Origin of the sequence: Salirhabdus salicampi, from assembly GCF_024259515.1 — a bacterium.
GTDB classification, from domain to species: domain Bacteria; phylum Bacillota; class Bacilli; order Bacillales; family Alkalibacillaceae; genus Salirhabdus_A; species Salirhabdus_A salicampi.
Genome location: NZ_JANBWE010000006.1, coordinates 1 through 55,580, shown reverse-complemented (window position 1 = coordinate 55,580; position 55,580 = coordinate 1). Strand labels below are relative to the sequence as shown.

The window sequence follows — 55,580 nt, the reverse complement described above, 5'->3', positions numbered from 1 at the left end:
AATCATACTAGCTTGTGATGAATGCCACAGTCGAAATTATTCAACTTATAAAAGAAAGCAAGATGAACGTTTGGTTGTTCGTAAATATTGCAAACATTGCGGAAAGCATACGCTTCATAGAGAAACGAAATAATCATATCCGTACACCGCGATTATGGGGGTTTGATGATGAATATTGGAAAGTTCTTAAAGGACGTTACGCGTGAGATGCGCAAAGTAAGTTGGCCGAAAAGAAAAGAATTAACACGTTACACCATTACGGTTGTTGCAACTGTAGCATTTGTAGCTATCTTCTTTGCAGTAGTTGACTTAGGAATCTCACAAATACTAGAATTGATTCGCAAATAAAAATCACGGACTTTATTTGAATAATTTATAAGTGATTATGTTATAATGTTTGATATACAAATTCTAGAAAAACCCGTCTTACGGGTTTTTTCATGTTGGTCGAAAATACTTTTGTTAAGGGAGGGAAGGGCAACGAGTTTGTCCTATATGCAATGGAAAAAAGATGGTACGTTGTTCATACATACTCAGGGTATGAAAACAAAGTAAAAACGAATCTAGAGAAACGTGTTGAATCAATGGGTATGCAAGATAAAATTTTCCGTGTTATTGTTCCTGAGGAGGAAGAAACGGAAATAAAAAATGGTAAGCGGAAAACGACTAAAAAGAAGTTTTTCCCTGGATACGTCCTGGCTGAGATGGTCATGACGGACGATTCTTGGTACGTTGTGCGTAATACACCCGGTGTAACAGGTTTTGTTGGGTCAACAGGATCTGGATCTAAGCCAAACCCTCTCTTGCCAGAAGAAGTAGAGACACTGTTAAAGCGACTTGGCATGGAAGAACCAGTTGTAGACATTGATTTTGAAGTTAAGGAAAGTGTGCGCGTGACAGACGGGCCATTTGCAAACTTTACTGGTACAATAGAACATATCGATCTGGATAAGCAAAAAGTAAAGGTCCACGTAAATATGTTTGGAAGAGAAACGCCGGTTGAATTAGATTTTTCACAAATACAAAAGTTATAATAACCCTTGCATTCATCAAATAAAAATGCTAAACTTTTTATGTTCTTTATGCCTTGATAGGCATAGATAGATAGGATGAGTGGGAGGGGAAAAATTCCCCATTTACCACATCACGGACTTAAGGAGGTGTGTCTCGTGGCTAAAAAAGTAATCAAAGTTGTTAAACTACAAATTCCTGCAGGTAAAGCTAATCCAGCACCACCAGTAGGTCCTGCTTTAGGTCAAGCTGGTATTAATATCATGGGATTCTGTAAGGAATTCAATGCACGTACGGCGGATCAAGCTGGCATGATTATTCCGGTTGAAATTTCGGTTTTTGAAGACCGTTCATTTACATTTATTACGAAAACCCCACCTGCTGCAGTTCTTTTAAAGAAAGCTGCTGGTATTGAGTCAGGATCAGGTGAACCAAATCGCAATAAAGTAGCTACCATTCAACGTGATAAAGTTCGCGAAATTGCTGAACTAAAAATGCCTGATTTAAACGCTGCTGACGTGGAATCAGCTATGCGCATGGTAGAAGGTACAGCGCGTAGTATGGGAATTATTGTCGAAGATTAATCCCACGGCGGAGTCCAGATTGATCAAAGGTTGCGGGGGTGGGCTTATATTCCCTTTCGCAACCTTTATTAGTGGGAGGTCAAACCGTTAAAACCACATTTGAGGAGGAAAAAGCATGGCTAAGAAAGGAAAAAAGTATTTAGAAGCTGTTAAGCTCGTTGATCGTACAAAACAGTATGATATAAAAGAAGCTGTTGAACTATTAAAGAAAACAGCTTCTGCAAATTTTGATGAGTCTGTTGAAGCTGCATTTCGTTTAGGTGTAGATCCTAAGAAAGCAGACCAACAAATCCGTGGCGCAATGGTATTGCCAAACGGAACTGGTAAAACACAAAAGGTTCTTGTTTTCGCTAAAGGTGAAAAAGCTAAAGAAGCTGAAGCTGCTGGTGCTGACTACGTAGGTGACGCTGATTACATCAACAAGATTAACCAAGGTTGGTTTGACTTTGATGTAGTTGTTGCTACACCAGACATGATGGCTGAAGTTGGTAAACTAGGACGTGTGTTAGGGCCGAAAGGACTTATGCCTAACCCTAAGACTGGTACAGTAACTTTCGAAGTTGAAAAAGCTGTAAAAGAAATTAAGGCTGGTAAAGTTGAGTACCGTGTTGATAAATCTGGTAACATTCATGTGCCAATCGGGAAAGTATCTTTTGAAGATGACAAGTTAGTTGAAAACTTTGTAGCATTAGTTGAAACACTACAAAAAGCAAAACCGCAAGCTTCAAAAGGAACATATATGCGTAACGTATCCGTTTCTTCTACAATGGGTCCTGGTGTACGCGTGGATGTTTCAAATATTTCCAGTAAGTAATCGTTGACTTTCCAGTTTGGATTCCTTATAATTGGAAAGGTCGAAATGAAAATATAACCGATACCGTAGACAGTAGGGGCGATTTGATCGCTTAATTTCCTGCCGAGGTGTGTAGATAATATATTGTATAGAGCACGCAAGTCCTTTATGCAATGTCCGATACATGCCTCCATATTATTTGGGGGCATTTTTTATGGGTATCTTTCACATCCGCAATACCAACGGTATGAAGAGTCAATAGGAGGTGGAATGATGAGCAGAACTCTTGAACTTAAAAAGCAAGTAGTAAGTGAAATTTCTGACAAGTTCAAAAACAGCAAATCAACAATTTTAGTTGATTATCGCGGCTTGGACGTTGAAGAGGTAACTGAACTTCGCCAGCAACTTCGTCAAGCGGGCATTGACTTCAAAGTGTACAAGAACACTATGACACGCCGTGCTACTGAAGAAGCAGGTCTGGAAGGACTAAATGAAGTTTTAGTTGGGCCTACTGCCATCGCGTTTAGTGAGGAAGATGTTGTCGCTCCGGCGAAGATCTTGAACAATTTTGCTAAAGAACACGAAGACCTTGAAATTAAAGGTGGAGTAATTGAGGGTAATATTGCAACTCTTGACCAAATTAAAGAGCTTGCTGACCTTCCATCTTACGAAGGACTTCTATCTATGCTACTCAGCGTGCTACAAGCACCTGTACGCAACTTCGCATATGCTACAAAAGCAATTGCGGAACAGAAGGAAGAAGAAGGCGCTTAATCGCCTAAAATACGTTATATAAAATTTTAAGGAGGATTTATCATGACTAAAGAACAAATTATTGATGCTCTTAAAGAGATGTCAGTCTTAGATTTAAATGATCTTGTAAAAGCAATTGAAGAAGAATTTGGAGTAAGTGCTGCTGCTCCTGTAGCTGTAGCAGGTGCTGCTGGTGGAGAAGCTGCTGAAGAACAAACTGAATTTGATGTTGTTCTTGAAAACCCAGGAAGCTCAAAAATTAAAGTTGTTAAAGCTGTGCGTGAAATCACTGGTCTTGGCTTGAAAGATGCTAAAGAACTTGTTGATAACGCTCCAAAGCCGGTTAAAGAAGGCGTTTCTAAAGAGGAAGCTGAAGAACTTAAAGGCAAGCTTGAAGAAGTTGGCGCTACAGTAGAAGTAAAATAAACATTATAAAGTTAAGCTCGCTGTTAGACAGCGGGCTTTGCTTTTTTATTCAGATAAATCAAAAAAGTATATCTTTTGACACTTTTCAACTTCAGGTAGGTGATTATAATGGCGGACCATTATTACTCGAAAACCCCAAATGTAGAGAGTAAACCTGACACATGGCAATACGAACTACGTGGTGAAGTTTATACATTTACATCAGATAGAGGGGTATTTTCGAAGGGTGAGGTTGATTTTGGGTCTAAAACATTAATTGAATGTTTTGAAGAGCCGGAAGTTACAGGTGCAATCTTGGATGTTGGATGTGGATACGGACCAATTGGTTTGTCAATCGCAAAGATGTTCCCGGATCGTCATGTTGTAATGGTAGATGTGAATGAAAGAGCTCTTACTTTAGCTAAACAAAACGCCAATCAAAATGAGATTACAAATGTTACGATATCTGAAAGTGACATGCTTGAAGGTGTAAAAAACGAAACATTTGCCGCAGTAATAACTAACCCTCCCATACGTGCAGGAAAACAAGTTGTACGGACAATCATGGAGCAAAGCTATTCTGTTTTAATTGGAGGCGGGGAACTATGGGTTGTTGTACAAAAGAAGCAAGGAGCTCCGTCAATAAAGAAACAGCTTGAAAACCTCTTTGATAAGGTTGTTGTCCAAAAACGAAACAAAGGCTACTATGTATTTCGTGCAAAAAAGTTTGACTGACGTTTTATCCTATGCTAATATTATTTAATGCCAATATATAAAAACGTTTGTCAAGGGGAATTTTTATCCATTGACACGTATACATCACATCAAGAAACGGAAATAATGATATAACCGACGGGAATATGTAATATATGGTGCGTTTTGCTTTGCAAAACTTTTTTCTTTTTGTCTAACGTTAGAGAGAACGAAAATGATATCAAACATTCGTTTATAAAATGCAACGAATGTTTTATAAATAATGCTTGTAAGTGAAATGCTTAACGAGCACATTGTTCGGCATGCCTTTTTGCCGAACAGATTCTATTTCCTTTATAAATTGTTTTAGCTGTCTTTGAAAGGTAGTGGGAAACTACATAAGGGATCAGTTTATGACTGCTCCTACTATTGGGATAGTGGTCAAATTTCTAAAATAAGCTTTTTTGAGGGGTGAATCAGTTGACAGGTCAACTAGTTCAATACGGTCGCCTGCGCCAACGCAGAAGTTACGCACGAATCAGTGAAGTGTTGGAATTACCAAACCTGATTGAAATTCAAACTGCTTCTTATGAATGGTTCCTAGAAGAAGGTTTGAAAGAAATGTTCCAGGACATTTCCCCTATTGAAGACTTTACCGGCAATCTATCTTTAGAGTTTGTCGACTATAGTCTTGGTGAACCGAAATATCCGGTAGATGAATCAAAAGAGAGAGATGTCACCTATTCAGCTCCTCTTCGCGTGAAGGTTCGTCTGTTGAACAAAGAAACAGGGGAAGTAAAAGAACAAGAAGTCTTTATGGGTGACTTCCCATTAATGACAGACACAGGTACGTTTATCATTAACGGTGCTGAACGTGTAATCGTGTCCCAATTGGTGCGCTCGCCAAGTGTTTACTTCAGTGAAAAAGTAGATAAAAACGGCAAAAAAGGTTTTACTGCCACTGTAATACCAAACCGTGGTGCGTGGCTTGAATACGAAACAGATGCCAAAGATGTCGTTCATGTTCGTATTGATAGAACTCGTAAGTTACCAATTACAGTCCTCTTACGTGCGCTAGGTTTCGGTACTGATGAAGAGATTGTGGATTTAATTGGTGAAAACAGTTTCTTAAAGAACACACTTGATAAAGATAATACGGAAAATAGCGAAAAGGCTTTACTTGAAATATATGAACGTCTCCGTCCGGGAGAACCACCGACAGTAGAAAATGCGAAAAGTTTGCTTGTCTCTCGTTTCTTTGACCCGAAACGTTATGATTTAGCACATGTCGGTCGTTATAAAATGAATAAAAAACTCCATATTAAAAATCGCTTGTTTAATCAAACATTAGCTGAAACAGTAGCTGATGAGGAGACAGGAGAAGTATTAGGGAGAAAAGGTGACAAGATCGATCGCCGTCTATTAGATAAACTAATCCCATACTTAGAAGGATCTGAAGAGAACATAGGTGAGCAAATTTTAGAACCGCATGACGGGGTTCTGGAAGAACCTATTAAAGTTCAATCAATTAAAATTGTAGATCCAACTGATCCTGAGGGCGAAAAAACAATTAATGTAATTGGAAATGCTAATGTTGAAAAGCCGGTGAAGAACATTACGCCAGCTGACATCATTGCATCAATCAGTTACTTTTTTAACCTGTTGCATAACGTTGGGGATACAGATGACATCGACCACCTAGGTAATCGTCGACTTCGCTCCGTGGGAGAGTTGTTGCAAAATCAGTTCCGCATTGGTTTATCTAGAATGGAACGTGTTGTTCGTGAGCGTATGTCTATCCAAGATACAAACGCAATTACGCCACAGCAATTGATTAACATTAGACCGGTAATTGCGTCGATTAAAGAGTTCTTTGGTAGTTCGCAGTTATCTCAGTTTATGGATCAGACGAATCCTTTGGCAGAATTAACGCATAAACGTCGTTTATCTGCATTAGGACCAGGTGGTTTGACAAGAGAGCGTGCAGGGTTTGAAGTGCGTGACGTTCATTACTCTCACTATGGACGTATGTGTCCGATTGAAACACCTGAGGGTCCAAACATTGGGTTAATCAACTCCTTATCTTCATATGCGAAGGTAAATAAATTTGGTTTTATCGAAACACCATACCGCCGCGTCGATCCAGAAACAGGTAAAGTTACCGAACACATTGATTACTTAACAGCAGATGAAGAGGATAATTACGTAGTTGCTCAGGCAAACGCACGTCTGGCAGATGACGGTTCATTCATTGATGATGAAGTAATCGCTCGTTTCCGTGGTGAAAACACAGTTGTTTCCCGTGACCGCATTGACTACATGGATGTTTCGCCAAAACAAGTTGTTTCTGCAGCGACTGCATGTATTCCATTCTTGGAAAATGATGACTCTAACCGTGCACTTATGGGTGCGAACATGCAACGACAAGCAGTTCCGTTGTTACAACCAGAATCACCTATTGTTGGTACGGGTATGGAATATGTGTCTGGTAAAGATTCGGGTGCTGCTGTCATTAGTCGTCACGATGGTATTGTGGAAAGAGTAGAAGCAAAAGAAGTTTTTGTCCGTCGAGTCTCTGTCATTGATGGTAAAGAAGTGAAAGGTGACGTTGATCGATATAAACTTCAGAAATTCATTCGCTCAAACCAAGGTACATGTTATAACCAAAAGCCTATCGTAGAACAAGGTGAACGTGTGAAAAAAGGTGACATTTTGGCTGATGGCCCTTCTATGGAACAAGGTGAACTAGCATTGGGACGCAACGTCTTAGTAGCCTTTATGACATGGGATGGTTATAACTACGAGGATGCCATCATTATGAGTGAAAGACTTGTAAAAGATGATGTTTATACTTCTGTTCATATAGAAGAATATGAGTCTGAAGCTCGTGATACGAAATTAGGACCTGAAGAAATTACAAGAGATATACCTAACGTTGGTGAAGAAGCACTGAAAGACTTAGATGAAAACGGAATTATCCGTGTAGGTGCAGAAGTGTCTGACGGCGATTTACTAGTAGGAAAAGTTACACCTAAAGGTGTGACAGAGCTAACTGCTGAAGAACGACTACTTCACGCTATCTTTGGTGAAAAAGCGAGAGAAGTAAGAGATACTTCCTTACGAGTACCGCACGGTGGTGGAGGAATCGTTCTCGATGTTAAAGTATTTAACCGAGAGGACGGAGACGAATTACCACCAGGTGTAAACCAGCTCGTGAGAGTTTACGTCGTACAGAAGCGTAAAATATCCGAAGGGGATAAGATGGCGGGACGCCACGGTAACAAAGGTGTTATTTCCCGAATCTTACCTGAAGAAGATATGCCATTCATGCCAGATGGTACACCGGTAGACATCATGTTAAACCCATTAGGGGTTCCGTCGCGTATGAACATCGGTCAGGTGCTTGAGTTACACTTAGGTATGGCCGCTCGTCAATTAGGAATTCATGTTGCATCACCGGTATTTGATGGTGCTAATGAAGAAGACGTGTTAAGTACATTAGAAGAGGCCGGCATGTCTAGGGATGCGAAGACAGTTCTGTATGATGGTAGATCGGGTGAGCCATTCGATAACCGTGTTTCTGTAGGTGTCATGTACATGATTAAACTTGCTCACATGGTTGACGATAAACTACACGCGCGTTCTACTGGTCCATACTCATTAGTAACGCAACAGCCGCTGGGAGGAAAAGCTCAGTTTGGTGGTCAGCGTTTCGGTGAAATGGAGGTTTGGGCACTTGAGGCATATGGTGCTGCTTACACGTTGCAAGAGATTCTAACAGTTAAATCAGATGACGTTGTAGGTCGTGTGAAGACATATGAATCGATTGTTAAAGGTGACAACGTACCAGAACCAGGTGTACCAGAATCGTTCAAAGTATTAATTAAAGAGCTTCAAAGTTTAGGAATGGATGTAAAAGTTCTTTCCGCAGATGAAACAGAGATTGAGATGCGTGAAATTGAGGAAGATGATCAGCCAGCTGAACAGCTGAACGTCAATATGGAACAAAAAGAGGATGCTAACTAATTGTCGTTATGTTCGGGTAAATCCTTGATAATATAAGGGAGGTAGGCCCTTTGTTAGATGTAAATAATTTTGAGTATATGCAAATCGGCTTAGCTTCACCAAATAAAATCCGTTCTTGGTCATTTGGTGAGGTAAAGAAGCCAGAAACGATTAATTACCGTACACTAAAACCTGAAAAAGATGGCCTGTTTTGTGAACGTATTTTCGGTCCTACTAAGGACTGGGAGTGTCACTGTGGAAAATATAAACGGGTACGTTACAAAGGTGTTGTGTGTGACCGCTGTGGTGTTGAAGTAACGAAATCAAAAGTACGTCGTGAGCGTATGGGGCACTTAGAACTTGCTGCCCCTGTCTCTCACATTTGGTACTTTAAAGGTATTCCTAGTCGTATGGGACTTGTACTAGATATGTCCCCAAGAGCCTTGGAAGAAGTTATTTATTTTGCAGCCTATATCGTTACAGATCAAGGTGAAACACCTTTAGAAAGAAAGCAATTGCTTTCTGAAAAAGAATACCGTCAATACCGTGAAAAGTATGGAAGTGGCTTTCAAGCCCAAATGGGTGCTGAAGCAATCCGAAAATTACTTGAAGATATTGATATGGATAAGGAAGTAGAAGCACTTAAAGAAGAACTTAAGACTGCCCAAGGGCAACGTAGAACACGTGCGATTAAACGTCTTGAAGTGCTTGAATCATTCCGTCATTCTGGAAATGATCCATCATGGATGGTTCTTGACGTACTTCCGGTCATTCCACCAGAATTACGCCCTATGGTACAGTTAGACGGAGGTCGTTTTGCTACCTCTGACCTAAACGATTTGTACCGCCGTGTTATTAACCGTAACAACCGCTTGAAACGACTACTGGATCTTGGTGCTCCAAGTATTATCGTCCAAAATGAGAAGCGTATGCTTCAAGAAGCAGTTGATGCGTTAATTGATAACGGTCGTCGTGGTCGTCCTGTAACTGGACCGGGTAACCGTCCATTAAAGTCATTGTCACACATGTTAAAAGGTAAGCAAGGACGTTTCCGCCAAAACTTACTTGGTAAACGTGTTGACTATTCTGGTCGTTCCGTAATCGTTGTAGGTCCAAACTTGAAAATGTATCAATGTGGTCTTCCGAAAGAAATGGCCTTAGAACTATTTAAGCCATTTGTGATGAAAGAACTTGTTGACCGTGGCTTAGCACACAACATTAAATCAGCGAAGCGAAAGATTGAACGTGTAAACCCTGACGTTTGGGATGTACTAGAAGATGTTATTAAAGAACATCCTGTACTATTAAACCGTGCACCAACCCTTCACAGATTAGGTATTCAAGCATTTGAACCTACACTGGTAGAAGGTAGGGCCATTCGCCTGCACCCGCTTGTGTGTACAGCATATAACGCGGACTTTGACGGTGACCAAATGGCGGTACACGTTCCTCTTTCAGCAGAAGCGCAGGCAGAAGCTCGCTTGTTAATGCTAGCTGCTCAAAACATTCTAAATCCGAAGGATGGTAAGCCAGTTGTTACACCTTCTCAGGATATGGTGTTAGGTAACTATTACTTAACATTGGAGCGCAAAAATGCACTCGGAGAGGGTCGTGTATTCAAAGATACTGATGAAGCTGTAATTGCTTATCAAAATGGATATGTACACTTGCATACACGTGTTGCAGTACATGCAAGTTCCTTAAACAATAATACATTTACTGAAGAGCAAAATAATCAGCTTCTTTTAACGACTGTTGGTAAATTAATCTTCAACAGAATTTTGCCAGAATCGTTCCCGTATATTAATGAACCAACATTAGATAATTTGGAGAAAGAGACGCCTGAAAAATACTTTGTACCTAAAGGTACCAATGTAAAAGAAGAGCTTGAGAAACGCGATCTTGTAGGTCCGTTCAAGAAAGGTATTCTTGGAGATATCATTGCTGAAGTGTTTAAACGTTTTAAAATTTCAGAGACGTCTAAAATGTTGGACCGTATGAAGGACTTAGGTTTTGCATACTCCACTAAAGCAGGTATTACAATTGGTGTGTCTGATATCGTTGTATTACCTGAAAAGCAAGAAATTTTAGATGAAGCTCAAGATAAAGTAGACCGTGTCATTAAACAGTTCCGTCGTGGTTTAATTACTGGTGAAGAACGCTATGACCGTGTTATCGCTATTTGGACAGAAGCAAAAGACGTCATTCAGGAAAAGCTGATGAAGACATTGGATCCAACGAACCCTATCTTCATGATGAGTGACTCTGGTGCCCGCGGTAACGCATCTAACTTTACGCAGCTGGCGGGTATGCGTGGTCTAATGGCAAACCCATCAGGTAGAATTATCGAGTTGCCGATCAAGTCCAGTTTCCGTGAAGGTTTAACAGTGTTAGAGTACTTTATCTCTACTCACGGTGCACGTAAAGGTCTAGCCGATACGGCACTTAAGACTGCGGACTCAGGTTACTTAACTCGCCGACTAGTAGATGTTGCCCAAGATGTTATCGTTCGCGAAGACGATTGTGGAACAGATCGGGGTACTATGGTGTCTACATTGCGTGACGGTGACGAAACAATTGTGCCGTTAATTGATCGATTAATTGGCCGTACAGCATTTAAAACAGTTACGAAACCTGAAACAAATGAAGTGATTGTTTCTCGTAATGAAGTCATTTCTGAAGATATGGCGAAGCAAATTGTCAATGCTGGTATAGAGGATGTTTACATCCGTTCTGTATTCACATGTAATACGAAGCATGGCGTATGTAAAAAATGTTATGGCCGTAACTTAGCAACAGGAGAAGAGGTAGAAGTAGGAGAAGCGGTTGGTATTATCGCTGCACAATCTATCGGTGAACCTGGAACACAGCTTACAATGCGTACGTTCCACACTGGTGGTGTTGCAGGAGACGATATCACGCAAGGTTTACCTCGTATCCAAGAGCTATTTGAAGCACGTAACCCTAAAGGTCAAGCTGCAATTACAGAGGTTCATGGTACGATTGAAGCGATTAACGAAGCGAAGGATAACAAGATGGAAATTGTTGTCCAAGGGGACGTTGAAAAGAGAACGTATACCGTTCCTTATAGCGCAAGAATGAAGGTTTCTATTGGAGATGCCGTAGTAGCAGGTCAAGAACTAACGGAAGGTTCTGTCGATCCGAAAGAACTTCTGAAAGTTGGCGGCTTGCAAAGTGTTCAACAATATATCCTTCGTGAAGTGCAAAAAGTTTATCGCATGCAAGGTGTAGAAATTAGCGATAAACATATTGAGGTTATGGTACGACAAATGCTACGTAAAATTAAGGTTGTTGAATCTGGAGAGACTGATGTTCTACCAGGATCACTCCTTGAAGTTTACCAATTTAAAGAAGCAAACCGTAACGCATTAATTGGTAGCAAACAACCAGCAGTAGGTCGTCCTGTACTACTTGGTATTACAAAAGCTTCCCTTGAAACTGATTCATTCTTATCAGCGGCTTCGTTCCAGGAGACTACAAGAGTTCTTACAGAAGCTGCGATTAAAGGAAAACGTGATGAACTATTAGGCTTGAAAGAAAATGTTATTATTGGTAAATTAGTTCCTGCCGGGACTGGTATGAACCGTTACCGTAGACTAGGAGTTCAAAAGAACGTAGAAGAAGAATCAGTAGCAGAAGAAGTAGAAGAAGAAATCACAACACAGTAACAAGTTGAGTATATACAATGGGAGCACTTTGAATTATATAAAAATACAATTGACATTCATATACGTGAATGATAATATATTCAAGGTGCTTCCATTAAACCTTGTTGCTTTGGAGGATAACTTATGTCTTATGAAAAAGTAGCACAGGCTAAATCAAATGTGATTGTTGGAACGAAACAAACAATAAAAGCTATGAAAAATGGCGCTGTTCAACTCGTTGTAATTGCGAACGACGCAGATCGTCAAGTTACAAGTAGAGTCATTCATCTCGCGGAGGATTTAGGCATTCCGATTTCCTATGTGGATTCTATGAAAAAGCTGGGAAAGTCATGTGGGATCGATGTGGGAGCAGCAACAGTTGCCATTAAACAATAAGCTTCGGTGGGTAACCGCTGAAAGTTTGTTTTTTTGCCTAATAATGAACCACCTGGATGTGTGGGATTACAACATAAAGATACGAAGGGAGGAAAAACAAATGCCTACTATTAACCAGCTTGTACGTAAAGGCCGTACTACTAAAGGTAAAAAGTCTGATTCACCAGCACTTAACAAAGGGTACAATAGCTTCAAAAAAGCTATGACTAACCAGTCTTCACCTCAAAAACGTGGTGTTTGTACACGTGTTGGTACAATGACTCCTAAGAAACCTAACTCAGCACTACGTAAATATGCTCGTGTGCGTTTAACAAACGGTATCGAGGTTACTGCATATATCCCTGGAATCGGCCACAACTTGCAGGAGCACAGTGTAGTACTAATCCGTGGTGGTCGTGTTAAAGACTTACCTGGTGTACGTTACCACATTGTTCGTGGTGCACTTGACACTGCAGGTGTTGAAGGTCGTATGCAAGGTCGTTCCAAGTACGGTACGAAAAGACCTAAAAAATAAATCCATGCAAAAGATAAGCATGAATAACAATGATGTTGAAAGGAGGGGGAATTATGCCTCGTAAAGGTCCAGTAGCGAAACGTGATGTATTACCAGATCCATTATATAATTCCAAGCTAGTAACTCGATTGATTAACCAAATCATGGTTGATGGTAAGCGTGGTATTGCTCAAAAGATTTTATATAATGCGTTTGAACTAGTTAAAGAGCGTAGCGGTCAAGATGCTATGGAAGTATTTGAACAAGCACTTAAAAACGTAATGCCTGTACTTGAAGTACGTGCACGTCGTGTTGGTGGTTCTAACTACCAAGTACCAGTTGAAGTACGTCCAGAACGTCGTCAAGCGCTAGGTTTACGTTGGATCGTAAACTACGCAAAACTTCGTGGTGAGAAAACTATGGAAGAACGTCTTGCTAATGAAATTCTTGATGCTGCAAACAATACTGGTGCAGCGGTTAAAAAGCGTGAAGATATGCACAAAATGGCAGAAGCTAACAAAGCATTTGCACATTACCGTTGGTAATATCTTAAACATCAAACTACTAAAATATATTGCAGGAAGGAGAAAGTTGCATGCCTAGAGAGTTCTCCTTAGACAAATACCGTAACATTGGAATTATGGCTCACATTGATGCCGGAAAAACGACAGCAACTGAGCGTATTTTGTTCTATACAGGCCGAATTCATAAAATCGGGGAAACTCACGAAGGTGCTTCTCAAATGGACTGGATGGAGCAGGAGCAGGAGCGTGGTATTACTATCACTTCCGCTGCAACAACAGCCCAATGGAAAGGCCATCGTATTAACATTATCGATACCCCTGGTCACGTTGACTTCACCGTAGAGGTTGAACGTTCACTACGTGTACTAGACGGTGCGGTAGCTGTGTTAGACGCACAATCTGGTGTTGAGCCCCAAACTGAAACGGTTTGGCGCCAAGCAACAACTTATGGAGTTCCGCGTATTGTATTCATTAACAAAATGGATAAAATTGGTGCGGACTTCCTTTACTCCGCAGGCACGATTTCTGATCGCCTAGGAGCTAATGCACATCCAATTCAGTTACCGATTGGTGCTGAGGATGAATTTGAAGGAATCATTGACTTAATTAACATGGAAGCTTATTACTACCTTGATGACTTAGGAACACGTGCAGAAGCACGCGAAATTCCTGATGAGTACAAGGAGCAAGCTGAAGAGTATCGCACAAGCCTGCTTGAGTCAGTAGCTGAGCTGGATGAAGAGTTAATGATGAAATACTTGGAAGGGGAAGAAATTTCTAACGATGAGTTGAAAGCGGCTATCCGTGAAGCAACTTGTAACGTTGAATTCTACCCAATTCTATGTGGTTCTGCCTTCAAAAACAAAGGGGTTCAGTTAATGATCGATGCTGTTATCGATTATCTGCCATCCCCATTAGACGTACCTCCAATCCAAGGTATCGTTCCTGGTACTGAGGAAGAAGTCGTACGTAAATCTGATGATAAAGAACCATTCTCTGCTTTAGCGTTTAAAGTTATGACAGACCCATATGTTGGTAAGCTAACATTCTTCCGTGCATATTCTGGTACGCTAAATGCTGGTTCTTATGTTAAAAACTCTACAAAAGACAAGCGTGAGCGCGTAGGACGTATTCTACAAATGCACGCGAATCACCGTGAAGAAGTTCCAACTGTATATGCTGGTGACATCGCCGCTGCGGTTGGTTTGAAAGATACGGCAACAGGTGACACTCTATGTGATGATAAGAACCTTGTTATCTTAGAGTCCATGGAATTCCCGGAGCCTGTTATCTCTGTTGCAATTGAGCCAAAATCTAAAGCAGACCAAGATAAAATGGGTATCGCACTAGCGAAACTTGCTGAAGAGGATCCAACATTCAAAACTGAAACAAACGTTGAAACTGGTCAAACAATCATCTCAGGTATGGGTGAACTACACTTAGACATCATTGTAGACCGTCTAAAACGTGAATTTAAAGTAGAAGCGAATGTTGGTGCACCACAGGTTGCTTACCGTGAAACTTTCCGTGCTTCAGCAGAAGTTGAAGGTAAATTTGTCCGTCAGTCTGGTGGACGTGGACAATACGGTCATGTTTGGGTTAAGTTTGAACCAAACGAAGAGGGTGCAGGTTTTGAATTTGTGAACAAAATTGTTGGTGGTGTAGTTCCACGTGAATACATCCCTGCAGTTCAAGCGGGTATTGAAGAGTCACTAGACAATGGTGTACTTGCGGGATATCCACTAATTGATGTTAAAGCTACGCTATTCGATGGATCTTACCATGATGTAGACTCCAACGAAACAGCATTTAAAGTAGCAGCATCACTCGCTCTAAGAGAAGCGAAAAAGAAATGTTCTCCAGTAATTCTTGAGCCAATGATGAAAGTTGAAGTTGTTGTACCTGAAGAATACATGGGAGACATTATGGGTGATGTTACTTCTCGTCGTGGCCGTGTTGAAGGTATGGGCGCACGTGGCAATGCTTCTGTAGTTAATGCGTTTGTTCCATTATCCGAAATGTTTGGATATGCAACATCATTGCGTTCCAACACTCAAGGACGTGGAACTTATACTATGCACTTCTCTCATTACGAAGAAGTACCTAAGAGCATTTCAGAGGAAATTATCAAAAAAAATAGTGGTGAATAATTGATTTTTTAATCACTATCTATTATAACTTGTATTGTAAGCTTGGGAGTTTATTGACAACAATAAACTTCCAAGCAAAACATAAAAAACAATCCATAAGATTTCTATTTTTAAAGGAGGAAACATAAATGTCAAAAGAAAAATTCGACCGTTCCAAAGCCCACGTTAACGTTGGGACAATTGGACACGTAGACCATGGTAAAACTACATTAACTGCTGCAATCTCAACAGTACTTCACAGTAAGTCTGGTAAAGGTACAGCAATGGCTTATGACCAAATCGATGGTGCTCCTGAAGAGCGCGAGCGTGGAATCACAATCGCAACAGCTCACGTTGAGTACGAAACTGAAAACCGTCACTACGCACACGTTGACTGCCCAGGCCACGCTGACTATGTTAAAAACATGATCACTGGTGCTGCGCAAATGGACGGAGCAATCCTTGTAGTATCTGCAGCTGATGGCCCAATGCCACAGACTCGTGAGCACATCCTTCTTTCTCGTCAAGTAGGTGTTCCTGCAATCGTAGTATTCTTAAACAAAGTAGATATGGTTGACGATGAAGAGCTACTTGAATTAGTTGAAATGGAAGTACGTGACCTTCTAAGCGAATACGACTTCCCTGGTGATGATGTACCAGTAATTAAAGGTTCTGCTCTTAAAGCACTTGAAGGTGACGAAGAGTATGCTAACCGTATTTTTGAACTAATGGACGCTGTTGATGAGTACATTCCAACTCCTGAGCGTGACACTGACAAAGACTTCATGATGCCAGTTGAGGACGTATTCTCTATTACTGGTCGTGGTACAGTTGCTACAGGTCGTGTTGAGCGTGGACAAATCAAAGTTGGTGACGAAGTTGAGATCATTGGTCTTACTGAAGAGCCATCTAAAACAACTGTAACAGGAGTAGAAATGTTCCGTAAGCTTCTTGACTATGCTGAAGCTGGTGACAACATTGGTGCACTACTTCGTGGTGTTTCTCGTGAAGACATCAAGCGTGGTCAAGTACTAGCAAAGCCTGGTTCAATCACTCCACATACAAAGTTTAAAGCGGAAGTTTATGTTCTTTCTAAAGAAGAAGGTGGACGTCACACTCCATTCTTCACAAACTACCGCCCACAGTTCTACTTCCGTACAACTGACGTAACTGGCGTTATTCAACTTCCAGAAGGCGTTGAAATGGTAATGCCTGGCGATAACGTTGAAATGACAGTTGAACTTATTTCACCAATCGCAATCGAGGACGGTACTAAGTTCTCTATCCGTGAAGGTGGACGTACAGTAGGCGCTGGCGTTGTATCTGTAATTCAAGAGTAATTTTTCTAATAAAACAGGTAGCTTATGGTAAGCTGCCTGTTTTTTTTGTCCAGAAAAGGTCTATATATATTAAAAAAGTCTGACTAATTCTAGAACCCTTGAAAAGACTAGTTGTAGTATGTATAATAATTTTCGTGCTATTTTATGAATAAAAAAATTCATAGTTGCATAACGCCTCAGACTTATATATAATAAGTAATGTTGGTCATAAAAGGCGATGATGTGGAAGGTTGCTGACACACCCGGCCCCTTTGCCATGGCGGGTGGTTTGGAAATTTCCACGGAGAAGCTCTTTTTTAAATTGAGCGAAAAAGGAGGGAAAATAATGGCAAAAGAAAAGATTCGTATCCGTTTGAAGGCGTATGATCACCGTATTCTTGATCAATCTGCTGAGAAAATTGTTGAAACAGCTAAACGTTCTGGAGCTGGTGTTTCAGGTCCAATTCCGTTACCAACGGAAAGAACGGTTTACACAATTCTTCGTGCGGTACACAAGTACAAAGACGCTCGTGAGCAGTTCGAGATGCGTACTCACAAACGCTTAGTTGATATTGTGAACCCAACGCCACAAACTGTGGATTCACTAATGCGTCTAGATCTACCGTCTGGCGTAGATATTGAAATCAAACTATAAAATACATGAAATGAAATAGGAGGTGTAACGGATGGCGAAAGGAATCTTAGGTAAGAAAATCGGTATGACTCAACTTTTCTCTGAAGATGGCGAATTAGTACCGGTAACTGTTGTTCAAGTTGAACCTAACGTTGTTCTTCAAAAGAAGACAACTGAAAATGACGGCTATGAAGCGATTCAAATTGGCATAGCTGATAAAAAAGAAGTACGCGCAAACAAACCAGAAAAGGGTCATGCTGAAAAAGCAAACACAAACCCTAAGCGCTACATTCGCGAAATCCGTAATGCAGGTCTTGGCGATTATGAAGTAGGTCAAGAGTTGAAAGTGGATCTTTTCGAAGCTGGAGAAACAGTAGATGTAACAGGAACTTCTAAAGGGAAAGGTTTCCAAGGTGCAATTAAGCGCCACAACCAATCTCGTGGTCCAATGACTCACGGTTCTCGTTATCACCGTCGTCCTGGTACAATGGGTCCTATCGATCCAATGCACGTACTAAAAGGTAAAAAATTACCTGGACAAATGGGTGGCGAAACTGTAACGATTCAAAACCTGGAAGTTGTGAAAGTTGATACAGAAAACAATTTACTGCTAATTAAAGGAAATGTTCCTGGTGCGAAAAAATCATTCGTACAAATTACAAGTGCGGTAAAGGCTAAATAAGTTCTAAACGAAAGGAGGATATGTCATGCCTAAAGTAGCACTATTTAATCAAGGTGGTTCACAGGTCGGTGATGTAGAGCTAGCTGATCAAGTTTTTGGTATTGAGCCAAACGAACACGTGTTAAACGAAGTTGTGTTGATGCAACGTGCATCTCTGCGTCAAGGTACACACAAAGTAAAAAATCGCTCTCAAGTATCAGGAGGCGGACGTAAGCCGTGGCGTCAAAAAGGTACTGGCCGTGCACGTCAAGGTTCTATCCGTTCACCACAGTGGGTAGGCGGTGGAACAGTATTCGGTCCTACGCCAAGAAGCTATAGTTACAAACTTCCTAAGAAAGTTCGTCGCTTAGCACTACGTTCTGCGTTATCTTCTAAAGTAGTAGAAGACAACATTATAGTTTTAGAAAACATCACATTTGATGCTCCTAAAACGAAAGATGTTGTGAAAATGCTTGAAGCATTGAACGTGGAAGGAAAAACATTAATCGTTACAGCGGATAACAATGAAACAGTTGAACGTTCTGCTAACAATCTTCCAAACGTGAAAGTTTTAACAGTAGAACAAGTAAATGTTCTTGAATTGCTAACGCATGACAAACTAGTCATCACTAAGGAAGCAGCGGAAAAAGCAGGGGAGGTGCTTGCATAATGAAGGACCCACGTGATATTATTAAGCGCCCTGTCATTACTGAAAACACTGCAGATCTAATGGCAGATAAACAGTATACTTTCGAAGTAGATCCGAAAGCGAACAAGACTGAAATTAAACAGGCTGTTGAAGTGATTTTTGGTGTCGAAGTTGAGAGAGTAAACACACTGAATCGAAAAGGTAAGTTTAGAAGAATGGGACGTTATGGTGGTTACCGCCCTAACCGTAAAAATGCTATTGTTAAGCTTTCTGCTGACAGTAAAGAGCTTGACTTTTTCGAAGGTGTAGAAGAATAAGAATTGAAAAATATTACTAAAGGAGGGAATAAGGATGGCGATCAAAAAGTATAAGCCAACCTCAAACGGTCGTCGTGGCATGTCAGCTTCTGATTTTGCAGAAATTACGACTGATAAACCTGAGAAATCCTTGCTTGCGCCACTTAGCAAACGTGCTGGGCGTAACAACCAAGGTAAAATGACTGTACGCCATCAAGGCGGAGGTCATAAGCGTAAATACCGTATTATCGACTTCAAGCGCGATAAAGACGGAATACCAGGACGCGTTGCTACGATCGAATACGATCCAAACCGTTCTGCAAACATCGCTTTAATCAACTATGTTGATGGTGAAAAGCGTTACATTCTTGCTCCTAAAGGTTTGCAAGTAGGTCAAGAAATTCAAGCTGGTGAAGGTGCTGACATTAAAGTCGGTAACGCACTACCACTTAAAAACATTCCAGTGGGTACTGTTATCCACAACATCGAACTCAAGCCAGGTCGTGGTGGACAATTAGTCCGTTCTGCTGGAGCACAAGCTCAAATTCTAGGTCGTGAAGATAAATACGTTCTTGTACGTCTGACATCTGGCGAAACACGTATGATTCTAGGAACTTGTCGTGCTACTGTAGGTCAAGTAGGTAACTTAGATCACGAACTTATTAACATTGGTAAAGCTGGACGTAACCGTTGGAAAGGTAAGCGCCCAACTGTACGTGGTTCTGTAATGAACCCTAGTGATCACCCACACGGTGGTGGTGAAGGTCGTGCGCCAATCGGACGCCCATCTCCAGTTACTCCATGGGGTAAACCAACACTTGGACTTAAGACACGTAAGCGTAACAAGCAATCTGATAAATATATTGTACGACGTCGTCGTAAAAAATAACGGGGTTGCTAGATGGAAGATTTAACGTCTTTCAATCACGAAGGGAGGTTTATTTATGGGTCGTAGTTTAAAAAAGGGACCTTTCGTTGATGATCATTTAATGAAAAAAGTTGAGAAATTGAACGAAGACGATAAGAAACAGGTTATTAAAACTTGGTCTCGTCGTTCTACAATCTTCCCTAACTTTGTAGGGCACACAATCGCTGTGTATGACGGACGCAAGCATGTACCTGTTTATGTTACTGAAGACATGGTGGGTCACAAACTAGGTGAATTCGCACCAACACGTACGTATAAAGGCCATGCTGGCGACGATAAGAAAACAAAACGCTAATGAGAGGAGGCACACAAAATGCAAGCTAAAGCCGTTGCAAAATCCGTTCGTATAGCTCCTCGTAAAGCTCGTTTAGTGATTGATTTAATTCGAGGAAAAGAAGTTGGCGAAGCTATTGCTATTTTGCGCCACACAAATCGTGCGGCTTCTCCAGTTGTTGAGAAAGTATTGAAATCTGCAATTGCAAACGCAGAGCACAACTATGAATTGGATCCGGAAAATTTAGTTGTTTCTGAAGCATTTGTAAACGAGGGTGTAACATTGAAACGTTTCCGCCCACGTGCGATGGGTCGTGCTTCACAAATCAACAAACGCACCAGCCATATTACGGTTGTTGTAACAGAAAAAAAGGAGGGATAATTCGTGGGTCAAAAAGTTAACCCGGTCGGTCTTCGTGTCGGTGTCATCCGTGATTGGGAATCAAAATGGTACGCTGGCAAAGACTACTCAGAATTGCTTCATGAAGATATTAAGATTCGTGAATATATTGAAAACCGTTTGAATGACGCATCAGTTTCCGCTGTGGAAATTGAACGTGCTGCAAATCGTGTAAATATTACAATCCACACAGGTAAGCCTGGAATGGTTATCGGTAAAGGCGGATCCGAAGTGGAAGCATTAAGAAAATCATTGAATGGTCTAACAGGTAAAAAAGTTCACATCAACATCGTTGAAGTGAAGAAGCCTGAATTAGATGCTAATCTAGTAGCGGAAAACATTGCTCGCCAACTAGAGAATCGTGTTTCTTTCCGTCGTGTACAGAAGCAAGCGATTCAACGTGCAATGCGCGCTGGTGCTAAAGGAATCAAAACACAAGTATCTGGTCGTCTAGGCGGTGCAGATATTGCTCGTGCAGAACATTACAGTGAAGGTACTGTTCCACTACACACACTACGTGCTGATATTGACTACGGTACTGCAGAAGCAGATACTACGTACGGTAAATTAGGTGTAAAAGTGTGGATCTATCGTGGAGAAGTCCTTCCAACGAAGAAAGATAATTAAGGAAGGGGGATCAGCAATATGTTAATGCCTAAACGTGTAAAATACCGTAAACAACATCGTACTAGCTTAAAAGGTAAAGCTAAAGGTGGTACAGAAGTAGCATTCGGTGAGTTTGGTCTGCAAGCCTTAGAAGGTGCTTGGATTACTAGCCGTCAAATTGAGGCTGCTCGTATTGCAATGACTCGTTATATGAAACGTGGCGGTAAAGTTTGGATTAAAATCTTCCCTGATAAGCCAAAAACCGCAAAACCTTTAGAGGTCCGCATGGGTTCTGGTAAAGGTGCTCCTGAAGGATGGGTAGCAGTAGTAAAGCCAGGCAAAATCATGTTTGAAATTGCGGGAGTGTCTGAGGAAGTAGCTCGTGAAGCGTTACGTCTTGCTTCTCACAAACTACCGGTTAAAACTAAGTTTGTAAAACGTGAAGAAATTGGTGGTGAATCAAATGAAGGCTAATGAAATTAGAGAACTAACCACTGCCGAAATCGAACAAAAAGTAAAGTCTTTAAAAGAAGAGTTATTTAATTTACGCTTTCAACTGGCTACTGGCCAACTAGAAAACACTGCACGTATTCGTGAAGTGCGTAAATCAATCGCTCGTATGAAAACCGTTGTTCGTGAAAGAGAATTAGGTACTAAATAATTGAAATTGAGAGGAGGTCTGCCTCAATGAGTGAACGTAACAATCGTAAAGTTTACACTGGTCGTGTTGTTTCAGACAAAATGGATAAAACAATTACAGTTTTAGTGGAAACTTACAAATTCCACCCATTATATGGTAAACGTGTAAAGTACTCTAAGAAATTTAAGACTCATGATGAAAACAACCAAGCTAAAAAAGGTGATATCGTCCGCATTATGGAAACTAGACCACTTTCAGCTACAAAGCGTTTTCGTCTTGTAGAAATCGTTGAAGAAGCGGTTATTATTTAATAAAGTTCGCTCGGAAGGATTCCGAAGGGAGGTAACAACGGTATGATTCAACAGGAAAGTCGTTTGAAAGTTGCAGACAACTCTGGAGCGCGTGAAGTTCTAGCAATTAAAGTGCTGGGCGGATCAGGCCGTAAAACTGCTAACATCGGTGACGTTATTGTGTGTTCAGTAAAACAAGCAACACCTGGTGGCGTTGTCAAAAAAGGTGATGTAGTTAAAGCGGTAATTGTACGTTCTAAAAGCGGTATGCGTCGTAAAGACGGTTCATACATTCGCTTCGATGAGAATGCAGCTGTAATTATTCGTGATGATCAAAGTCCACGTGGAACGCGTATATTCGGACCGGTTGCTCGAGAACTTCGCGACAAGAAGTTTATGAAGATTGTATCTTTAGCACCGGAAGTACTATAACGCCAAATTACGATAGCCTTGTAAGGAGGTGCACTGACATGCATGTAAAAAAGGGCGATAAAGTCAAAGTAATTTCAGGTAAAGATAAAGGAAAAGAAGGCACAATTCTTGAAGCATATCCTAAAAAAGAGCGCGTTCTTGTTGAAGGTATTAACGTTGTGAAAAAACACGCTAAGCCATCTCAAGAAAACCCTCAAGGCGGGATTTTAAACCAAGAAGCGCCGATTCATGTTTCAAATGTAATGCCGATTGATCCAAAAACAGGTGAACCAACACGTACTAGCTACGAAGTACGCGACGGCAAAAAAGTGCGTATTGCTAAAAAGTCCGGTGAACCTTTAGATAAGTAATCTAACGGCGAAAGGAGGTCTACGTAATGAACCAATTCAAAGAAAAATACGAAAAAGAAATTGTTCCATCCTTAATGGAGAAATTTAATTATGATTCTGTAATGCAAGTGCCTAAAGTTGAGAAAATTGTCATTAACATGGGTGTTGGTGATGCTGTACAAAACGCTAAGGCACTAGATAACGCTGTAGAAGAACTATCACTAATCACAGGTCAAAAACCAGTTGTAACACGTGCGAAGAAATCTATTGCTGGATTCCGTCTACGTGAAGGTATGCCTATCGGTGCAAAAGTAACTCTACGTGGCCAGCAAATGTACGAATTTCTACAAAAGCTTATCGCGGTATCGTTACCTCGTGTACGTGACTTCCGTGGTATTTCAAACAAAGCTTTTGATGGACGTGGAAACTATACTTTAGGTATAAAAGAACAATTGATTTTCCCTGAAATTGAGTATGATAAAGTATCAAAAGTACGCGGAATGGATATCGTTATCGTTACGACAGCGAATAACGATGAAGAAGCGCGTGAACTTCTAGCTCAACTTGGAATGCCGTTTAAAAAATAGTGTGAGCTGAAAAGGAGGGAAATTATGGCGAAGAAATCCATGATCGCGAAACAAAAACGTAATCAGAAATTTAAAGTTCGCGAATACACACGTTGTGAACGTTGTGGACGTCCTCACTCTGTAATTCGCAAATTTAAACTATGTCGTATTTGTTTCCGTGAATTAGCATATAAAGGACAAATTCCTGGCGTTAAAAAAGCTAGTTGGTAAACCCTTAAATAGGGAAGGAGGTAATGTACAAATGACAATGACAGATCCTATTGCAGATATGCTAACACGTATCCGTAATGCAAACATGGTACGTCATGAAAAGCTAGAAGTTCCTGCTTCTAAGCTTAAAAAGGAAGTTGCAGACATTCTTAAGCGTGAAGGTTTCATTCGCGACTATGAGTTCGTTGAAGATAACAAACAAGGCGTGTTAAGATTATTCCTTAAATACGGACCAAATAACGAGCGTGTTATTACAGGTATTAAACGTATCAGTAAACCAGGTCTTCGCGTATACGCAAAAGCTGATGAGCTTCCAAAAGTATTGAACGGACTAGGTATTGCTGTAGTATCAACATCAAAAGGTGTTTTAACTGATAAAGAAGCTCGTCAACAAGCTGTGGGTGGAGAAGTATTAGCCTACGTTTGGTAATCATAACTGGAATGACAGGAGGTGCAATAAATGTCTCGTGTAGGTCTTAAACCTTTAGAATTACCGGAAGGTGTAGAAGTAAAAATCGACGGTAATCACGTAACTGTAAAAGGTCCAAAAGGAGAATTGTCACGTACATTCCATCCTGAAATGGACATTAAAGTAGAAGATAAATTAGTGACTGTTGTACGACCAAGTGATCATAAGGAACATCGTGCGTTACACGGTACCACTCGTAGTTTGCTTGGAAACATGGTCCAAGGTGTATCCCAAGGGTACGAAAAAGCACTTGAAATCAATGGTGTAGGTTACCGTGCTACAAAGCAAGGTAACAAAATTGTCGTGAACGCTGGTTACTCACATCCAGTTGAAATCGAGCAAGAGGAAGGAATTGACATCGAAGTTCCTTCAAATACGAAAATCGTTGTAAAAGGTATCGATAAGGAAAAAGTAGGAGCGGTTGCTGCTAATATCCGTGCGATCCGCCCACCAGAGCCTTACAAAGGTAAAGGTATTCGATACGAAGGCGAACATGTACGCCGTAAAGAAGGTAAAACTGCTAAATAATGTTCACGTAAGGAACAGAAAGGAGTGACCTAGATGATCACTAAGCAAGATAAAAATGCTGTACGTAAGAAACGTCATGCTAGAGTCCGTCGTAATTTGTACGGTACTGCTGAGCGTCCACGTTTAAACGTATATCGTTCTAACAAGCACATTTACGCACAGCTAATCGACGATTTGAACGGTGTAACTGTAGCTAGTGCTTCAACTGTAGATAAAGACTTCAACGGTGAAGGAACTGGAAACGTAGCAGCGGCTCAAAAAGTAGGAGAATTAGTTGCAAAACGTGCTGTTGAGAAGGGTGTAGAAACTGTAGTGTTTGATCGCGGAGGTTACTTATACCACGGACGTGTGAAGGCGCTAGCGGAAGCTGCTCGCGAAGCAGGCCTTAAATTTTAATTGTATAAAGGAGGGAAAATTATGCGTGCAAATATCGACCCAAACAAATTGGATCTTGAAGAGCGTGTAGTAACGGTCAACCGTGTAGCAAAAGTTGTAAAAGGCGGACGTCGTTTCCGTTTTACTGCTTTGGTTGTAGTTGGTGATAGAAACGGACATGTAGGATTCGGTACTGGTAAAGCACAAGAAGTGCCTGATGCGATCCGTAAAGCGATTGAAGATGGAAAGAAAAACTTAATTAAAGTACCACTTGTTAATACAACAATTCCTCACGAAACAGTTGGTGAGTTCGGTGCAGGACGTATCTTATTGAAGCCTGCAGCAGAAGGTACTGGAATTATCGCTGGTGGACCAGTTCGTGCTGTATTAGAACTAGGCGGCGTAGGAGATATTCTTTCAAAATCTCTAGGTTCCAACACACCAATCAACATGGTTCGCGCAACACTTAACGGTTTGAACTCCCTTAAACGTGCCGAAGATGTTGCAAAGCTACGTGGTAAGTCAGTAGAGGAACTGTTAGGATAAGGAGGGAAAGAACATGGCAAATAAAATTGAAGTTACCCTCACTAGAAGCGTAATTGGAAGACCTCAGGATCAGCGTGATACTGTTCAAGCTCTAGGCCTAAGAAAGATTCGCCAAACTGTAGTGCTTGAAGACACACCGGTCAATCGTGGAATGGTGAACAAAGTATCCCATCTTGTTTCTGTTAAAGAAGCTTAAATAAAAAAAAGCGCAAAGAGGAGGTGCAGCCATGAAACTTCATGAGTTAAAATCAGCAGAAGGTACTCGTAAAAAACGAAATCGTGTAGGACGTGGAATGTCATCTGGCAACGGAAAGACTTCTGGTCGCGGACACGGCGGTCAAAATTCTCGTTCCGGTGGAGGCGTACGCCCAGGTTTTGAAGGTGGTCAAATGCCTCTATTCCAACGTCTACCGAAACGTGGTTTCACAAACATTAACCGTAAAGAATATGCGGTAGTAAATCTTGAAACATTAAACAGATTTGAAGACGGTACAGAAGTAACTCCAGAACTTTTGAAAGAAACAGGAGTAGTAAGTCGCTTAAAAGCTGGAGTGAAAATCCTTGCAAAAGGAAAGCTTGAAAAGAAACTAACTGTTAAAGCACACAAGTTCTCTGCTTCAGCAAAAGAAGCGATTGAAGCGGCCGGCGGCCAAACTGAGGTGATTTAATGTTCCGTACAATCTCCAATTTTATGCGCGTTGCTGATATAAGGCAAAAAATCTTGTTTACATTAGCTATTCTCATTGTATTTCGTATTGGAACGTTTATTCCGGTACCTTATACAAATAAAGAAACACTAGATTTCATGAATGATAGTAGTAATGTATTTGGCTTTCTAAATACCTTTGGAGGCGGTGCATTAAGTCAATTTTCCATTTTTGCAATGGGAATTATGCCTTATATTACTGCCTCTATCGTCATGCAGTTATTACAAATGGATGTAGTTCCGAAGTTTACTGAATGGAAGAAGCAGGGTGAAGTTGGCCGTAAGAAATTAGCGCAATTTACACGGTACGGAACCGTAGTTTTAGCTTTCGTTCAAGCTATTGGAATGTCATTTGGATTTAATGCAATGACTAATGGTATGTTAATTTCCGACCCTAGCATTGTAACTTACTTGATCATTGCGGTCGTTCTAACAGGTGGAACAACGTTCCTAATGTGGTTAGGTGAACAAGTTACGGCAAACGGTGTTGGAAATGGTATCTCCATCTTGATTTTTGCTGGTATCGTAGCCGCAATTCCGGGTGGAATTAATCAGTTGTATGAAACGTATATTGTAGGTGCTAATGATGACCTCTTTCTTAACATCGTTATTTTAGCGTTAATTGCGCTCGTTACATTGGCCGTAATTGTCGGTGTTATTTTCATACAACAAGCATTACGTAAAATCCCTGTTCAATACGCAAAACGGTTAGTGAATCGCTCACCAGTAGGAGGGCATTCAACTCATTTACCATTAAAAGTAAATGCTGCAGGGGTAATTCCAGTCATTTTCGCTATATCATTTATCATTGCGCCAAGAACGATCGCAGGATTCTTTGATAATAATGTAGCAAATACGATTGAATATATATTTGATTACACGCAACCAACCGGAATGCTCATTTATGTAGCTTTAATCATTGCTTTTACCTATTTCTATACATTTGTTCAAGTGAATCCTGAACAAATGGCTGAAAATTTAAAGAAGCAAGGTGGTTATATACCGGGTATTCGACCAGGTGGTAATACAGAAACGTATTTAACACGTGTAATGTACCGACTAACATTTGTAGGCTCTATCTTCCTTGCTGCTGTATCAGTACTACCAATTGCTCTAGGAGCTGCAGCCAACTTACCGCAATCTGTTCAAATTGGGGGAACTAGCTTGCTCATCGTTGTGGGTGTAGGCCTAGAAACGATGAAACAGTTAGAGAGTCAGTTAGTAAAACGCCATTATAAAGGCTTTATAAAGTAAGTCTTGCAAAGAGAGCGAGGGGAAAAGCTTGAATCTTATTTTAATGGGTCTACCTGGTGCCGGAAAAGGTACTCAGGCAGAAAAAATCGTTGAAAAGTATGGTATCCCTCATATCTCAACAGGAGATATGTTCCGTTCCGCCATTAAGGATGGAACAGAACTAGGCAAAAAAGCGAAATCTTTCATGGACCAAGGTGAGCTTGTACCGGATGAAGTAACAATAGGTATTGTGAGGGAACGTCTTGGCAAAGATGATTGTCAGAAGGGTTTTCTACTAGATGGCTTTCCGCGAACAATTGCACAAGCGGAAGCTCTTGAAAATTTGCTTAAAGACATGGGAACTAGCATTAATAATGTTTTACACATTAAGGTTCCAACTGAGAAGTTGGTAGATCGTCTAACTGGTCGCCGCATTTGCCTTAAGTGTGGTGCAACCTATCATGTTGAATTTAATCCACCGAAAGTGGAAGGTAAATGTGACAATGATGGAGCAGACCTAATACAACGTGATGACGATAAGCCTGAAACGGTAAAAAATAGACTTGAGGTTAATATCTCTCAAGCACAACCATTGCTTGATTTCTATGATAGCAAAGGATACCTTGTTACAATTAACGGTGATCAAGATATCAATCAAGTATTTGAAGATATTGAAGCAGAGCTCGGGGGCCGTTCATTATGATTATTAGCAAAACACCACGAGAAATAGAAATTATGCGTGAAGCAGGAAGAATCGTAGCTTTGACACACCAGGAACTGCAAAAATATATTGAGCCGGGGATTACGACGAAAGAGCTAGATGCTGTTGCAGATAAGTTCATTCGAAGTATGAATGCAATCCCTTCATTTAAAGGGTATAGTGGTTTTCGTGGTAGCATTTGCGCATCTGTAAACGAAGAACTCGTACACGGGATTCCGAGTGGCCGAAAATTAAAAAATGGTGACATTATTAGCATTGATATTGGCGCCAAATACAATGGATATCACGGTGACTCAGCCTGGACATATGCTGTTGGTGAGATCGATGAAGAATCACAACGGCTTATGGAAGTGACGGAAAAATCACTATTTGTTGGTTTGGATGAAGCTAAACCAGGTGTTCGCCTAACAAATATATCTCATGCCATTCAGACGTATGTGGAACCTAAAGGGTTCTCAATTGTACGTGAGTACGTTGGCCACGGAGTTGGGCAAGACTTACATGAGGATCCTCAAATTCCACATTACGGTCCACCTAATAAAGGACCACGTCTAAAGCCTGGAATGGTCTTAGCTGTTGAACCTATGGTTAATGCTGGAGAACGTTATGTTCGAACGCTGGATGACCAATGGACAGTTGTAACGGAGGATGGAAAGAGATGTGCTCACTACGAGCACACCATCGCCATTACTGAGGACGGCTTTGAAATTTTAACGAAAGCCTAAGTGTAGGTGATAATGCTTGAGTGATACTGATTCGAGTCCGCGAATAGGTCAGATTGTTCGTGTCGTTCAGGGGAGAGAAAATGGCAACTTTGCTATTATTATCGATATAGTTGATGACCGTTTCGTAATGTTGGCTGACGGTGAGAAGCGGAAGTTTGACAGACCGAAACGTAAAAATATCCAGCATGTACAGTTGATTGATTATGTTTCACCTGAAGTGAAAAATAGTTTGTTGGAAACTGGTCGAGTGACAAACGGGAAATTACGTTTTGCCTTATCAAAATTTGTCAATGAGTATCCGATTGATTTGAAGAAGGGAGATCGACTCGATGGCGAAAGACGATGTAATTGAAATGGAAGGTACAGTTACTGAAACGTTGCCAAATGCAATGTTTAAAGTAGAACTGGAAAATGGCCATACCGTTTTGGCCCATGTCTCAGGAAAGATTCGTATGCACTTCATTCGTATTTTGCCTGGAGATAAAGTAACAGTAGAACTTTCACCTTACGACTTAACGCGAGGTCGTATTACCTACCGTTACAAGTAACGGAAATCTCCGTGTAAAGGAGGTAAGAAAAATGAAAGTAAGACCATCTGTAAAGCCAATATGTGAAAAATGTAAAGTCATTCGCCGTAAAGGGAAAGTTATGGTAATTTGCGAAAACCCTAAACACAAGCAGAAACAAGGTTAATTATGAAGGAGGTGCGTTTCAAATATGGCACGTATTGCAGGTGTTGATATTCCTCGTGACAAACGAGTTGTTATTTCATTAACATACATTTACGGAATCGGAACTACGACTGCTAAAGAAATTCTAGCAGCTGCAGGAGTTTCTGAAAACACACGTGTTCGTGATTTAACAGATGACGAATTAGGGAAAATCCGTACTGAAGTAGATAAGCTTACAGTTGAAGGTGACCTACGTCGTGAAGTATCACTAAACATTAAACGTTTAATCGAGATTGGTTCTTACCGTGGAATTCGTCACCGTCGCGGACTTCCAGTTCGAGGCCAAAGAACGAAGAACAACTCACGTACACGTAAAGGACCACGTCGTACAGTAGCGAACAAGAAAAAATAAGGTATAAAGGAGGTTAGCTGACATGGCACGTAAAACTACTACTCGTAAAAAGCGTAAAGTCAAAAAGCAGATAGACGCGGGTGTCGCACATATCCGCTCAACGTTTAACAACACTATTGTGACAATTACTGATACGCAAGGTAATTCAATCGCATGGAGCAGTGCTGGTGCACTTGGCTTTAAAGGATCACGTAAGTCAACTCCATTCGCAGCACAAATGGCTGCAGAAGCGGCAGCAAAAGCATCCCAGGAACATGGGATGAGTACGATTGAAGTTGCTGTAAAAGGACCGGGTGCAGGTCGTGAAGCAGCAATTCGTGCACTTCAAGCAGCGGGTCTTGAAGTAACTGCCATTCGTGACGTAACACCAGTACCTCACAATGGCTGCCGCCCACCAAAACGTCGTCGTGTTTAATATCGTTTTGTATAGACATTTGTCACCCTGTCTATAATGGGTTATGATAGCATAAACACCATTGCACGGAACATCAGGACGAAATGGTTTCGCGTAATGCACGGGGGACTTGCCTACCTGAGGAATTTCGGTTAGACAACAATGTCTAGCCGGGGTTTCGACGTTTTGAAGGAGGGTTTTAATTAATGATCGAAATTGAAAAGCCGAAAATTGAGACGGTTGAAATCAGTAATGATACAACCTTTGGAAAGTTTGTAATTGAACCACTTGAGCGTGGATATGGTACTACAATGGGTAACTCCTTGCGTCGTATCTTGTTATCCTCTCTTCCAGGAGCTGCTGTAACATCTGTTCAAATTGAAGGAGCTCTACACGAGTTTTCTACAATTAACGGTGTCGTTGAAGATGTTACAACCATTGTTTTAAATCTGAAAAAATTAGCTTTAAAAATTTATTCAGACGAAGAAAAAACAATGGAAATAGATGTCCAAGGGGAAGGTACGGTTACTGCTGCAGACATTACACATGATAGTGATATTGAAATCTTGAACCCAGATTTGCATATTGCCACTTTATCTAGTAATGCCCACTTAAAAATGCGAATTAACGCTGAACGTGGACGTGGCTACCGTCCTGCTGAGGAAAACAAAAAGGATGAACAGCCAATCGGCGTCATTCCAGTTGACTCTATCTTCACTCCTGTTACGCGTGTAACGTATCATGTTGAAAATACACGTGTAGGTCAAGTGGCAAATTTTGATAAGTTAACTTTCGACGTTTGGACTGACGGAAGTATTCGACCAGAAGAAGCTATCTCTTTAGGGGCAAAAATTTTCACTGAACACTTAAACATTTTTGTAAGTCTTACAGATGAGGCGCAAAACGCTGAAATTATGGTTGAGAAAGAAGAAGACCAAAAAGAGAAAGTTCTTGAAATGACCATTGAAGAACTTGATTTGTCTGTACGCTCTTACAACTGTTTAAAACGTGCTGGAATCAATACTGTACAAGAACTTACTCAAAAGTCTGAGGAAGACATGATGAAAGTTCGTAACCTTGGACGTAAATCCCTTGAGGAAGTTAAGGTTAAGCTACATGATCTTGGCTTAGGATTACGTAAGGAAGATTAATTCGGGCATCTTTAGATATTTCTGAAAAAGGAGGGAATTGTAATGGCTAACGCTAAGCTTGGTCGCACAACAGATCAACGTATGGCACTACTTCGTAACCTTGCTACTGACTTAATTATTCATGAACGGATTGAAACGACAGAAGCAAAAGCGAAGGAGCTTCGTTCTGTCGTTGATAAGATGATTACACTTGGTAAACGCGGAGACTTGCATGCACGTCGTCAAGCGGCTTCATTCTTGCGTAGAGTTGAAGCAGGTGAAGAGCAAGACGCACTACAAAAACTTTTCTCTGATGTTGCACCACGTTATGAAGATCGTCAAGGTGGCTACACTCGTATTTTGAAGTTAGGACCTCGTCGTGGAGACGGTGCAAAAATGGTGATTATTGAGTTAGTATAATGACATAGTGTATCTAAAAGGGGCAGGGCCAGCATCTTTCAAGAGGTTGATCCGAGCCCTTTTTTTGTTGTTTTTTACAGTCGGGAAGGACTCTTCCTTGTTTTTATCGATATGATAAAATAACAATGGGAAGGAAAGTGTATATATCCATTACCCGGGAAATAGACGGCAATATTTTGGAGGCACGAGATCAATGAGTGAACCTTACATACAATTTGAAGGTGTTAATTTCAAATATGGGGACGAAGGCCGCTGGGCTCTACATAACGTATCGTTTCAAATTGAGAAAAATGAGTGGATAGCCATTATCGGCCATAATGGTTCGGGGAAATCTACCATTGCAAAATTAATGAATGGTCTGTTGTTTAGCACAGAAGGTGCCATCAAAGTAGATGGGATGATGATTAATGAACAAACGATTTGGGATGTCCGAAAAAAAGTCGGAATGGTATTCCAAAATCCCGAAAACCAGTTTGTTGGAACGACTGTCGAGGATGATGTTGCCTTTGGTTTAGAAAACCATGGTGTACCTCGGGGTGATATGGAAGATAGAATTAAGAATACACTAAACTCTGTAGGAATGCTCGATTATTTACACCATGAACCCCATCGTTTGTCAGGTGGACAGAAACAACGGGTTGCAATAGCGAGTGTTCTCGCTGTAGAACCTGATGTACTAATTCTTGACGAAGCGACTGCTATGCTAGACCCGAAAGGTCGAAACGAAATCGCTTATACTGTAAATAAAATTCGTCAAAGTAGAGATGTTGCGATTGTAACGATTACTCATGATTTAAATGAAGTAATGTATGCGGATCGTGTCATCGTCATGAATGAAGGGGAAATATGGATGATAGGTAGTGTGGAAGAAGTGTTTCAAAAGCAGGAGCAGTTAGATGAAATAGGCTTAGATATCCCTTTTGTTACCCGCTTGACAAAGGATTTACGGGCAGAGGGCATTAAGATTGAAACTGAACCAAAAAATCAGAAGGAACTGATTGATCAACTATGGACATTATATTCGAAGAAGTAAATTATATATATCAGCCGAATACTCCATTTGAGTTCCATGCGTTACGAAACCTATCGATGCATATTCCGTCTGGATCTTTTGTTGCTATTATTGGACATACAGGTTCAGGAAAATCGACTTTCATTCAACATTTAAATGGGTTGTTAAGACCGACGGAAGGTAGCATCTCAATAGGGCCTTATCAGATAAATGCTGAAAAAAGAGCGAAAAAGCTTTTGCAATTACGTAAGCATGTTGGCATGGTATTTCAATATCCAGAACATCAGTTATTTGAAGAAACAGTAGAAAAAGATATACTATTCGGACCTGCGAACTTTGGTGTTCCTAAAGATGTAATGATTGAACGATTGGAAAAAGTGTTACAAGAAGTAAAGCTATCAAAAGATCTATTACAACGTTCACCCTTCGATTTAAGTGGTGGACAGATGCGTCGTGTCGCTTTAGCAAGTGTTTTAATAATGGAACCTAGCATACTTGTATTAGATGAACCAACTGCTGGATTAGATCCAAAAGGTCAAAAAGAAATGATGAATATGTTTTATGATAGTCATAAGCGTGAGAAACGAACAACGATTCTTGTTACCCATAGTATGGAAGATGCTTTAAAGTATGCTGACTACGTGTATATTTTAGACCGCGGTAAATTGTACATGGAAGGAGAACCGGAACAAATATTCCATAAGCGGGAAGCACTAACGAGGGTTGGACTGGATCAACCGGAAGTCATTCGGTTTTTACATCATATCGAAGATCGTTTTGGTGTCCGTATTCCGTATGACAATCTTTCCGAAGATGAACTAGCAAAGAAGCTTAATTATATGCTAAAGGGGGGAGTATTTTGAGTAGTTCGCTCATAATTGGCCAGTATGTACCAGGGTCATCCATCATCCATCGTATAGATCCCCGAACGAAGATTACGATTGTCTTTTTCTTTATTATATTTATCTTTTTAGCCAACTCCTTTGCAAGTTATATGGTGATTTTATTATTTAGTATGATAAGTGCGGTACTATCAAAAATCCCTCCCTCATATCTCATCAAAGGGTTGAAACCGGTATGGTTCCTTATTATTTTTACATTCCTTCTTCATATTTTGCTTACGAGAGAAGGGGACATTGTTTTTTCGGTAGCCAATTTTCATATTTATTCAGATTCGTTAACTAGAGGTGTTGCCATTTCGTTAAGGTTTTTCTTCCTTATCTTAATGACGACTCTTTTAACGTTAACAACTTCACCAATAGCTATTACGGATGCAATCGAAAGTATGTTAAATCCGTTAAGACGGTACCGTTTCCCGGTTCATGAGTTAGCTTTAATGATGTCAATTTCACTACGATTTATTCCTACATTAATGCAAGAAACAGAAAAGATATCAAAAGCCCAAGCATCAAGGGGTGTAGATTTTCGAACAGGCACGATAAGGGATAGGTTGCAAGCCATTATCCCATTACTGGTGCCACTATTTGTTAGTGCTTTTAAACGTGCTGAGGAATTAGCAATGGCGATGGAAGCAAGAGGTTATCAAGGTGGGGAAGGTAGAACAAAATATCGGCAACTTTTACTGACGCCAAAAGATTATATATCGTTTATCATATTTTCCATTTTTGTTTTATCAATTATCGTAACCCGCAATTAAAGGGTGGTGTAACCATGAACAAAAGATTAAAGTGTGTTTTAGCTTATGACGGCACGTTGTTTTCTGGCTTTCAAATTCAGCCCAACAACCGTACCGTTCAACAAGAGGTAGAGCATGCCTTGCAAAAAATCCATAAAGGTGAACTTGTACGAGTATCAGCATCCGGGCGTACAGATAAAGGAGTACACGCGGTAGGGCAAGTTCTTCACTTTGACTCTACTTTACAAATTCCGAATGATAGGTGGGCTCAAGCATTAAATAGTATACTGCCGGATGATGTATTTGTGAAATCAGTGGAAGAAATGGATGATCATTTCCATGCTCGCTATAGTGTACAAGGGAAAGAGTACCGGTATAAAATTTTAAACAGATCAACCCCGGATATCTTCCGACGAAACTATCGTTGGCATATTTCTGAGCCATTAGACATAGAAGCGATGCAATATGCTTGCTCACTTTTTGTTGGAACTCATGATTTCACAACTTTTTCCTCTGCAAAAGCAACCGTAAGAGGGGAAAAAGTTCGAACTATATATGAGTGTAATGTTAAAAAGGTAGAAGGTGAGATTACCTTTAGGGTAAGAGGTAGTGGGTTTTTGTATAATATGGTAAGAATTATGGTAGGGACTATTGTAGAAGTAGGAAAAGGTATCAAACAGCCAACCGACATAACAGATATGATAAAAGGACAAGATCGTTCATTAGCGGGTAAAACCGCACCAGCACAAGGTTTATATTTGTGGGAAGTGACCTATTAACCGCCATTACCGAACAATAAACAAAAACAAAAGCTACTTAGTTCGTAAATGGATGAAAAATCTCTTTAAAATCAGCGAATACATGTTATAATGTTAATGAAATATATAAAACCCTCTCATATAATGTTGGGAATATGGCCCAAAAGTTTCTACCCGACTACCGTAAATGGTCGGACTATGAGAGGAAGTACGTGTATTCCGTATTATTGATTGTGTACATGAGTGCAGACGGCTTTCTCTCGATTTGGAGAGGATGCGTCTGCACTTTTTTCATGAATGAATTAATGTTAGGAGTGGACTTATGGGACAATTACCGCTTGTAGGAGTAATAATGGGAAGTATATCGGATTGGGAGACAATGGAACATACTTGTAACGTATTAGAGCAGTGTGGAGTTCCATATGAAAAAAAGGTTGTTTCCGCCCACCGTACACCTGATGATATGTTTGCATATGCAGAGACAGCTAAAGAGAGAGGGGTAAAGGTCATCATTGCTGGTGCAGGAGGAGCTGCCCACCTTCCAGGTATGGTAGCTGCCAAAACAACATTGCCGGTAATCGGTGTACCAGTTCAATCCAAAGCTTTAAATGGTATGGATTCGTTATTATCCATCGTCCAAATGCCGGGTGGAGTACCTGTTGCTACTGTTGCTATTGGTAAAGCAGGGGCAACGAATGCAGGACTTCTAGCATGTGAAATATTAGCTACACAATTTGAAGAGTTTGATCAAGCGTTACTCAAATATCGGGAAGAAATTAGTGAAAAAGCTAGACAAAGTAATGAGGAGTTGTAACACGATGAAAACAATATTACCGGGTCAAACGATTGGAATTATTGGTGGTGGACAGCTAGGTAGAATGATGGGGATCGCTGCAAAAGAAATGGGCTATCGAGTAGCTGTTTTAGACCCGAAAGAAAACTCGCCAACAGGGCAAATAGCTGACATCGAAATTGTTGCTTCTTATGATGACTTAGAAGCAGCAAAACAGTTGGCTGGTGTAAGTGATGTAATTACTTATGAGTTTGAAAACATCGATTATAACGTGCTTCAATGGCTCGAGGATAACGCCTACCTACCACAAGGTGGAGGCATTATACAAACAACACAAGATCGGGCAAATGAGAAAGCTGCTATTGTAAAAAGTGGTGCACAAGTAGCGCCTTATGAGCTTGTAGATACTAAGGAGAGATTGCATCATTCCTTGGATGCGATTGGTCTTCCTGCTGTTTTAAAAACCCGTACAGGGGGATATGACGGTAAAGGTCAAGTGATGATTAAAACAGAAGAAGATATCGAAGAAGCGGCCCAATTGTTAACAAAAGGTCGTTGTATATTAGAAAAGTTCCTTCCGTTTGAAAAAGAGATTTCTGTCATCGTTAACCGAAGTGTAAGTGGAGAAACAAAAGTGTTTCCGGTAGGGGAAAACATCCATGTAGACCACATTTTAATGGAGACAATTGTTCCGGCAAGAGTAAATGAATCAGTTGCTGAGAAAGCTACAACCTTAGCTCGAGAAATTGCGTCGTCATTAAGTATGATTGGGACACTCGGAGTGGAAATGTTTTTATTACCGGATGGTGAGATTTACATTAATGAATTGGCACCACGCCCACACAATTCAGGTCATTACACGATGAACGCATGTGAAACATCTCAATTCCATCAACATGTAAGGGCAATTTGTAACTGGCCATTATCACCCACAAAATTGTTTTCACCAATTATTATGATGAATGTATTAGGTGAGCATTTTGAACGAGTGATCAATAAGGTGCCACAGATGGACCGCCCAAAATTACATTTATATGGAAAAGACGGAGTAAAAGAAAAACGAAAGATGGGGCATGTGAACTTTGTTGGCGAATCCATTGAGGAAATAAAACGTGAAATTGACGCTTTGAGCATTTGGGCGTAAACAAGCTAGAGGAGGATATTGTATGATTGAACGTTATACACGACCAGAAATGGGATCCATCTGGACAGATGAAAATAAATACCAGGCATGGCTTGAAGTAGAGATTCTAGCCTGTGAAGCATGGTCAGAGTTAGGGATTATCCCAAAGGAAGATGTTAAAAAGATTCGTGATCATGCAAGTTTCGATGTCAATCGAATTTTGGAAATTGAAGAACAAACCCGCCATGATGTTGTAGCCTTTACGAGAGCTGTTTCAGAAACGTTAGGAGAAGAGCGTAAATGGGTCCATTATGGTCTTACATCTACAGATGTTGTAGATACAGCTTTATCTTATTTATTAAAGCAGGCTAACGATATCATCCGTAAAGACTTAAACCGATTTGTAGAAGTGTTGAAAGAGAAAGCAAAAGCTTATAAATATACAGTGCAAATGGGTCGTACCCACGGTGTTCACGCTGAACCAACAACTTTCGGGTTAAAGCTTGCACTATGGTATGAAGAGATGAAACGGAATGTGGAACGATTTGACCGGGCTGCTAAGGAAGTTGAGTTTGGAAAACTGTCTGGGGCCGTTGGAACCTATGCCAACATTGATCCCTTTGTAGAGCAATATGTTTGCGAAAAGTTAGGTTTACAGCCCGCGCCGATTTCTACCCAAACATTGCAACGGGACCGTCACGCTCATTACATGGGTGTACTGTCGTTAATTGCAACATCAATTGAAAAGATGGCAGTAGAAATTCGAGGCCTGCAAAAGAGTGAAACACGTGAAGTAGAAGAGTTTTTTGCTAAGGGTCAAAAAGGGTCTTCCGCTATGCCTCATAAACGGAATCCAATTGGTTCAGAAAATATGACAGGTATGGCACGTGTGATACGTGGATATATGGTAACAGCTTATGAAAATGTTCCATTATGGCATGAACGTGATATTTCTCATTCGTCTGCTGAGCGTGTCATTCTACCAGATGCAACAATTGCGCTTAACTATATGCTAAATCGTTTTGCAAATATCGTCGAAAAGTTAACCGTATTTGAAGATAATATGAAACAAAATATGGAGCGAACGTACGGTTTAATTTACTCTCAGCGTGTTCTTCTTTCTTTAATTAACAAAGGATTAGTTAGGGAAGATGCTTATGATTTAGTTCAACCGTTAGCAATGGAAGCTTGGGAAACGAAAACGCCGTTTCGCCAACTTGTCGAGGCGAATGAAACGATTACATCAACATTAACAGAAGAAGAGCTGAATAACTGTTTTGACTATCAATACCACTTAGGTCAAGTAGACATGATTTTCCGTCGTTTAGGTATCGATTCAGAATAGGGAGAAACAGCAAAGGGAGAGGTTTTAATGGAGAAGCAGCAGCTTATGTATGAGGGGAAAGCGAAGCGTCTTTATAAAACGGAAGATCACAACATATTGTGGGTGGAATATAAAGATAGCGCAACTGCCTTTAATGGGGAGAAAAAGGCAACAATCCAAGGGAAAGCACGTTATAACAATGAAATATCATCTATTATCTTTACCATTTTGAAGGAAAAAGGGATTCCAAACCATTTTGTACAGCAGTTGTCACCGACCGAACAGCTTGTGCAAAGGACGACCATTATTCCGTTAGAAGTAGTAGTTCGAAATGTAACAGCAGGAAGTTTGGCAAAGCGTATTGGCAAAGAGGAAGGAGTTACTCTTCCCAAGACTATTGTTGAATATTATTACAAAGATGATGATCTAGGAGATCCACTTATCAATGAAGATCATATTGAGGTCTTAAACATTGCGACTAATACCCAGTTAGTAGAAATGAAAAATATAGCCTTACAAGTAAATGAATTGTTAGTTGATTATTTTGCTAGCTGTAATGTTCGGCTTGTCGATTTCAAACTGGAGTTTGGTGTAAATAAGGATGGAGACGTATTGTTAGCGGATGAAATTTCTCCAGATACGTGTCGTCTATGGGATAAAAACACGAATGAAAAACTAGATAAAGATGTCTATCGTAGAGATCTAGGTAGCTTAGTAGAAGCATATGATCAAATCTTACAACGATTAAAGGGGGAGCAACATGTATAAAGTTAAAGTTTATATTACGTTGAAAAATGGTGTGTTAGATCCACAAGGGAAGGCAGTAAAAGGAGCGCTTCATAGTATGGACTTTCCTGAAGTTGAAGACGTCCGTATCGGAAAATATATGGAACTTCTTATTAGTGAGAGCGATCAACTTGAAGAAAAAATAGATGAAATGTGTGATAAGTTGCTCGCTAACCCTGTTATTGAAGACTATACGTACGAAGTTGAGGAGGTAGTGGCTCAATGAAATTTGCTGTCGTCGTATTCCCAGGATCGAACTGTGACGCGGATATGCTTCATGCCATAAAAGATGAACTTGGGGAAGAAGTGGAGTACGTCTCCCATCGAACATCAACGTTAACTGACTATGACGGCATTCTATTGCCAGGTGGCTTCTCTTACGGAGATTATTTACGATCAGGGGCTATAGCGAGATTCTCGCCAGTTATGAAGGCTGTAACGGAAGCTGCAGCCGCAGGAAAACCTGTATTAGGTGTTTGTAATGGTTTCCAGATCTTACTTGAGACGAACTTATTACCTGGTGCAATGAAACAGAACGACCGTTTGAAGTTTATTTGTCAAAACGTAACATTACATGTTGAAAATAGCGAAACGATGTTTACATCCCTTTATGAAGAAGGAGAACAAATTGATATCCCTGTTGCTCATATGGAAGGTAACTACGAATGTGATGAGGCAACATTACAACAATTACAACAAAATAATCAAATCGTCTTTCGCTACACCGAGGACATTAATGGATCAAAAGAGCGGATTGCAGGCATTGTCAATGAACAAGGAAACGTACTTGGAATGATGCCACACCCTGAACGTGCAGTGGATTCATTGGTTGGTAGTGTTGACGGTCTTCGATTGTTTAAGTCGATCTTACTTAACTGGAGGGAAAAACATGTCGTTACTTCTTGAGCCAAATACTGAACAAATTAAACAAAATAAATTATATCGTGAAATGGGTTTAACAGATGAAGAATTTTCTTCAATTGAAAAAACGCTAGGGCGTACGCCTAACTATACAGAAACAGGGTTGTTCTCTGTTATGTGGTCAGAGCATTGTAGTTATAAAACTTCAAAGCCAGTTTTAAAGAAATTCCCTACCGAAGGAAAACACGTATTGCAAGGTCCGGGTGAAGGAGCGGGTATTGTTGATATAGGTGACGACTTAGCTGTTGTGTTTAAGATTGAAAGTCATAACCACCCATCAGCAATTGAACCGTATCAAGGAGCTGCAACTGGCGTAGGCGGAATTATTCGTGATGTGTTTTCAATGGGAGCCCGCCCGATTGCTTTATTAAATTCATTGCGGTTCGGCAAATTAGAAGACCCTAAAGTGAGGTATTTGTTTGAGGAAGTAGTGGCAGGGATTGCGGGATATGGAAACTGTGTTGGTATCCCAACTGTAGGTGGAGAAATACAATTTGATGATTCTTATAAAGGAAATCCGCTCGTAAATGCCATGTGTGTTGGCTTAATCCGGCATGAGGAAATCCAGAAAGGGCAAGCAAAAGGAATTGGTAATACAGTCATGTATGTAGGTGCTTCAACAGGTCGTGATGGTATTCACGGAGCTACATTTGCCTCAAGTGAACTGACAGAAGAATCTGGTGAAGAACGTCCTGCTGTTCAAGTAGGAGATCCTTTCATGGAGAAACTTCTCATTGAGGCATGCTTAGAACTGATTAAATCAGACGCTCTTGTAGGCATCCAAGATATGGGGGCAGCCGGGCTAACGTCTTCTGCTAGTGAAATGGCTAGTAAAGCGGGGACTGGTATTGAGTTAAACTTAGATGAAGTGCCACAGCGTGAAAAAGGAATGACACCATATGAAATGATGTTGTCTGAATCCCAAGAAAGAATGTTAATTGTAGTAGAAAAAGGTCGGGAACAAGAGATTGTTGACTTGTTTGAAAAGTACGATTTAGAAGCGAAATCAGTAGGGGTTGTTACGGATGACCACCGTTTCAGATTATTGCACAAAGGTGAACTAGTAGCGGATGTTCCGGTGGATTCATTGGCAGAAGATGCACCAGTTTACCATATGCCGTCTAAAGAACCGGAAGTGTTTCAAGAGATGCAAAACATGAAGATTGAGGCACCTGTAATAGAAGACGCACAAGAAACATTATTGCAGTTACTGCAGCAACCGACGATTGCAAATAAAGAATGGGTTTACAACCAATATGATTACATGGTACAGACAAATACAGCTGTAGCGCCTGGTTCTGATGCAGCAGTTCTTCGAATTCGTGGAACAAACAAGGCGCTTGCTATGACGACTGATTGTAACTCCCGTTATTTATATTTAGATCCAAAAACAGGTGGTCAGATTGCAGTCGCAGAAGCGGCTCGTAATATAGTTTGTTCGGGTGCTGAACCACTTGCAATAACAGATGGCATAAACTTCGGTAACCCTGAAAAGCCTGAAGTATTTTGGCAGTTAGAAGAAGCAACAACTGGAATGAGTGATGCATGTGCCGTACTCCAAACTCCGGTAATCGGGGGAAATGTATCTCTTTACAATGAAACAAACGGAGAGGCGATATTCCCGACTCCAGTAGTGGGTATGGTTGGTTTAGTTCATGATGTAAACCATATTACAACACAAACATTTAAATCAGCCGGTGATCTTGTTTATGTCATTGGGGATACGACAAATGAGTTCGGTGGTAGTGAGTTACAGCAACTACTGGATGGCGAATATAAAGGAAAAGCTCCAGCGATTGATTTAGCTGTAGAACAAAAGCGACAAAAACAGTTACTCAAAGCTATTCAGGAAGGGGTTGTTGCTTCTGCACATGATGTTGCTGAAGGTGGTTTAGCAGTAGCATTGGCTGAGTGTGTGATGGACGAAACATTAGCCTTAGGGGTTAGCGTTCAATTAGCAGGATCTAAAGCACTGCTTTTCAGTGAAACTCAATCTCGTTTTGTTGTATCCGTGAAGCCTGAACAAAAAGATACGTTTGAACAAATGGTGGAGAATGCAAAATTAATCGGTGAGGTGAAAGATGAGCCGAGGTTAGTTGTAACGAATTCAGAAGAAGAATCAGTTATTGATGTTGCAGTAGAAGAGATGACGAATGCTTGGAAAGGAGCGATCCCGTGCTTAATGAAATCAGAGGTTTAAATGAAGAGTGTGGGGTATTTGGTGTTTGGGGGCACGAGGATGCCGCTCAACTAACATACTATGGTTTGCATAGTATGCAGCACCGCGGACAAGAGGGAACAGGGATTGTCGTAACGGATGGCCAGCAGTTAAACCATACAAAAGGTTTAGGTTTAGTAACAGAAGTATTCAATGAACAAGTTCTTTCGAAATTAGGTGGAAATGGTGCAATAGGCCATGTTCGTTATTCTACTGCAGGAGGTGGCGGCTATGAAAATGTTCAGCCGCTGCTTTTCCATTCTCAAAGAGGGTCTATGGCACTTGCCCATAACGGGAACCTTGTTAATGCGATTTCACTGCGTGAACAATTGGAGAATGATGGGAGTATTTTTCAAACAACATCTGACACAGAAGTGTTAGCACACCTGATTAAAAAGCATAACTACTTACCATTAGAAACTAGATTGAAAAATTCCTTGCCACTTTTAGAAGGAGCTTTTGCTTTTCTACTCATGACTGAAGATAGATTAATTGCAGCACTAGACCCATTAGGCATGCGTCCTCTATCAATCGGAAAACTAGGGGAAGCGTGGGTTGTCGCGTCGGAAACATGTGCTTTTGATGTCACAGGTGCTGAGTACGTCCGCGAAGTACAGCCGGGAGAACTAATTGTGATTGATAAAGACGGACTACACTCTGAATTCTTTGCGAAAGCTAACGAAAGAGCAATTTGTTCCATGGAATATGTGTATTTTGCCCGTCCAGATAGTAATGTTGACGGTTTAAACATCCATTCAACCCGGAAGAACCTGGGGAAACAGTTAGCGAAGGAGTTCCCTGTAGAAGCCGATGTTGTCACAGGTGTTCCTGACTCGAGTATATCAGCTGCCATTGGTTATGCGGAAGAGGCAAACATTCCTTATGAGTTAGGGTTAATTAAAAATCGATATGTTGGTCGCACGTTCATTAAACCTTCCCAGGAACTTAGGGAAAAGGGTGTGCAAATGAAGCTCTCCCCGGTCCGAAAAATTGTGGAAGGAAAGCGGGTAGTTATGATTGACGACTCGATTGTCCGTGGAACAACGTCCCGTCGAATTGTCAGCATGTTAAGAGAAGCGGGAGCGAAGGAAGTACATGTCCGGATTAGTTCTCCGCCGATTAAGAACCCATGTTACTACGGAATAGATACGTCATCTTCATCAGAATTAATAGCTTCATCAAATAGTGTTGAAGAAATCCGCCAATTAATTGGTGCAGATTCCTTATCTTATTTATCAGTAGATGGGATGTTATCAGCGATCGGTCGCCCTGATGAAACAACAAACTGTGGTCAATGTCTTGCCTGCTTTACCGGCAAATACCCAACAAATCTTTTAGATAATACTGTCCGACCTCATGAAAAGGTCGGCTTGTTAAACTCATAGGAAAGGACGTCTTAGTATGGGAAATACGTATAAAAAAGCAGGAGTAGATATCGAAGCGGGATATCAATCTGTGGAACGAATTAAAAACTTAACGAACCGAACGAAGCGTCCTGAAGTAATGGGTAGTCTCGGAAGTTTTGGTGCTATGTTTGATTTTTCGAAATTACAACTAAAAGAACCTGTGCTTGTTTCCGGGACTGACGGTGTTGGGACAAAGCTCATGCTCGCGATTCAATTGAATAAGCATGACACCATTGGGATTGATGCCGTTGCGATGTGTGTGAACGATATCGTTGTTCAAGGAGCAGAACCGCTCTATTTTTTAGACTATTTAGCATTGGGAAAAGTAGAGCCCGAAAAAATTGAACAAATCGTTTCAGGTGTTGTCGCTGGTTGCGAACAAGCTGGTTGCTCCCTTATTGGAGGGGAAACAGCTGAAATGCCTGATATGTATGATGAAAATGACTATGATATTGCAGGCTTTTCTGTCGGGGCTGTAGAAAAATCTGACATTATTACCGGAGAACGAATTGAAGAAGGCGACGTTTTGATCGGATTACGCTCAAATGGGATTCATAGTAACGGTTTCTCCTTAGTACGAAAGGTTTTACTAGAACAAGGAAGTATGTCACTGTCAGAATTTCATCCTTTGTTAGAAAAAACCTTAGGAGAAGAGTTGTTAGAGCCTACACGGATTTATGTTCAGCCATTGTTAAAACTGTTGAAATCGTACGATATAAAAGGAATGGCCCATATTACTGGTGGTGGCTTTATAGAAAATATCCCGCGTATGTTACCGAAACTCGGGGCTGAATTGATTTCGGGTAGTTGGGATATTCCTCCTATCTTTGACCTCATTCAACAAACTGGAAATATTTCAGTAGAAGAAATGTACAGTGTATTTAATATGGGGATCGGAATGGTGTTAGCCGTATCACCTTCAATTGCTGATAAAGTGCTAGAAGATGCAACGTCTTTCGGTGAAACAGCTTATAAAATTGGAACTGTAACTAGTGGAAGCGGTGTTCGGTTTGTCTAATCGATTAAAAATTGCTGTATTTGCATCAGGAAATGGTAGCAATTTTACATCGATTGTAGATTTTTCAAGCCATTCTCAATCATCTTTTGAAGTCGTTCTTCTCATTTGTGACCGACCACAGGCGAAGGTGATTAATCGAGCGAAACAAGCGGGCATTCCTACATTCGTATTTTCTCCAAAACAGTATGAGAGCAAGGAGCAATTTGAAAGCGAGATTGTACAGAAGTTACACGTGGCAGGCGTACAGTTCATTGCATTAGCTGGTTATATGCGTTTAATTGGGAAAACGTTGTTAGAGGAGTATAAGCAGAGAATTGTCAATATTCATCCTTCCCTGTTACCGAAATTCCCTGGTAAAGATGCTGTTGGTCAAGCATTGCAAAAAGGGGTTTCGGAAACGGGAGCGACGGTTCACTATGTAGATGAAGGAATGGATACAGGTCCTATCATTGCCCAACAATCCGTTCCGATTCCACCGAATAGTGACCGTGACGACGTTCAAGCAATCATTCAGCAAGTAGAGCATCAATTGTACCCGCAAGTATTACATGAATTATGCAAAAAAGTCATGGAAGGGGCAAAATCATGAGTAAAAAACAAGCACTTATTAGTGTCTCGAATAAAGATGGAATTGTTGCATTTGCCAAGGAGTTACGAAATAGAGGTATTGAAATTATTTCGACAGGCGGAACAAAAAAATTATTAAGTGAAAACGGAATTGATGTGAAAGGCGTATCGGATCTAACGGGTTTTCCGGAAATTTTAGATGGCCGAGTGAAAACATTACACCCAGCTGTTCATGGCGGATTGTTAGCGGTTAGAGATAATGATAGTCATCAAGCACAATTAAAGAGCCATAACATTGATCCAATTGATTTTGTTGTTGTAAATTTATATCCGTTTAAAGATACCATTTCTAAGCCTGATGTCCAATTTGATGAGGCAATTGAAAATATTGATATCGGTGGACCTACGATGATTCGTGCTGCTGCGAAAAATCATCAAGATGTTTCCGTAATCGTTGATCCTAATGATTATGCCCGTATAATTGAGGAGCTAGATGTAAACGAAACGGTTTCATCTGAGTTAAAACGGACATTAGCTGCAAAGGCATTTCGTCACACGGCTCACTATGATGCTTTAATTGGCGAATATTTAACGAAACAAACAGAGGAAAATTTCCCGGAAGTGATGACTGTTACGTATGAAAAGAAACAAGATTTACGTTATGGGGAAAATCCTCACCAACAAGCAGCATTTTACAAGAAACCGTTGCCGCTGAAATCTTCCATTGCCACAGCTGCACAACATCATGGCAAAGAGCTATCTTTTAACAATATTAACGATGCAGATGCTGCGTTAGAAATTGTTAAAGACTTCCGTGATCCAGCAGTTGTTGCGGTTAAACATACAAACCCGTGTGGTGTTGGTGTTAGCGACAACATTTTCGAAGCATATGTCCGTGCTTACGAAGCGGATCCTGTCTCTATCTTCGGTGGCATCGTTGCACTGAATCGTGAAGTAAATGAACAGTTAGCGGAGAAGATGAAGGAGATCTTTTTAGAGATTATTATTGCCCCTTCATTTACTGATGAAGCATTAGAACTTTTGAAACAGAAGAAGAATTTACGTTTACTTACAATCGATATGAATAAAGAAGACGTATTGGAAAATAAACTTGCCTCTGTACACGGTGGATTGTTAGTCCAAAATGAGGATCAATATACATTTGAAGATGCTTCTATTTCTGTCCCAACAGAAGTAGAACCCACAGATGAGCAATGGAAAGATTTGAAATTAGCTTGGCAAGTTGTAAAGCATGTGAAATCGAATGCAATTCTATTAGCGAAGGACCAAAAAACTGTTGGGGTTGGAGCCGGTCAAATGAATCGAGTTGGTGCAGCAAAGATTGCGATAGAACAAGCCGGTGATCATGTAAAAGGTTCCGTCATGGCTTCAGACGCGTTTTTCCCAATGGATGACACAGTAGAATTAGCGGCAAAAGCAGGGGTAAAAGCAATTATTCAGCCAGGTGGATCCATTCGTGACCAAGATTCCATAAAAAAATGTAATGAATACGGAATTGCGATGGTGTTTACAGGAGTTCGGCATTTTAAGCACTAGAAAGAGAGAGGGGAATGCATTATGAATGTACTCGTAATCGGAAAAGGTGGACGTGAACATACGATTGCGTGGAAATTTGCCCAAAGTCCTATTGTTGAGCGTGTATTCGTAGCGCCTGGGAATGATGGGATGACAGATGTAGCTGAACTTGTGAATATAGAGGAATCAAATTTTGAAAGCCTTATTCATTTTGCAAAGAATAATGAAATTGATTTAACCTTTGTCGGTCCGGAGGTACCTCTAATGGAGGGGATTACAGACCGGTTTCAAGAGGAAGGGCTAACGGTATTCGGCCCATCACAACAAGCTGCTCTAATTGAAGGTAGCAAATCTTTTGCAAAGGAATTAATGAATAAGTATGATATTCCAACTGCTAAGTCTGAAACTTTTACGAATTATGAAGAAGCAAAAGCTTATGTTGAAAAAGTAGGTGCTCCGATTGTTATAAAAGCAGATGGATTGGCAGCTGGAAAAGGTGTGGTCGTCGCTATGACCGAGGATGAAGCCACTAACGCCTTAGCCGATATGTTAAAGAATAGTAAGTTCGGATCCTCTAGTACAAGGGTTGTAATTGAAGAATTCCTCCAAGGTGAAGAATATTCGTTAATGGCATTCATCAACGGCTCCAACGTTTACCCGTTGGTTGTGGCGCAGGATCATAAGCGTGCTTATGATAATGATAAAGGACCAAACACGGGTGGCATGGGCGCATATTCACCTGTACCTCAAATATCAGCTGAACTTCAGCAGGAAACAGTAGAAAACGTTATAAAACCAATGGCAGAGGCGTTGGAGAGAGAAGGACGCCCCTTTACTGGAGTTTTATATGGTGGCTTAATGGCAACGGCCGAAGGTCCAAAAGTAATTGAATTTAACGCCCGTTTTGGAGACCCAGAGGTTCAAGTGATTCTACCACGCCTGGAAAGCGATCTTGCAGAAGTGATTCTAGCAGTACTTCGCGGTGAAGATTTTGAATTGCAATGGTCAGAAGAAGCGGTTGTAGGTGTTGTATTAGCCTCAACCGGTTATCCTAATCAATACGAAAAAGGAAAACCGATAATCGGGCTAGAAAATGTGAGTGACAACACATTGCTATTTCACGCTGGAACAGAGAAGCAGGACGATCACTTTGTTACAAATGGAGGACGTGTTTTGTTATTAGCGGAGAAAGCTGGTACAATAAAGCAAGCTTCCGAAAAAGTGTACAAACAAATGGAAAAATTAAAAAGTAATGATGTTTTTTTCCGTCGAGATATTGGAAAAAAGGCGTTACAATAAAATAGAATAGCAGGGTGCGGTGACTGACGACACAAATGGAATTAACCATATGGGAGCTGTACCTTAGAATGCCGGTCGTCTGGGCGGAGAGACGTAATGTCTCTTTTCATTTTTTTCAGGAGGGAAAGAAGTGAAAAATCAATTAATACTAGACGGTAAACGCGTGGCAACCGAAGTAAAAGAAAAGTTAACAAGTAGAATAGAAACTCTTAGTAAAAAGGGAATTACCCCTTGTTTAGCAACTATTTTAGTAGGGGATAATTCTTCTTCTGCCACATATGTTCGGATGAAAGGGAACGCATGTGAACGTATAGGGATTACGTCAAAGCAAGTACATTTATCAGAACAAACCACGACAGAAGAGTTGTTACAAGTCATCGAAGAGTTAAACCATGATAACAATGTACATGGGATTCTACTTCAACATCCTGTTCCAAGCCACATTAATGAGCGATTAGCATTTGATACGATTGATATCGATAAAGATGTTGACGGTGTTACGAGCTTAGGGTTTGGCCAAGTAGCCTTTAACCAAGGGAAATTTCCGAGTTGTACACCTGCAGCTATTATGGAAGTTTTGCATTACTATAATCTGCCAATTGAAGGTAAGCATGCAGTTGTTATTGGCCGAAGTCCAATATTAGGAAAGCCTATTTCTTTAATGCTACTTAACGAAAATGCTACGGTAACAATTTGTCACTCAAAAACAGAAAACTTACCGGAAATCGTAAAAAATGCTGATATCGTTGTAGCAGCAGTAGGAAAGCCGGAATTTGTCCAAGGTGAATGGCTTAAGGAAGGTGCTGTGATCCTAGATGCAGGATATAACGAAGGAAATATTGGTGACGTAGATTACGAATCTTGCTTAGAAAAAGCTGGTGCCATTACTCCAGTGCCTGGGGGTATTGGCCCAGTGACAATTTCTATGCTATTAAAACATACAGTGATGGCAGCGGAATTGAAGGCGGAGCTATCACCTGCAAAATAAACGGAAATATTTCCGAGGATATACAACAAAACCTTGACATTATCTATAGGAATATTATAATATAGCTTATGGCATTTTATTTCATAACCACGAAATAGCCCCGGAAACTATTCGTGTTGAGATAATGGATATATTGATATTGAATTAGGAGGGAAACCGATCATGCGCACAACTTTCATGGCGAAAGAAAAAGAAATCGATCGTAAATGGTATGTTGTTGATGCTGAAGGACAAACGCTAGGTCGTTTGGCAAGTGAAATTGCTGCTATCCTTCGTGGTAAGAACAAGCCAACATACACACCGCATGTTGATACTGGTGATCACGTAATTATCGTGAACGCAGACAAAGTAAACTTAACAGGTAAAAAACTAACAGATAAAATTTATTACCGTCATTCTAACTACCCTGGCGGTTTAAAACAACGTACTGCAAATGAAATGCGTACGAACTACCCAGAAAAAATGATTGAGATTGCTGTTTCTGGTATGCTACCAAAGAACAGTCTTGGTCGTAAAATGGTGAAAAAACTTCATGTTTATGCTGGTCCAGAGCACAAACATCAAGCACAAAATCCAGAAGTTTACGAGCTTCGTGGGTAATTAAGAAGGAGGTTGACTAGATTGGCACAAGTACAATACTACGGTACAGGACGTCGTAAAAGTTCAGTTGCCCGTGTGCGTTTAGTTCCTGGTACTGGAAAAGTAGTTGTAAATAAACGTGATGCGGAAGAGTACTTCCCATATGAAACACTACGTCGCATTTTAAACCAACCATTGGAAATTACTGAAACTAAAGGTAGTTACGATGTTTACGTTAATGTTGATGGCGGAGGATTCACAGGTCAAGCAGGAGCTATCCGTCTAGGAATCGCTCGTGCATTGCTTGAAGCTGATCCGGAGTATCGCTCTGTACTTAAGCGTGAAGGCTTACTTACTCGTGATGCTCGTGCGAAAGAACGTAAGAAATACGGTCTTAAAGCAGCTCGTCGTGCACCACAGTTCTCAAAGCGTTAATATCAACGTTTCAAAGGCTCTCATCCTTTTTGGATGGGGGTCTTTTTTATGTTATATATCGAATTTTGAATGCTGTACGTCTCTTCCCTTCGATAGATGTCGAACCGGTTTTTGTTTTGTCTTCAGACATAATTTCACTCCTTGTCCCATATAGTTAAACGAGCATTATATGGGAGGATTGTATATGAGAAAGAAAAGAGTAGCTTATATTACGTTATGGGTTGTTGGCCTGTTTTTACTCATTATGTTATTGCGATATCCTACAGAGTCAAGATCAACTTGGGAAGCGTGGTCATTACCGTTATCAGGTAAGATTGTCGTCATTGATCCTGGTCATGGGGGTGTTGACGGTGGTGCCGTCGGGTCTGATGAGACATTAGAAAAAGATGTCGCATTAAGTACGGCAGAGCACTTGAGAAATTACTTACAACAAGCAGGAGCTCTCGTATATATGACCCGTGAAACAGATAGAGATTTAGCTGCTGAGGATACAAAAGGTTTATCCAAACGGAAGGTAGAGGATATCCGTAAGCGGGTTCAACTTATTAAAGACAAAGACCCTGACTTTTTCGTCAGTATTCATTTGAATGCAATTCCTTCCAAGAAGTGGAGTGGAGCACAAACTTTTTACAATCCTGCATTAAAAGAAAGTGAGCATTTAGCTAAGTTTATTCAAAGCGAAATTAGGAGAAACTTGAAAAATACTGACCGGAAAGCAATGGCCCTTAATAATATATATTTATTAAAACATTCAGGTAAACCTGGAGCGTTAGTAGAAATAGGATTCCTTTCCAATCCTCATGAAAGAGATTTGCTAAAGACCGATGAATATCAGTTAAAAATGGCAGGTTCAATTTATGAGGGAATACTTCGTTTTATTACGGAAGAAGAGTATGCGGAATAGACACAATTTTCATAAAAGAATGCCTATTCCCTTATAAATTTAAGTACATATGTTATACTAGAACTGGAAATAACTTTCAAAGGACGGTGACATACTTGCTAACAAAAGAACAAGTCATAGAAATTTTAGATCCAATTGAAGATCCATATTTACATAAAACATTTAAGGAAACAGGAGCAATACAGGAAATAACCATTAAAGAAGAGAAAAGCCACGTTAGTGTAAAGTTAGCTATTGGAAACCCAAACTCTGCTGAGCAAATGCAATTACAGCAAAATATTGTAAACGAGTTAAAAAAAGCTGGGGCGAATACAGTCGGATTGCGTTTCTCTAAGTTATCAGATGAAGTTTTGGCGAAATTTGAAGGAGCGGCAAAAAAAGATCAAGAAGCTAATTTATTAGGTGGAAACACAAATACAAAGTTTATTTCAATTGCAAGTGGGAAAGGTGGAGTTGGTAAATCTACTGTAACGGTGAATTTAGCTGTAGCGTTAGCTAGGTTAGGTAAAAAAGTAGGTATTATCGATGCTGATATATACGGATTTAGTGTCCCTGATATGATGGGAATAGAAAGCCGTCCTCAAGTAAAAGGAGAGAAAATTATCCCGGTGGAGCGTTTTGGGGTTAAGGTAATCTCTATGGGTTTTTTTGTAGAAGATAATTCACCGGTAATTTGGCGTGGACCGATGCTCGGTAAAATGCTAACAAGTTTCTTTAAGGAAGTAGAGTGGTCTGAATTAGACTACCTATTATTAGATTTACCACCTGGAACAGGTGATGTAGCTCTGGATGTACATTCCATGCTTCCATCCAGTAAGGAAATTATCGTCACGACACCGCACCCATCTGCAGCATTTGTGGCAGCACGTGCAGGTCAAATGGCAATAAAGACTGACCACGAAATCTTAGGAGTTATTGAAAATATGTCCTATTTCGAAAGTCAGTTAACAGGCCAAAAAGAATATGTATTTGGCCAAGGTGGGGGAGACAAGCTTGCTGATGCCCTTAACACAGAAGTGATTGGTCGCTTGCCATTACAGCAACCGTATGATGAAGAGCATGAGTTCGCTCCTGGTGTATACCAAGAGGACCATCCGACAGGGAAGATCTTTCTGGCAATTGCTAATACAGTAACAAAGAAATTTGAATAGTAATTAGGAAGAGAAATGCCTTGGATGAACCAAGGCATTTTTTTATGATCCTCCGCCACCACCGCCGGAGTCACCTCCACCGCCAGAATCACCACCGCCGCCGGATTGGCCGCCGCCTCCTTCAGATTGGCCGCCACCACCTTGTTGTTGCATTTCTTCAGCGGCTTTGAGTAATGTTTCAGTCATTCTCGCTTTAAATAGTGGACTGTTTAAAGTTTCCTCAATTGTTGACTCTAAATGTTCGCGGAACTGTTGACTCTTCATGGCGGAAATTATTGTATCTGTCATCTCGGGATTTTGGAAAAGCTCAATTAATTTTTTTTGATATTCAGAATCAGATAACAGACCTTTCATTAAATCTTCTTGAGGTTTTTTAATGGCTTCTGTGTATGCTTTAATAAATTTCGGATCTTCAAACAGTTTGCTCCAAAACTCTTTCCCTTGATCCGACACTAAAGTATCAATAATGGCTTGCTTCACCATGTCTGATTCCATAACGAGTTGCTGTTTCATTTCCTCGTCCGTTAATACTTCTCGTAAAGCTTTTTTACCTTCATCTGTTTTTATAATATCAACAACCATTTTTTTGGTTGTTTCATACTCATTATTTCCTTGGCCGCTTTCTTGCCCGCCGCCACCTGTACAGGCTGTTAGCGTTAGAATAATAACTATGCTTAACCACCATTTCCGCATGTTTGAATCTCTCCTTCAGACTGCATCTATTTGTTAATATGGAAATTGCGAGAAAAATTATACTTCACTATAAGAGGAAAAAAAGAATGGAACATGTTAAAATACGATAGGAAATGAACTAGTAGGGGGATATATTGTGACAAGTCGGAAATGGGTACGGTTATTTTTAACAACGTTATTATTAGGTGCAGTTGCAACCATCGTCACAAGTTTTTTCGTTAAGGCTGATTCTTATACAATTTATTTAAGCCCTTTAAATATTTGGGAAATCTTTGGAACATTACTTTGGTTTACCGGTATTGGATTTATTTTTAGTTTAGTAAGCCAAATGGGTTTTTTTGCCTATTTAACGGTAAACCAGTTCGGGCTAAGTATGTTTCGTCGTTTGTGGAAACCAATTCAAGTATTTTTGATTGCTTTTACGTTGTTTGACTTAGTGTACATACGTTACAAAGGAGCAGAAGGGGACGTTCCTTTATATCCCTATATTGTGACTGCTGCTGTAATTTTTATATATGGTTATGCTGTCGCTTATGTAAAAGCCTTAGAAACAAACAAGCGTGCTTTTATTCCTGCATTATTTTTCATGGTCGTTATTACAATCATTGAATGGGTACCAGTGTTAAGAACTGGTGATCCAGATTGGATAATGTTGATGATTGTTTCATTATTAACATGTAATACGTACCAATTATTAGTTTTACATCGTATCGTTGAACCGTCTCAACAAAAGGAAGATGGGAAAAATGATAAAAAATCAAGTCGTGGTAAACATAAAAAAGACAGGTAAAGCATTGGCTTTCCTGTCTTACTTTGATTCTAAGGGAGAACTACTTGAAGAACTGTTTGAGATTAGCTGTGATACATTTACAAACTTTAAGCCTTTCTTTTTAATATTTGGAATGATATCCTTTAACGCTCCTGCTGTTTGTTTTGCCGCATCGGAAGCATGTAATAACAAAATGTCCCCGCCTTTTGCATGATCTAATACTCGATCAATGATTTTTTGTGTACCTGGGCTTTTCCAGTCACTAGGATTCACACTCCAGTAAATAACTGAAAACCCGAATTTTTCGGTTAACTTTAGCACCTCTTTATTAAAATGTCCGCTAGGGGGTCGTAGTAATGTAATGTCAGAATACCCTAGCTTACGGAATGTCTCCTTTGCTTGGAGCAGATCCTTTCGAACTTCTTCGATATCTTGTTTAACGTAACTTTTATAGCGATACCCCAGCATACCTAACTCATGTTTATTATCTGTGATCTTCTTTAAAATATCTGGGTGACGTTCTGCCCATTCACCACTTACGAAAAATGTAGCTTGGACATTTTCTTTCTCTAATACATCCAAAATGTCATGTACTTTTTCCTGCCCCCAACTGATATTAAAGGTAAGTGCTAGTTGATCAGTGCTTTCCCCGCTTTTAATTAATGCTTCTGGGCCTTTGTCTGTCGAAAAAACAGAAAAAGAACTAAATTCTGTAAACAAATAGATTGCTGCGAAAAGTGCAGCCGATATTACAAAAACCCACTTCTTCCATCTTTGAATTCGAATTGTATAAAAATTTGACACCCTTGTCCCTCCCGCTCACATTTTTATACAAGTTTATGTGCTGCAAGATGTGAATATGTAAAGTGCCGTTTTTTTCCTCATAAAATCTACGTGATTGGTAAAAATGTAAAGACGAAATTAATCGCGAGGAGAATGACTATGATAGGAATGATGATAAATGATATGGAAAAGAAAGAGTTAGAGTATCTACTTAAACGTGAAATGGAGGAAATCTTACATGATTTAAATAATAGGCATATTGACCACGTAGTGAAAAGAGCTATGCGGGAAAGGTACCAACTACTATTCCGTCTATTTAAGCGCGTTGCTGGGTCATCTGACTGCTTGCGTTATATGCCCTCCAAATATTTCTCTTCAGGTTTGAAAAATAAGGAAAGTTAATAACTGAAAAAACTATAGACATAGAAAAGAAAACTGTATATAATAGATACTCGGTTTGATAATGTTGTCACTTATTTCAGATAAACATATTTGTTTTCCGAAAAAGGTGTTGACGGAATTTAACCGCTGTGATATATTAAGTAGCGTCGTTGCGAAACGACAAACAAAAAATATATCATTTCTTGTTGACAACAACTAGGTAAAATGGTATATTAATAAAGTCGCCATTTTGAAGCGACAAACAACTCGTTTCGATTCATTTCGAACCTTGAAAACTGAACAAAACGACCAGTAATGTCAATTTCGATTTTTTGTTATTTAGCTAGAGACCAAGTTTTCCAACTTTTATGGAGAGTTTGATCCTGGCTCAGGACGAACGCTGGCGGCGTGCCTAATACATGCAAGTCGAGCGCGGGAAGCAATTTGATCTCTTCGGAGTGA

General features: G+C 40.4%; 71 protein-coding genes, 1 rRNA gene, 2 riboswitches and 1 other annotated feature (1 of these 75 running past the window's edge). Of the genes, 70 read left to right on the top strand and 2 right to left on the bottom strand.

Annotation, left to right across the window (positions count from 1 at the left end; all coding sequences use genetic code 11):
* From rpmG to salA, 67 genes are all read left to right on the top strand, one after another.
* On the top strand, positions 1-133 hold the 3' portion of the coding sequence (gene rpmG, locus NLW78_RS14580) for a 50S ribosomal protein L33 (RefSeq protein ID WP_254497895.1). The gene continues 11 nt to the left of window position 1, outside the view; only the last 133 of its 144 coding nucleotides appear in the window; the start codon falls outside the window, past its left edge; it ends in the stop codon at positions 131-133.
* Between the two features lie 32 nt (positions 134-165).
* Positions 166-348 carry a preprotein translocase subunit SecE gene (secE, locus tag NLW78_RS14575; RefSeq protein WP_254497894.1) on the top strand — a complete coding sequence of 61 codons (183 nt, stop codon included), beginning with the start codon at positions 166-168 and terminating at the stop codon, positions 346-348.
* Positions 349-500: 152 nt separating this feature from the next.
* Positions 501-1,034 (top strand): transcription termination/antitermination protein NusG, encoded by a 534-nt coding sequence (gene nusG, locus NLW78_RS14570; RefSeq protein WP_254497893.1) that lies wholly within the window; start codon positions 501-503, stop codon positions 1,032-1,034.
* 135 nt (positions 1,035-1,169) lie between these two features.
* The gene (gene rplK, locus NLW78_RS14565) at positions 1,170-1,595 is read left to right on the top strand and encodes a 50S ribosomal protein L11 (protein ID WP_254497892.1); all 426 of its coding nucleotides are present in this window, start codon (positions 1,170-1,172) and stop codon (positions 1,593-1,595) included.
* A gap of 115 nt (positions 1,596-1,710) precedes the next feature.
* On the top strand, positions 1,711-2,409 hold the full coding sequence (gene rplA / locus NLW78_RS14560; RefSeq protein WP_254497891.1) for a 50S ribosomal protein L1: 699 nt from the start codon (positions 1,711-1,713) through the stop codon (positions 2,407-2,409).
* A 45-nt stretch (positions 2,410-2,454) separates the two neighbouring features.
* Positions 2,455-2,612, top strand: a sequence feature (ribosomal protein L10 leader region).
* 49 nt (positions 2,613-2,661) lie between these two features.
* Positions 2,662-3,162, top strand: coding sequence for a 50S ribosomal protein L10 (rplJ, locus tag NLW78_RS14555; RefSeq protein ID WP_254497910.1), 501 nt, complete (start codon positions 2,662-2,664; stop codon positions 3,160-3,162).
* Positions 3,163-3,204: 42 nt separating this feature from the next.
* Positions 3,205-3,567 carry a 50S ribosomal protein L7/L12 gene (gene rplL, locus NLW78_RS14550; protein ID WP_254497890.1) on the top strand — a complete coding sequence of 121 codons (363 nt, stop codon included), beginning with the start codon at positions 3,205-3,207 and terminating at the stop codon, positions 3,565-3,567.
* A 108-nt stretch (positions 3,568-3,675) separates the two neighbouring features.
* The gene (locus NLW78_RS14545; protein ID WP_254497889.1) at positions 3,676-4,281 is read left to right on the top strand and encodes a class I SAM-dependent methyltransferase; all 606 of its coding nucleotides are present in this window, start codon (positions 3,676-3,678) and stop codon (positions 4,279-4,281) included.
* 438 nt (positions 4,282-4,719) lie between these two features.
* Positions 4,720-8,265 (top strand): DNA-directed RNA polymerase subunit beta, encoded by a 3,546-nt coding sequence (rpoB, locus tag NLW78_RS14540; RefSeq protein ID WP_254497888.1) that lies wholly within the window; start codon positions 4,720-4,722, stop codon positions 8,263-8,265.
* A 50-nt stretch (positions 8,266-8,315) separates the two neighbouring features.
* The gene (rpoC, locus tag NLW78_RS14535) at positions 8,316-11,933 is read left to right on the top strand and encodes a DNA-directed RNA polymerase subunit beta' (protein ID WP_254497887.1); all 3,618 of its coding nucleotides are present in this window, start codon (positions 8,316-8,318) and stop codon (positions 11,931-11,933) included.
* A gap of 123 nt (positions 11,934-12,056) precedes the next feature.
* Complete coding sequence (locus NLW78_RS14530; RefSeq protein ID WP_254497886.1) at positions 12,057-12,308, top strand: 50S ribosomal protein L7ae-like protein; 252 nt, start codon at positions 12,057-12,059, stop codon at positions 12,306-12,308.
* A 100-nt stretch (positions 12,309-12,408) separates the two neighbouring features.
* Positions 12,409-12,822, top strand: coding sequence for a 30S ribosomal protein S12 (gene rpsL, locus NLW78_RS14525; protein WP_254497885.1), 414 nt, complete (start codon positions 12,409-12,411; stop codon positions 12,820-12,822).
* A gap of 53 nt (positions 12,823-12,875) precedes the next feature.
* Positions 12,876-13,346: a 30S ribosomal protein S7 gene (gene rpsG, locus NLW78_RS14520; protein WP_254497884.1), complete on the top strand. Its 471-nt coding sequence runs from the start codon at positions 12,876-12,878 to the stop codon at positions 13,344-13,346.
* A gap of 50 nt (positions 13,347-13,396) precedes the next feature.
* A complete protein-coding gene (fusA, locus tag NLW78_RS14515; protein ID WP_254497883.1) occupies positions 13,397-15,475 on the top strand; it encodes an elongation factor G in 2,079 nt (692 codons plus the stop codon).
* A 128-nt stretch (positions 15,476-15,603) separates the two neighbouring features.
* Positions 15,604-16,794: an elongation factor Tu gene (tuf, locus tag NLW78_RS14510; protein ID WP_254497882.1), complete on the top strand. Its 1,191-nt coding sequence runs from the start codon at positions 15,604-15,606 to the stop codon at positions 16,792-16,794.
* Between the two features lie 325 nt (positions 16,795-17,119).
* Entirely contained in the window at positions 17,120-17,428 is a 309-nt protein-coding gene (gene rpsJ / locus NLW78_RS14505) for a 30S ribosomal protein S10 (protein WP_254497909.1), read from the top strand.
* 31 nt (positions 17,429-17,459) lie between these two features.
* Positions 17,460-18,089 carry a 50S ribosomal protein L3 gene (rplC, locus tag NLW78_RS14500; RefSeq protein WP_254497881.1) on the top strand — a complete coding sequence of 210 codons (630 nt, stop codon included), beginning with the start codon at positions 17,460-17,462 and terminating at the stop codon, positions 18,087-18,089.
* 25 nt (positions 18,090-18,114) lie between these two features.
* Entirely contained in the window at positions 18,115-18,738 is a 624-nt protein-coding gene (gene rplD / locus NLW78_RS14495) for a 50S ribosomal protein L4 (RefSeq protein ID WP_254497880.1), read from the top strand.
* Entirely contained in the window at positions 18,738-19,034 is a 297-nt protein-coding gene (gene rplW / locus NLW78_RS14490; RefSeq protein ID WP_254497879.1) for a 50S ribosomal protein L23, read from the top strand. Before rplD ends, rplW begins: the two co-directional genes overlap by 1 nt.
* Positions 19,035-19,068: 34 nt before the next feature.
* Positions 19,069-19,902, top strand: coding sequence for a 50S ribosomal protein L2 (gene rplB, locus NLW78_RS14485; RefSeq protein WP_254497878.1), 834 nt, complete (start codon positions 19,069-19,071; stop codon positions 19,900-19,902).
* 55 nt (positions 19,903-19,957) lie between these two features.
* Positions 19,958-20,236, top strand: coding sequence for a 30S ribosomal protein S19 (gene rpsS, locus NLW78_RS14480; RefSeq protein ID WP_254497877.1), 279 nt, complete (start codon positions 19,958-19,960; stop codon positions 20,234-20,236).
* Between the two features lie 18 nt (positions 20,237-20,254).
* Entirely contained in the window at positions 20,255-20,596 is a 342-nt protein-coding gene (gene rplV / locus NLW78_RS14475) for a 50S ribosomal protein L22 (protein ID WP_254497876.1), read from the top strand.
* A gap of 3 nt (positions 20,597-20,599) precedes the next feature.
* Positions 20,600-21,241, top strand: a complete 642-nt coding sequence (rpsC, locus tag NLW78_RS14470) for a 30S ribosomal protein S3 (protein WP_254497875.1) — start codon at positions 20,600-20,602, stop codon at positions 21,239-21,241.
* 18 nt (positions 21,242-21,259) lie between these two features.
* Entirely contained in the window at positions 21,260-21,694 is a 435-nt protein-coding gene (gene rplP, locus NLW78_RS14465; protein WP_254497874.1) for a 50S ribosomal protein L16, read from the top strand.
* Entirely contained in the window at positions 21,684-21,881 is a 198-nt protein-coding gene (rpmC, locus tag NLW78_RS14460) for a 50S ribosomal protein L29 (protein WP_254497873.1), read from the top strand. The genes rplP and rpmC overlap by 11 nt, the downstream gene beginning before the upstream one ends.
* A 26-nt stretch (positions 21,882-21,907) precedes the next feature.
* Positions 21,908-22,171 carry a 30S ribosomal protein S17 gene (gene rpsQ / locus NLW78_RS14455; protein WP_254497872.1) on the top strand — a complete coding sequence of 88 codons (264 nt, stop codon included), beginning with the start codon at positions 21,908-21,910 and terminating at the stop codon, positions 22,169-22,171.
* A 42-nt stretch (positions 22,172-22,213) separates the two neighbouring features.
* Positions 22,214-22,582: a 50S ribosomal protein L14 gene (rplN, locus tag NLW78_RS14450; protein ID WP_254497871.1), complete on the top strand. Its 369-nt coding sequence runs from the start codon at positions 22,214-22,216 to the stop codon at positions 22,580-22,582.
* A 38-nt stretch (positions 22,583-22,620) separates the two neighbouring features.
* A complete protein-coding gene (gene rplX, locus NLW78_RS14445) occupies positions 22,621-22,932 on the top strand; it encodes a 50S ribosomal protein L24 (protein WP_254497870.1) in 312 nt (103 codons plus the stop codon).
* Positions 22,933-22,958: 26 nt separating this feature from the next.
* Positions 22,959-23,498: a 50S ribosomal protein L5 gene (gene rplE / locus NLW78_RS14440; RefSeq protein ID WP_254497869.1), complete on the top strand. Its 540-nt coding sequence runs from the start codon at positions 22,959-22,961 to the stop codon at positions 23,496-23,498.
* A 24-nt stretch (positions 23,499-23,522) separates the two neighbouring features.
* Positions 23,523-23,708, top strand: coding sequence for a type Z 30S ribosomal protein S14 (locus NLW78_RS14435; protein WP_254497868.1), 186 nt, complete (start codon positions 23,523-23,525; stop codon positions 23,706-23,708).
* Positions 23,709-23,739: 31 nt separating this feature from the next.
* Positions 23,740-24,138 carry a 30S ribosomal protein S8 gene (rpsH, locus tag NLW78_RS14430; protein WP_254497867.1) on the top strand — a complete coding sequence of 133 codons (399 nt, stop codon included), beginning with the start codon at positions 23,740-23,742 and terminating at the stop codon, positions 24,136-24,138.
* A gap of 30 nt (positions 24,139-24,168) precedes the next feature.
* Complete coding sequence (gene rplF, locus NLW78_RS14425) at positions 24,169-24,705, top strand: 50S ribosomal protein L6 (protein ID WP_254497866.1); 537 nt, start codon at positions 24,169-24,171, stop codon at positions 24,703-24,705.
* A gap of 33 nt (positions 24,706-24,738) precedes the next feature.
* Positions 24,739-25,101, top strand: coding sequence for a 50S ribosomal protein L18 (rplR, locus tag NLW78_RS14420; RefSeq protein WP_254497865.1), 363 nt, complete (start codon positions 24,739-24,741; stop codon positions 25,099-25,101).
* Positions 25,102-25,122: 21 nt separating this feature from the next.
* On the top strand, positions 25,123-25,626 hold the full coding sequence (gene rpsE, locus NLW78_RS14415) for a 30S ribosomal protein S5 (protein WP_254497864.1): 504 nt from the start codon (positions 25,123-25,125) through the stop codon (positions 25,624-25,626).
* A 13-nt stretch (positions 25,627-25,639) separates the two neighbouring features.
* Positions 25,640-25,822 carry a 50S ribosomal protein L30 gene (gene rpmD / locus NLW78_RS14410; protein WP_254497863.1) on the top strand — a complete coding sequence of 61 codons (183 nt, stop codon included), beginning with the start codon at positions 25,640-25,642 and terminating at the stop codon, positions 25,820-25,822.
* A gap of 31 nt (positions 25,823-25,853) precedes the next feature.
* Positions 25,854-26,294, top strand: a complete 441-nt coding sequence (rplO, locus tag NLW78_RS14405) for a 50S ribosomal protein L15 (RefSeq protein WP_254497862.1) — start codon at positions 25,854-25,856, stop codon at positions 26,292-26,294.
* Complete coding sequence (gene secY / locus NLW78_RS14400) at positions 26,294-27,586, top strand: preprotein translocase subunit SecY (RefSeq protein WP_254497861.1); 1,293 nt, start codon at positions 26,294-26,296, stop codon at positions 27,584-27,586. The genes rplO and secY overlap by 1 nt, the downstream gene beginning before the upstream one ends.
* Before the next feature lie 28 nt (positions 27,587-27,614).
* Positions 27,615-28,268 (top strand): adenylate kinase, encoded by a 654-nt coding sequence (locus NLW78_RS14395; RefSeq protein WP_254497860.1) that lies wholly within the window; start codon positions 27,615-27,617, stop codon positions 28,266-28,268.
* Entirely contained in the window at positions 28,265-29,011 is a 747-nt protein-coding gene (map, locus tag NLW78_RS14390) for a type I methionyl aminopeptidase (protein ID WP_254497859.1), read from the top strand. Before NLW78_RS14395 ends, map begins: the two co-directional genes overlap by 4 nt.
* 16 nt (positions 29,012-29,027) lie before the next feature.
* On the top strand, positions 29,028-29,363 hold the full coding sequence (locus tag NLW78_RS14385) for a KOW domain-containing RNA-binding protein (RefSeq protein WP_254497858.1): 336 nt from the start codon (positions 29,028-29,030) through the stop codon (positions 29,361-29,363).
* Positions 29,341-29,559: a translation initiation factor IF-1 gene (gene infA / locus NLW78_RS14380; protein WP_132371903.1), complete on the top strand. Its 219-nt coding sequence runs from the start codon at positions 29,341-29,343 to the stop codon at positions 29,557-29,559. Before NLW78_RS14385 ends, infA begins: the two co-directional genes overlap by 23 nt.
* Before the next feature lie 31 nt (positions 29,560-29,590).
* Complete coding sequence (gene rpmJ / locus NLW78_RS14375) at positions 29,591-29,704, top strand: 50S ribosomal protein L36 (RefSeq protein WP_003156543.1); 114 nt, start codon at positions 29,591-29,593, stop codon at positions 29,702-29,704.
* 24 nt (positions 29,705-29,728) lie between these two features.
* The gene (gene rpsM, locus NLW78_RS14370) at positions 29,729-30,094 is read left to right on the top strand and encodes a 30S ribosomal protein S13 (RefSeq protein ID WP_254497857.1); all 366 of its coding nucleotides are present in this window, start codon (positions 29,729-29,731) and stop codon (positions 30,092-30,094) included.
* A gap of 22 nt (positions 30,095-30,116) precedes the next feature.
* Positions 30,117-30,509 carry a 30S ribosomal protein S11 gene (gene rpsK, locus NLW78_RS14365; RefSeq protein WP_254497856.1) on the top strand — a complete coding sequence of 131 codons (393 nt, stop codon included), beginning with the start codon at positions 30,117-30,119 and terminating at the stop codon, positions 30,507-30,509.
* A 185-nt stretch (positions 30,510-30,694) separates the two neighbouring features.
* A complete protein-coding gene (locus NLW78_RS14360; protein ID WP_254497855.1) occupies positions 30,695-31,639 on the top strand; it encodes a DNA-directed RNA polymerase subunit alpha in 945 nt (314 codons plus the stop codon).
* A gap of 42 nt (positions 31,640-31,681) precedes the next feature.
* Positions 31,682-32,038, top strand: a complete 357-nt coding sequence (gene rplQ / locus NLW78_RS14355) for a 50S ribosomal protein L17 (protein WP_254497854.1) — start codon at positions 31,682-31,684, stop codon at positions 32,036-32,038.
* Between the two features lie 193 nt (positions 32,039-32,231).
* Positions 32,232-33,071 (top strand): energy-coupling factor ABC transporter ATP-binding protein, encoded by an 840-nt coding sequence (locus NLW78_RS14350; protein WP_254497853.1) that lies wholly within the window; start codon positions 32,232-32,234, stop codon positions 33,069-33,071.
* Positions 33,047-33,913, top strand: coding sequence for an energy-coupling factor ABC transporter ATP-binding protein (locus tag NLW78_RS14345; protein ID WP_254497852.1), 867 nt, complete (start codon positions 33,047-33,049; stop codon positions 33,911-33,913). The genes NLW78_RS14350 and NLW78_RS14345 overlap by 25 nt, the downstream gene beginning before the upstream one ends.
* Positions 33,910-34,707 carry an energy-coupling factor transporter transmembrane component T family protein gene (locus tag NLW78_RS14340; protein WP_254497851.1) on the top strand — a complete coding sequence of 266 codons (798 nt, stop codon included), beginning with the start codon at positions 33,910-33,912 and terminating at the stop codon, positions 34,705-34,707. The genes NLW78_RS14345 and NLW78_RS14340 overlap by 4 nt, the downstream gene beginning before the upstream one ends.
* Positions 34,708-34,721: 14 nt before the next feature.
* Positions 34,722-35,465: a tRNA pseudouridine(38-40) synthase TruA gene (truA, locus tag NLW78_RS14335; protein WP_254497850.1), complete on the top strand. Its 744-nt coding sequence runs from the start codon at positions 34,722-34,724 to the stop codon at positions 35,463-35,465.
* Positions 35,466-35,561: 96 nt separating this feature from the next.
* Positions 35,562-35,663: riboswitch (purine riboswitch) on the top strand.
* A 103-nt stretch (positions 35,664-35,766) separates the two neighbouring features.
* Positions 35,767-36,258, top strand: coding sequence for a 5-(carboxyamino)imidazole ribonucleotide mutase (purE, locus tag NLW78_RS14330; protein WP_254497849.1), 492 nt, complete (start codon positions 35,767-35,769; stop codon positions 36,256-36,258).
* A 4-nt stretch (positions 36,259-36,262) separates the two neighbouring features.
* Positions 36,263-37,381 (top strand): 5-(carboxyamino)imidazole ribonucleotide synthase, encoded by a 1,119-nt coding sequence (gene purK, locus NLW78_RS14325; RefSeq protein WP_254497848.1) that lies wholly within the window; start codon positions 36,263-36,265, stop codon positions 37,379-37,381.
* A gap of 22 nt (positions 37,382-37,403) precedes the next feature.
* Positions 37,404-38,705, top strand: coding sequence for an adenylosuccinate lyase (purB, locus tag NLW78_RS14320; protein ID WP_254497847.1), 1,302 nt, complete (start codon positions 37,404-37,406; stop codon positions 38,703-38,705).
* A 27-nt stretch (positions 38,706-38,732) separates the two neighbouring features.
* The gene (gene purC / locus NLW78_RS14315; RefSeq protein WP_254497846.1) at positions 38,733-39,452 is read left to right on the top strand and encodes a phosphoribosylaminoimidazolesuccinocarboxamide synthase; all 720 of its coding nucleotides are present in this window, start codon (positions 38,733-38,735) and stop codon (positions 39,450-39,452) included.
* Positions 39,445-39,696 (top strand): phosphoribosylformylglycinamidine synthase subunit PurS, encoded by a 252-nt coding sequence (gene purS / locus NLW78_RS14310; RefSeq protein ID WP_254497845.1) that lies wholly within the window; start codon positions 39,445-39,447, stop codon positions 39,694-39,696. The genes purC and purS overlap by 8 nt, the downstream gene beginning before the upstream one ends.
* Entirely contained in the window at positions 39,693-40,376 is a 684-nt protein-coding gene (purQ, locus tag NLW78_RS14305) for a phosphoribosylformylglycinamidine synthase subunit PurQ (RefSeq protein ID WP_254497844.1), read from the top strand. Before purS ends, purQ begins: the two co-directional genes overlap by 4 nt.
* A complete protein-coding gene (gene purL / locus NLW78_RS14300; RefSeq protein ID WP_254497843.1) occupies positions 40,360-42,591 on the top strand; it encodes a phosphoribosylformylglycinamidine synthase subunit PurL in 2,232 nt (743 codons plus the stop codon). Before purQ ends, purL begins: the two co-directional genes overlap by 17 nt.
* The gene (purF, locus tag NLW78_RS14295; RefSeq protein ID WP_254497842.1) at positions 42,567-43,994 is read left to right on the top strand and encodes an amidophosphoribosyltransferase; all 1,428 of its coding nucleotides are present in this window, start codon (positions 42,567-42,569) and stop codon (positions 43,992-43,994) included. Before purL ends, purF begins: the two co-directional genes overlap by 25 nt.
* Before the next feature lie 16 nt (positions 43,995-44,010).
* Positions 44,011-45,033: a phosphoribosylformylglycinamidine cyclo-ligase gene (gene purM / locus NLW78_RS14290; RefSeq protein ID WP_254497841.1), complete on the top strand. Its 1,023-nt coding sequence runs from the start codon at positions 44,011-44,013 to the stop codon at positions 45,031-45,033.
* Positions 45,026-45,622, top strand: coding sequence for a phosphoribosylglycinamide formyltransferase (gene purN / locus NLW78_RS14285; RefSeq protein ID WP_254497840.1), 597 nt, complete (start codon positions 45,026-45,028; stop codon positions 45,620-45,622). Before purM ends, purN begins: the two co-directional genes overlap by 8 nt.
* Positions 45,619-47,157, top strand: a complete 1,539-nt coding sequence (purH, locus tag NLW78_RS14280; protein ID WP_254497839.1) for a bifunctional phosphoribosylaminoimidazolecarboxamide formyltransferase/IMP cyclohydrolase — start codon at positions 45,619-45,621, stop codon at positions 47,155-47,157. The genes purN and purH overlap by 4 nt, the downstream gene beginning before the upstream one ends.
* 21 nt (positions 47,158-47,178) lie before the next feature.
* Positions 47,179-48,435 carry a phosphoribosylamine--glycine ligase gene (purD, locus tag NLW78_RS14275; protein ID WP_254497838.1) on the top strand — a complete coding sequence of 419 codons (1,257 nt, stop codon included), beginning with the start codon at positions 47,179-47,181 and terminating at the stop codon, positions 48,433-48,435.
* 9 nt (positions 48,436-48,444) lie between these two features.
* Positions 48,445-48,527: riboswitch (ZMP/ZTP riboswitch) on the top strand.
* A gap of 38 nt (positions 48,528-48,565) precedes the next feature.
* The gene (locus tag NLW78_RS14270; RefSeq protein WP_254497837.1) at positions 48,566-49,423 is read left to right on the top strand and encodes a bifunctional 5,10-methylenetetrahydrofolate dehydrogenase/5,10-methenyltetrahydrofolate cyclohydrolase; all 858 of its coding nucleotides are present in this window, start codon (positions 48,566-48,568) and stop codon (positions 49,421-49,423) included.
* A 162-nt stretch (positions 49,424-49,585) separates the two neighbouring features.
* On the top strand, positions 49,586-50,023 hold the full coding sequence (rplM, locus tag NLW78_RS14265) for a 50S ribosomal protein L13 (RefSeq protein WP_254497836.1): 438 nt from the start codon (positions 49,586-49,588) through the stop codon (positions 50,021-50,023).
* Positions 50,024-50,044: 21 nt separating this feature from the next.
* Complete coding sequence (gene rpsI / locus NLW78_RS14260) at positions 50,045-50,437, top strand: 30S ribosomal protein S9 (RefSeq protein ID WP_254497835.1); 393 nt, start codon at positions 50,045-50,047, stop codon at positions 50,435-50,437.
* Positions 50,438-50,621: 184 nt separating this feature from the next.
* A complete protein-coding gene (cwlD, locus tag NLW78_RS14255) occupies positions 50,622-51,341 on the top strand; it encodes an N-acetylmuramoyl-L-alanine amidase CwlD (RefSeq protein ID WP_254497834.1) in 720 nt (239 codons plus the stop codon).
* 95 nt (positions 51,342-51,436) lie between these two features.
* Positions 51,437-52,492 carry an iron-sulfur carrier protein/transcriptional regulator SalA gene (salA, locus tag NLW78_RS14250; protein WP_254497833.1) on the top strand — a complete coding sequence of 352 codons (1,056 nt, stop codon included), beginning with the start codon at positions 51,437-51,439 and terminating at the stop codon, positions 52,490-52,492.
* 42 nt (positions 52,493-52,534) lie between these two features.
* Here salA and gerD read toward each other — a convergent pair whose 3' ends face one another.
* Positions 52,535-53,185, bottom strand: coding sequence for a spore germination lipoprotein GerD (gene gerD / locus NLW78_RS14245; protein WP_254497832.1), 651 nt, complete (start codon positions 53,183-53,185; stop codon positions 52,535-52,537).
* Between the two features lie 136 nt (positions 53,186-53,321).
* On the opposite strand from gerD, the gene NLW78_RS14240 reads away from it, so the two are divergent.
* The gene (locus NLW78_RS14240; RefSeq protein WP_254497831.1) at positions 53,322-53,975 is read left to right on the top strand and encodes a KinB-signaling pathway activation protein; all 654 of its coding nucleotides are present in this window, start codon (positions 53,322-53,324) and stop codon (positions 53,973-53,975) included.
* A gap of 18 nt (positions 53,976-53,993) precedes the next feature.
* On the opposite strand, the gene pdaB is transcribed toward NLW78_RS14240, so the two are convergent.
* A complete protein-coding gene (gene pdaB / locus NLW78_RS14235; RefSeq protein WP_254497830.1) occupies positions 53,994-54,758 on the bottom strand; it encodes a polysaccharide deacetylase family sporulation protein PdaB in 765 nt (254 codons plus the stop codon).
* Between the two features lie 138 nt (positions 54,759-54,896).
* Between pdaB and NLW78_RS14230 the strand changes: the two genes are divergently transcribed.
* Together NLW78_RS14230 and NLW78_RS14225 are read left to right on the top strand one after the other, a co-directional pair.
* Positions 54,897-55,139, top strand: coding sequence for a hypothetical protein (locus tag NLW78_RS14230; protein WP_254497829.1), 243 nt, complete (start codon positions 54,897-54,899; stop codon positions 55,137-55,139).
* Between the two features lie 344 nt (positions 55,140-55,483).
* Positions 55,484-55,580, top strand: a 16S ribosomal RNA gene (locus NLW78_RS14225); the annotation flags it as partial.

Excerpts from the sequence above, each read along its gene's own strand:
- secE (WP_254497894.1), top strand. The coding sequence starts at position 166 with ATGATGAATATTGGAAAGTTCTTAAAGGACGTTACGCGTGAGATGCGC.
- nusG (WP_254497893.1), top strand. The coding sequence starts at position 501 with ATGGAAAAAAGATGGTACGTTGTTCATACATACTCAGGGTATGAAAAC.
- rplA (WP_254497891.1), top strand. The coding sequence starts at position 1,711 with ATGGCTAAGAAAGGAAAAAAGTATTTAGAAGCTGTTAAGCTCGTTGAT.
- rplJ (WP_254497910.1), top strand. The coding sequence starts at position 2,662 with ATGAGCAGAACTCTTGAACTTAAAAAGCAAGTAGTAAGTGAAATTTCT.
- rplL (WP_254497890.1), top strand. The coding sequence starts at position 3,205 with ATGACTAAAGAACAAATTATTGATGCTCTTAAAGAGATGTCAGTCTTA.
- NLW78_RS14545 (WP_254497889.1), top strand. The coding sequence starts at position 3,676 with ATGGCGGACCATTATTACTCGAAAACCCCAAATGTAGAGAGTAAACCT.
- NLW78_RS14530 (WP_254497886.1), top strand. The coding sequence starts at position 12,057 with ATGTCTTATGAAAAAGTAGCACAGGCTAAATCAAATGTGATTGTTGGA.
- rpsL (WP_254497885.1), top strand. The coding sequence starts at position 12,409 with ATGCCTACTATTAACCAGCTTGTACGTAAAGGCCGTACTACTAAAGGT.
- rpsG (WP_254497884.1), top strand. The coding sequence starts at position 12,876 with ATGCCTCGTAAAGGTCCAGTAGCGAAACGTGATGTATTACCAGATCCA.
- fusA (WP_254497883.1), top strand. The coding sequence starts at position 13,397 with ATGCCTAGAGAGTTCTCCTTAGACAAATACCGTAACATTGGAATTATG.
- tuf (WP_254497882.1), top strand. The coding sequence starts at position 15,604 with ATGTCAAAAGAAAAATTCGACCGTTCCAAAGCCCACGTTAACGTTGGG.
- rpsJ (WP_254497909.1), top strand. The coding sequence starts at position 17,120 with ATGGCAAAAGAAAAGATTCGTATCCGTTTGAAGGCGTATGATCACCGT.
- rplC (WP_254497881.1), top strand. The coding sequence starts at position 17,460 with ATGGCGAAAGGAATCTTAGGTAAGAAAATCGGTATGACTCAACTTTTC.
- rplD (WP_254497880.1), top strand. The coding sequence starts at position 18,115 with ATGCCTAAAGTAGCACTATTTAATCAAGGTGGTTCACAGGTCGGTGAT.
- rplW (WP_254497879.1), top strand. The coding sequence starts at position 18,738 with ATGAAGGACCCACGTGATATTATTAAGCGCCCTGTCATTACTGAAAAC.
- rplB (WP_254497878.1), top strand. The coding sequence starts at position 19,069 with ATGGCGATCAAAAAGTATAAGCCAACCTCAAACGGTCGTCGTGGCATG.
- rpsS (WP_254497877.1), top strand. The coding sequence starts at position 19,958 with ATGGGTCGTAGTTTAAAAAAGGGACCTTTCGTTGATGATCATTTAATG.
- rplV (WP_254497876.1), top strand. The coding sequence starts at position 20,255 with ATGCAAGCTAAAGCCGTTGCAAAATCCGTTCGTATAGCTCCTCGTAAA.
- rplP (WP_254497874.1), top strand. The coding sequence starts at position 21,260 with ATGTTAATGCCTAAACGTGTAAAATACCGTAAACAACATCGTACTAGC.
- rpmC (WP_254497873.1), top strand. The coding sequence starts at position 21,684 with ATGAAGGCTAATGAAATTAGAGAACTAACCACTGCCGAAATCGAACAA.
- rpsQ (WP_254497872.1), top strand. The coding sequence starts at position 21,908 with ATGAGTGAACGTAACAATCGTAAAGTTTACACTGGTCGTGTTGTTTCA.
- rplN (WP_254497871.1), top strand. The coding sequence starts at position 22,214 with ATGATTCAACAGGAAAGTCGTTTGAAAGTTGCAGACAACTCTGGAGCG.
- rplX (WP_254497870.1), top strand. The coding sequence starts at position 22,621 with ATGCATGTAAAAAAGGGCGATAAAGTCAAAGTAATTTCAGGTAAAGAT.
- rplE (WP_254497869.1), top strand. The coding sequence starts at position 22,959 with ATGAACCAATTCAAAGAAAAATACGAAAAAGAAATTGTTCCATCCTTA.
- NLW78_RS14435 (WP_254497868.1), top strand. The coding sequence starts at position 23,523 with ATGGCGAAGAAATCCATGATCGCGAAACAAAAACGTAATCAGAAATTT.
- rpsH (WP_254497867.1), top strand. The coding sequence starts at position 23,740 with ATGACAATGACAGATCCTATTGCAGATATGCTAACACGTATCCGTAAT.
- rplF (WP_254497866.1), top strand. The coding sequence starts at position 24,169 with ATGTCTCGTGTAGGTCTTAAACCTTTAGAATTACCGGAAGGTGTAGAA.
- rplR (WP_254497865.1), top strand. The coding sequence starts at position 24,739 with ATGATCACTAAGCAAGATAAAAATGCTGTACGTAAGAAACGTCATGCT.
- rpsE (WP_254497864.1), top strand. The coding sequence starts at position 25,123 with ATGCGTGCAAATATCGACCCAAACAAATTGGATCTTGAAGAGCGTGTA.
- rpmD (WP_254497863.1), top strand. The coding sequence starts at position 25,640 with ATGGCAAATAAAATTGAAGTTACCCTCACTAGAAGCGTAATTGGAAGA.
- rplO (WP_254497862.1), top strand. The coding sequence starts at position 25,854 with ATGAAACTTCATGAGTTAAAATCAGCAGAAGGTACTCGTAAAAAACGA.
- secY (WP_254497861.1), top strand. The coding sequence starts at position 26,294 with ATGTTCCGTACAATCTCCAATTTTATGCGCGTTGCTGATATAAGGCAA.
- map (WP_254497859.1), top strand. The coding sequence starts at position 28,265 with ATGATTATTAGCAAAACACCACGAGAAATAGAAATTATGCGTGAAGCA.
- infA (WP_132371903.1), top strand. The coding sequence starts at position 29,341 with ATGGCGAAAGACGATGTAATTGAAATGGAAGGTACAGTTACTGAAACG.
- rpmJ (WP_003156543.1), top strand. The coding sequence starts at position 29,591 with ATGAAAGTAAGACCATCTGTAAAGCCAATATGTGAAAAATGTAAAGTC.
- rpsM (WP_254497857.1), top strand. The coding sequence starts at position 29,729 with ATGGCACGTATTGCAGGTGTTGATATTCCTCGTGACAAACGAGTTGTT.
- rpsK (WP_254497856.1), top strand. The coding sequence starts at position 30,117 with ATGGCACGTAAAACTACTACTCGTAAAAAGCGTAAAGTCAAAAAGCAG.
- NLW78_RS14360 (WP_254497855.1), top strand. The coding sequence starts at position 30,695 with ATGATCGAAATTGAAAAGCCGAAAATTGAGACGGTTGAAATCAGTAAT.
- rplQ (WP_254497854.1), top strand. The coding sequence starts at position 31,682 with ATGGCTAACGCTAAGCTTGGTCGCACAACAGATCAACGTATGGCACTA.
- NLW78_RS14350 (WP_254497853.1), top strand. The coding sequence starts at position 32,232 with ATGAGTGAACCTTACATACAATTTGAAGGTGTTAATTTCAAATATGGG.
- NLW78_RS14345 (WP_254497852.1), top strand. The coding sequence starts at position 33,047 with ATGGACATTATATTCGAAGAAGTAAATTATATATATCAGCCGAATACT.
- truA (WP_254497850.1), top strand. The coding sequence starts at position 34,722 with ATGAACAAAAGATTAAAGTGTGTTTTAGCTTATGACGGCACGTTGTTT.
- purE (WP_254497849.1), top strand. The coding sequence starts at position 35,767 with ATGGGACAATTACCGCTTGTAGGAGTAATAATGGGAAGTATATCGGAT.
- purK (WP_254497848.1), top strand. The coding sequence starts at position 36,263 with ATGAAAACAATATTACCGGGTCAAACGATTGGAATTATTGGTGGTGGA.
- purB (WP_254497847.1), top strand. The coding sequence starts at position 37,404 with ATGATTGAACGTTATACACGACCAGAAATGGGATCCATCTGGACAGAT.
- purC (WP_254497846.1), top strand. The coding sequence starts at position 38,733 with ATGGAGAAGCAGCAGCTTATGTATGAGGGGAAAGCGAAGCGTCTTTAT.
- purS (WP_254497845.1), top strand. The coding sequence starts at position 39,445 with ATGTATAAAGTTAAAGTTTATATTACGTTGAAAAATGGTGTGTTAGAT.
- purQ (WP_254497844.1), top strand. The coding sequence starts at position 39,693 with ATGAAATTTGCTGTCGTCGTATTCCCAGGATCGAACTGTGACGCGGAT.
- purL (WP_254497843.1), top strand. The coding sequence starts at position 40,360 with ATGTCGTTACTTCTTGAGCCAAATACTGAACAAATTAAACAAAATAAA.
- purM (WP_254497841.1), top strand. The coding sequence starts at position 44,011 with ATGGGAAATACGTATAAAAAAGCAGGAGTAGATATCGAAGCGGGATAT.
- purH (WP_254497839.1), top strand. The coding sequence starts at position 45,619 with ATGAGTAAAAAACAAGCACTTATTAGTGTCTCGAATAAAGATGGAATT.
- purD (WP_254497838.1), top strand. The coding sequence starts at position 47,179 with ATGAATGTACTCGTAATCGGAAAAGGTGGACGTGAACATACGATTGCG.
- rplM (WP_254497836.1), top strand. The coding sequence starts at position 49,586 with ATGCGCACAACTTTCATGGCGAAAGAAAAAGAAATCGATCGTAAATGG.
- cwlD (WP_254497834.1), top strand. The coding sequence starts at position 50,622 with ATGAGAAAGAAAAGAGTAGCTTATATTACGTTATGGGTTGTTGGCCTG.
- gerD (WP_254497832.1), bottom strand. The coding sequence starts at position 53,185 with ATGCGGAAATGGTGGTTAAGCATAGTTATTATTCTAACGCTAACAGCC.
- NLW78_RS14230 (WP_254497829.1), top strand. The coding sequence starts at position 54,897 with ATGATAGGAATGATGATAAATGATATGGAAAAGAAAGAGTTAGAGTAT.